This window comes from Flavobacterium sp. AED (assembly GCF_000812945.1).
Classification (GTDB): Bacteria; Bacteroidota; Bacteroidia; order Flavobacteriales; family Flavobacteriaceae; genus Flavobacterium.
The window spans coordinates 1-57,671 of sequence record NZ_JSYM01000003.1; the positions used below are offsets into that span (position 1 = coordinate 1).

Genomic DNA, 57,671 nt, shown 5'->3' on the forward strand with positions numbered 1-57,671 from the left:
TCTCCAAATTTAGCTTACAATGTATTTTCCCCAGAGCGTACCTATAATACAACCGATGAAACTTATATTGGAGGTCTTTTTCTTAATGGACGATCTCCAAACCTAAAAGAACAGCTCATTCATCCCTTTATTGGTGCAGTAGAAATGAATAATGGCACTATTGCAAATGTAGTTTCCAAGATAAAAAATGCCTCTTACTTTTCTGAAATAGAAAAAGAATACGGCGTAGCAAAGACTGACGAAGAATTAATGTCTTATGTTGCCGATGCTTTAGCCGTTTTTGAAACATCTAAAGAAGTGAATTCATTTACCTCAAAATTTGATTATTTCAACAAGCAATTGATCAAATTTACGGATGATGAAAAGAAAGGATTAGCCGTTTTTCAAGGAAAAGGAAAATGTGCACAATGTCACATTTTAGAGCCAGACGAAAGAACAGGTAAAATTTTGTTTACTGATTTTAGTTATGACAATATAGGAGTGCCCAGAAACGAAAAAAATCCATTTTATAACCAATCAACAGCTGTAAATCCTGCGGGAGTAAACTTTATTGATTTAGGCATTGGTGGTGTCGTTTCACAACCCGAACACAATGGAAAATTTAGAGTTCCAACATTGCGAAACATTGCTATTTCGGCTCCCTATTTTCATAACGGATCGTTTAAGACCTTAAAAGAAGTCATTCATTTTTATAATGTTCGCGATGTAAATCCTAGCGAATTTGCAGCTCCAGAAGTACTTGAAACCGTGAATAGAGATGAATTGGGCGATTTAAAAATGACAGCCGAAGAAGAAAGTCAACTAGAAGCATTTCTTAGAACACTAACCGATCATTACCGAAAATAATTTTTTATATATAAAAACCGTAACTATGAATTTCAATAAAATAATACTTACTCTTGTTGCTTTAGCTGGACTACAAACCATACAGGCACAAAAAAATACTAAAAATATCCTGAAAGAAGTTATTGTGAAAGGGTTCAAAACCGTAAATGGTGTAGGGCACATGACCGATAGTAAAGATGGAATCATTTATGCCGGCAAAAAAAATGAAATCATTCTTGTTGACAGTCTCGATGCCAATAAAGCCATCAATAATACACGTCAAATACTGGGAAGAATCCCAGGATTGAATATTGTAGAAACTGAAAGTAGCGGATTTACAGCCAACGGAATTGCGACACGTGGGCTCAATCCTTCTCAAAGTATCGAAATGAACACAAGACAAAATGGCTATAACATCAGTGCTGATATTTATGGTTATAATGAATCCTATTATATTCCACCAATGGAAGCCGTAAGTCGTATCGAAATGGTCAGAGGTGCAGCATCGTTGCAATTTGGATCACAGTTTGGTGGTTTAGTCAATTATGTTACTAAAGATGTCCCAAAAAACAAACCTTTTGAATTCATTACTTCACAAACTATAGGAAGTTATGGTTTGTATAATTCCTTCAATTCTGTAGGGGGTAATTATAAAAAAATAAGCTACTATGGCTTTATACAATACCGTAATATGGAAGGGTACAGACCCAACAGCCAGCAATCACAAATTTCTGGATTTGGAAAAATACAATACAATCATTCTGACAAATTAAATTTTGGAGTTGAATATTCTTTACTTCGAAATAAAATAAAAATGCCGGGAGGATTGAAACCTTTTGAATTCATTACTTCACAAACTATAGGAAGTTATGGTTTGTATAATTCCTTCAATTCTGTTGGTGGGAATTATAAAAAAATAAGCTACTATGGCTTTTTACAATACCGTAATATGGAAGGATACAGACCCAACAGCCAGCAATCACAAGTTTCTGGATTTGGAAAAATACAATACAATCATTCCGACAAATTAAATTTTGGAGTTGAATATTCTTTACTTCGAAATAAAATAAAAATGCCGGGAGGATTAACCGATAGCTTATTCAATGCAAACCCAAAAACATCAACACGAGCAAGAAACTGGCTAAAAAGTCCATGGAATATCATAACGGCTTACGCCAATTATACTCCTTCGGAAAACAGCACTTTGAGCGTTAAGTCAACTTTTTTGTTTAGCAGCCGTTCTTTGGTTTGGAGAAATGAAGACGGTGGTGCTGCAGCTACTGATGACATTGATCTTACTACAAATGCTTTTGTTCCCAGAGAAGTGGGAATCGAAAAAATGAATAACAGTACCACCGAAATACGTTTTTCACAAAATTATTCTTTGGGGAATCAAAAATCAACTTTTGCAGGGGGTGTTCGTCAGAGCTATGCTTGGTTTAAGCGTCAAGGAGGTGGAGAAGGAACGACAAATAGCGATTTTGATTTATCAATTTCGGGAGATTGGGGATATGATTTGGATTTTAGCACCACAAATCTAGCTCCGTTTGTAGAAAACATTTTTAAAGTCTCCAAAAACTTTACTGTTACTCCTGGCTTTCGATTTGAATATTTAAGAAGTACTGCCAAAGGACATAAAGAAGTAGAAGGCGACATTCAAATTACAGATGAAGTTAGAAACAGAACTTTTGCATTAGCGGGGCTTGGATTGGAATTAAAACCTGGAAAAAACACTAGTATCTATGCCAATATTAGTCAAGCTTATCGCCCGATAGATTACAGCCAATTAGAACCTTTTGGAATTAGCTCAAAAATTGACCCCAACCTAAAAGATTCAAAAGGATTTAACAGTGATTTAGGCTACAGGGGTACCATTAGAAACTACCTGAATTTTGACATTGGTGGATTTTATATGGCATATAACAAACGTATTGGCGTGACTTTGGGGACAGACCCTGTCACTGGGGATTATTATTCTGTTAGAAAAAATATTGCCAATAGTGTACACCAAGGTATCGAAAGTTATATCGAGTTTAATATTCTAAAATACTTCAATTCACAATCTAATTTTGGTTTAAGTATTTTTAATTCCTTTGCCTATGTAGATGCAAAATACACCACAGGAGAATTTAAAGGAAAAAGAGTCGAAGCCGCTGCTAAAACTATAAATCGTGTGGGTTTAATTTTTAGCACTAGTAAATTATCGACTACTTTACAGGTTAATTATGTTGGAGATGCTTACGGAGACGCTTCAAATGTAACGAGCAGCGAAGATCCGGTTGCGGGTTATATTCCAGCTTACACTATTTTAGACTGGAGTGCTTCCTACAAATTGAAAAATTTCGCAATCAAGTTAGGTGCTAATAATTTAACTGATAAATCATACTTTACCCGTAGAACAGATGAATATCCTGGTCCAGGAATAATCCCTGCGGTAGGAAGAAGTTTTTATTTAGGTTTTACTGCTAAATTTCAATAAATACTATTTATTTTTTATTTTCTAAAGATAAAATTAGCTGACAAATTTGTCAGCTAATTTTTTTAGTATTCGTACAGAATAATCGTATAATAAAATTATCAAATCGCATCTTTTCATTAAACACATTTCATTTTGAGATGTGTTTTTTTTTGATAAAAAAACACACTCTACAAGATTTGGATTAATACCATCATTACTTTTTGATTTTTAATTATTCATAAAAATCTAGCTATCAGCAATTTAAAATTTTGTTAATTTTTTATTAATATTTAGTCTAAATAAGTTTTGATAAACCAAAAGCGGGTTATATATTTGCATTGTTATTTTTAATTATTCCAAATAAACAATCATGAAATATATTTTACTTCCTACATTAACCTTATTATTTAGCTTGAGTAGCTTTGCACAAGAGATAGCAAGCACGGCGGAAAACACCAATACATCAGAAACATTTGATACTGTTTCAGATACTATAAAACACAAAAAAGGAGGAGTACTTAAAGAAGTTATTGTTACAGTTAATAAAGAGAAAAAGCCAGTATCTGCTTTAAGATCAGGTTTAAAACCAATGGATGTACCACAAAGTGTACAGGTTATTGGTGCTGAAATTATTGAGCAACAACAAGCTATTCGTTTAAGTGATGTGATAAAAAATGCTAATGGTGTTTATGTAGGTTCCGCACGTGGTGGCGCTCAAGAGTCATTGTGGTCAAGAGGATATGACATGTCTGCCAACAATATGTTCAAAAATGGGTTTCGTTTTAATGCAGGTTCTATTCCAGAAGTATCTTCTTTAGAAAGAGTAGAGTTTCTAAAAGGAGGTTCAGCATTATTATTTGGAAACGTAACTCCTGGAGGAATCTTGAATTTAGTTACTAAAACCCCACAATTTACCCAAGGGGGTCAATTATCCATGCAAATGGGAAGCTATGCCTTTTACAAACCTGCGATTGATTTTTACGGACCAATAAATAAATCTATAGCTTATAGGTTTAATGCTTCCTACGAAAATTCAGAAAGTTTTAGAGATTTTGTAAAAAATGACCGTATTTACATTAATCCATCGGTTTTGTTTAAAATTTCAGACAAAACACAAATTACAGCACAAGGAGATTATTTAAGTGCTGATTGGACTCCTGATTTTGGTACAGGAATCTTTGGAAAAACCATATTAGACATTCCAAGTAATAAATATTTTGGTGCACTTTGGTCAACAGGAAACACTAAATCATCTAGTGCATCGATACTATTCAATCACGATTTTAACAACAACTGGAAATTAGGTTTCAATTCTTCTTTTCAATCGTACCACAGAACTCAAAAATCTACTGCACAGTTAAACACGATTGATGTCAATGGAAATTGGAAACGTGGTTTAACACAATCTGACGCTGCCGAAAAAATATTTGCAGATCAATTGAGTTTGCAAGGAACTTTCAAGACAGGAAGTATCAAGCACCAAATATTCACAGGAGTTGATTATGAAAATTCTTCCGCACCAAGTTATACGTATGGCTTTTATGCTACCCCAACAGGTACAACAGCTATCACTACCGAAAATACTGCTATAAATCTTTTTAATTACGATTATAGCACACAAAGTCTGAATGTGCCATACCCTACTAGAGCAACGCAACTAGCTACCACAGATACAGAACGTTTTGGTGTATATGCGCAAGATTTAATTTCGGTTAACAATTACATCAAAGTTCTGGCAGGACTGCGTTGGTCATGGCAAGAAAGTGATGTTACAACCTCAAAAGAAGTAATCGAAAAAATTAATGGAGTTGACGCTATTACAACTACTCTTGAAAATGCAGTCCCTACAACTGGAGTTAAAACTTTAAACAGAGCTTACTCTCCAAAAGCAGGATTGGTAATTCAACCTAATAAAGATTTGTCTTTGTTTGCTAGTTACTCGAACTCGTTTACTCCTAATACAGGAACAACAGTAGATTTAAAACCATTAGATCCTTCTATCATAGACCAATATGAGGCCGGTATCAAAAAAGATTTCTGGAAAGGAATATTGAGTACCAATGTTACGGTATATCAAATCCAAAACAGCAATTTTGCTCAAACAGTTCAGTTTGGAGCAGATGGTATTTCGCCAAACGTAAACACCAATTTAAAAGAATTGGTTGGAGGAACAAAAGGAAAAGGAATTGAAGTAGATATTACTGCTAGACCAGCTTTAGGTTTGAACATCAATGCTGGATATAGCTTTAATGAAACCAAAATTTCAAAATCTTCAGGAACAAGCGGAAGCCTTGTAGTAGGGGATCTTTTAGCTAGAACTCCAAAGCATACAGCTAATTTAAGTTTTTTCTACAAATTACCAAGCGGCGCATTGAAAGGACTAACTTTAGGAGCAATTGGAAGTTATATTGGCTACCGTACAGGAGGTTGGAACGACCGTTATGTATGGACAGAAAACAAACCAGTAACTACTCCAAAAACATATACTGTTACTATCGAAGACCGAGATATTCCATTACAAGGTTATACTACCGTTGATGCTTCTGTAGGCTACGATTGGCAAAAAGTATCTATTTTGTGCAAAGTGTCTAACATTACTGATGAATTGAACTATACCGTTCACGAAAATTACAGTGTGAACCCAATTGCACCACGTCAAGTAATGGTAAGCTTAAAATACAAGCTATAGTTTAAAAATTTTAGTTTCAATTTTTTAAAACTTTTTCTGTCTCTTTCATTTTTTTAAAAGCAGAAAAAGTTTTTTGATTCTGTTTTGTTAAAAAAAACAACTTACTATAAAAAAATCCGTGCTTTAGTCACGGATTTTTCATTTATATCGAAAGATTTATTTATTAAAAAAACTGTAAAACTGTAAAATATCTTAATTGATTAGAATTCCGTTCTCTTCAAGTATTTCAAAAAGACTAACACTTAGATTTGGGTCATATTTCTCAATACCACTTTGATACCATTTTTCAATCATATTAATTTGATGCGAAGTATACCCATCAGCTTCAATAGGTAAGCCAAGTAAGCCTGCAACAAGAAAATCTTCCAAAACTTTATCAGTAACGATACGTTTGGGAATTCCATTACTAATGTATCCGTTCATTCGCTCATAATCTGATCTTCCAGAATTAAATCCAGTAACAAAAGCTTCATTCTTTTTTACATTGTTGAATTGCTGAAATGGATTCAAACCAATTGAATATCCTTTAAGATAATCTTGTCTATAAGCAGGACTAAATATTTTCTTCATTTCTTTACTAATGTGGCATTTGACAATTATTTACCAAACATATTAACAATATGTCAGTAAATACACAAAAATCGTTTAAAGGAAGAAATACTCTTTAAATCACAATCGCGATGACGTTCGTCGATAAAATATTGTCCTGTAACTACCACAAAATTATTGGTTTTGACAAGCAAATTATTCATGACAAAAAACAAACTATTTATTTTTTTAATAAAAAAACCCAATTCTAAAATTTCAGAATTGGGTTTTTAAATTTTATAAATGGACTAATTAATCCTTATTTCAATCCAGCCAAACTGTGTTCGATAGTTTCAATTTTAGACAAAGCATCTGCTTCTTTTTGTCTTTCGTTTGCCAAGACTTTCTCAGGTGCACCAGCCACAAATTTCTCGTTCGCCAGCTTGTTTTGAACTGATTTTAGAAAACCTTGCGTATAGACCAATTCAGCTGTAAGTTTTGCAATTTCTTCTTCCACATTTATATTTCCTGTAATGGGAATGAAATACTCATTCGATTTTACACGGAAAGACAAAGCACCATCCACTTTATCAGAAACATATTCTAAGGAAGTGATGTTTCCCAGTTTAGTCACAACCGAATCAAAATAAGTCGAAACTTTATCATTATTCACAATTTTCAATTCAATCGTATCTTTGAACGGAATATTCTTGTCTTTACGAATTGTTCTAATTCCTGAAATCACTTCGATTGTATTTTCGAAATCAGCAATTAAACCCGTATTAAAAGGTTTCATTTCTGGCCAAGTCGAAACAATCAACGCTTGCTCAGTAGTTCTTTCAGCAAGAATTTGCCAGATTTCCTCTGTCAAGAACGGCATAAAAGGATGCAATAATTTTAAGTTATTTTCAAGCATTTCTATCGCTTTCGCAAAAGTCACGCTGTCAATTGGCTGTTGGTATGCCGGTTTTATCATTTCTAGGAACCAAGAACAGAAATCGTCCCAAACCAATTTATAAATTCCCATTAAAGCATCGGAGATTCTGTATTTTTCGAAATTATCTTCAATTTCTAAAAGCGTTTGTTGCAATTTGGCTTCGTACCATTCAATCGCTACTTTTGAAGATTCCGGTTGCGGTATGGCATCCGAAACTTCCCAACCTTTTATTAGTTTAAAAGCATTCCAGATTTTGTTTGTAAACGCTTTGCCTTGATTACACAATTCCTCATCAAACATAATGTCGTTTCCTGCAGAAGCGCTCAAAAGCAACCCCACACGAACACCATCGGCGCCAAATTTTTCGATTAAATCCAAAGGATCAGGTGAATTTCCTAATGATTTAGACATTTTACGACGCTGTTTGTCACGCACTAAACCAGTCAAATACACATTAGTAAATGGTTTTTTACCTGTATATTCGTAACCTGCAATAATCATTCTCGCAACCCAGAAAAACAAAATATCCGGACCGGTAACCAAATCATTCGTTGGATAATAATATTTAAAATCTTCACTTTCTGGATCCATAATTCCTCCAAAAACGGACATTGGCCATAGCCAAGAAGAAAACCAAGTATCAAGAGCATCAACATCCTGAGTTAAGTCTGAAGTTGTAAGTTGCAAGTTATTCGTTCTTTCTTTAGCCAAAACTAAAGCTTCTTCGATAGATTCAGCAACTACAAAATCCTCTTTTCCATCACCATAGAAATACGCAGGAATTTGTTGTCCCCACCACAATTGACGTGAAATATTCCAATCGCGAATGTTATTTAACCAATGTGCGTATGTATTATTAAAACGAGCTGGATGCAATTTAATTTCGCCGTCTACTAAAACAGATTTAATTGCTGGTTTTACTAAATCCTCCATTTTCAAGAACCATTGGTCTGATAAACGAGGTTCAATTACGGCTTTAGTTCTTTCAGAAGTCCCTACTTTATTCAAGTGAATTTCTGTTTTTGCTAAAGCGCCAATCGTTTCTAATTCTTTGGCAATTGCCTCACGAACTACAAAACGGTCTTTTCCTTGATAATGCAATCCAAAACTATTCAAAGTCGCATCTTCATTGAAAATATCAATAATTTCCAAATGGTGCTTCTCCCCTAATGCTTTGTCATTCATATCGTGGGCAGGAGTTACTTTCAAACAACCTGTTCCAAATTCAATATCTACATATTCATCTTCAATAATTGGAATTACTCTTCCGCAAATAGGCACAATTGCTTTTTTGCCTTTCAAGTGAGCAAAACGTTCGTCATTTGGATTAATGCAAATTGCAGTATCTCCAAAAATAGTTTCCGGACGTGTGGTTGCAATCGTCAGGAAATCTTCACTTCCTTCGATTTTATATTTTAGAAAATATAATTTTCCTTGTTGTTCTTCATAAATTACTTCCTCATCAGACAAAGTCGTTTTTGCTTCAGGATCCCAGTTTACCATGCGGTATCCTCTGTAAATCAAACCTTTGTTGTATAAATCTACAAAAGAACGAATTACCGATGCTGACATATCAGGATCCATAGTAAACTTGGTTCGTTCCCAATCACAGGAAGCACCTAGTTTTTTCAATTGGTCCAGAATTACGCCACCATATTTGTCAGTCCATTCCCAAGCATGCGCCAGAAATTCTTCACGTGTCAAATCGTTTTTATTGATTCCTTCTGCTTTTAATTTCGCAACTACCTTAGCCTCAGTAGCTATAGAAGCATGATCCGTTCCTGGAACCCAACAAGCGTTAAAGCCTTTAAGACGCGCTCTTCTTATTAATACATCTTGAATGGTGTTGTTCAACATGTGTCCCATATGCAAAACCCCAGTAACATTCGGTGGTGGAATTACTATAGTATATGGTGTTCTATGGTCTGGCTCCGAGTGAAAATAATTATTCTTCATCCAGTAGTCATACCACTTATTCTCAATAGTTTTGGCGTCGAATTGTGCAGGAATTGTCATTTTATTATAGATTCGTTTAATCGTTAAATTCGATTGTTTGTTTGTTCAGTTAAACAAATAACCAAGTCAACAAATAACCTTTTAAAATTTGGTCTGATATTTGTAATTCTAATTGGGACAAAAGTAAATAATTAAGTACACTATAAAAAGAGAAATAAATATTTGTGCATTAATTAAAAGAAAGTACATTTACTTAACCGAATCAAAAAAAATGAAAATGAAAAAAATAATAACTTTAATAGCAATCGTATTTGCAAGCAGTCTAAGTTTTGCCCAATCTGGTGCTAAAATTGAATTTGCAGCTAAAGACAATACTATTGATTATGGTAGGATTTCCAAATCCAGTGACAACGGCATAAGAGCTTTTGAATTTACTAATACCGGAAATACTCCCTTAGTTATCACTTCGGTACAATCGACTGCAAGCAGTACCATTTTATCGCAACCAAAAACACCGATACAACCTGGGAAAACAGGAAAAATTGAAGTAAAATATAATATGGCTCCTGGTCCTATCCGCAAAACAATTACTGTAGAATCTAACGCAGTGAATTACGAAGAAGGAAGGGTTGCCTTAAAAATTAAAGGAGAAGTAATGCCTAATTAAGGTATTTTTAGATATAGTGAAAGCGCTTTTTGATATTAATTCAAATAGCGCTTTTTTTATAGAATATTCTGAAGCTGAAACCTAAATTTAAGAATTTTACCATTTCTCTCAATTTCTAATACAATCCATTTTTCATCTTCTGATTTAAAAAGGGAATTAATTTCCTGCAAAGTATATTTGTATCCAAAATTTTTATTGATTGAAACAATTACGTCTCCTTTTTGTAAACCACTATTTGCTGCGGGCGAATTTTTTCTGACATTAGCAATTTCATAAACTGGTTTTAAATTGAATTTATATTTAAAATCGCTCGTATTCTTATCTGTTTTTGATGCAAAAGGATCATCCAAAACCACCTTAGGAACCGTCTGGAGAGGCACTGTTTCCTGTACCCATTGCAAACCGTGATGCTGTATTTCAACTCCACTTTTGTTATAATTAAAAGGAGAGAAATATTCTTTATTTTTCTTTAAATACAAAAATCCATTAGTGTAGTCAAAAACGACTGCGAATCTTCTTAAAATTTCACCTCCAACAGAGCCAACTCTACCAGGAACCATTTTAACATTTCGCACTGAACTGGAATCCGGGAAAGCAACAATAGGATTATTAAATTCAAATTTCGCCATTGTAAATTTTGAAATTTTTGCTCTTCTCCCTTCTACATCGCCGCTAAATCCCTTGCCTAAATAATCTTCAAAATTTTTAACAGGAACTTTTATCAATTTGGAACGACTTTCAAAGAGCCAAAGTGCATCACTATTACCAATATCTATTAATAATTTAGCAGGAAACGCAACAGAATCAATACTTATAGTATTTATGATGTATGGTTTTAGTTTTTCAATTGTAATAGCAACTTTCTCAAATTTTCTCTCTATTTTCTTTCTATTTTTTTCAATGTCACTATGAACAATTATTTTTCTTCTTTCATAATCAATTTCTACCAGATTGTTTCTAAAAAACTGATATCCAATAATTCCATTTACTGGAATTCCAACATGAGAAGATAAATTAAATTCCTGATCCAAAACGATATACAACAAATGATTGCTCGATTTCAACCCTCCCGCCTCTAAGATATTATTAGTCGATTTTAAACCTTCGATGGCATCTTCGCTTCCCAGACCACGCAGCGTTATTTTTTCAACATTAGAAAATTCGATTTCTTTTTTATCTTCCAAACTAAACAAAATGGTTTCTTCAACACCTGAATCCAACAAAAAGTTTAATTCTACACCGTTGACCTTGATAGGAATGAAAATTAAATTATTAATAAATTTGAAAGGAATAGTCACTTTATCGACCTTTTTACTAAACTGAAAACCATCTTGTGCTAAAATAGTCAAGGTATTGAAAAGGAGAAAAAATAAAATAATTACCTTTTTCATTAAGAATTCTTTGTATAAAGTTACTAAAAATACAACATAATAGTGCGTTTTTGATACCAAATAGACTTATTAATTACAGTAAGTTTGAAAAAAAAATTGCAAATTTGCACTTCAATAATTTTAAACATGCCAAATATATCCAACAGAGGCAAACAAATGCCCGAATCACCAATACGAAAATTGGCTCCTTTTGCCGAAATGGCTAAAAAAAAGGGTCATAAAGTATACCATTTGAACATAGGTCAACCCGATATAAAAAGTCCAGAAGTCGCCATTAAAGCCATTAAAAATATTGATTTAAGTATTATTGAATACGGTCCTTCTGCTGGTTATGAAAGTTATAGAAAAAAATTAGCCCAATTTTACACCAATCAGGATGTAAAAGTATCTTTTGAAGACATCATGATAACTACTGGTGGGTCTGAGGCACTTTTATTTGCTTTAGGAAGTATTATGGATCAGGGAGATGAAATCATTATTCCGGAACCATTTTATGCTAATTACAGTGCTTTTTCCGCAGAATCCGGGGCTACGGTAGTTCCTGTAAATTCTGTTTTTGAAAGCGGTTTTACATTGCCTCCAATTGAAGAATTTGAAAAACTAATTACTTCAAAGACCAAAGCAATTTTAATTTGTAATCCAAGTAACCCAACTGGCTATTTGTATTCTGAATCAGAAATTTTGCAATTGGGTAAACTAGCTAAACAATACGATTTGTTCTTGATTGCTGATGAAGTATACAGAGAATTTATATATGATGAAGACATTCATTATTCCGTAATGAATCTTGAAGGACTGGAACAAAATGTCATCATGATTGATTCAGTATCCAAACGCTACAGCATGTGTGGAGCTCGAATTGGATGTATGGTTACAAAAAATAAAGAGGTAATTTCAGCAGCGATGAAATTTGCGCAAGCTCGTTTGTGCCCTCCAACAATTGAACAAATAGCTTGCGAAGCAGCCATTGATACTCCTCAAAGTTATTTTGATGAAGTAATTACAGAATATAAAGAGCGTAGAGATACCTTAATTTCCGAATTAAATAAAATCGAAGGGGTAATCGTTACCAAACCTAAAGCTGCTTTTTATTGTATTGCACAACTTCCTGTTGACAATACAGATGATTTTGCACAATGGCTTTTAGAAAGTTATGATTTGAATGGTGAAACCGTTATGGTTGCTCCAGCTGCCGGTTTTTATTCGACTCCAGGAATGGGATTAAACCAAGTGCGTATTGCTTATGTTCTTAAAAAAGAAGATTTGATTAGCGCCGTTCGGATTCTAAAAGAAGCTATTCCAGTTTATAATTCAACTCGATTAAAAAAATTAATTGAAGTAGAATAATTACAAATTAAAAAACATCTTCGTTATTCTATTGATAACCAAAAGATTTCAAATACTTTACAAAAGGCAGTAACCAAAAAGTTATTGCCTTTGTTTTTTTGAAGCAATTAGAAAATCCTGCTTTACCGATGATCGCTATAAAGTCATCATTAAATAGTATAAACGATAGAAATTCTTTAGTTTTTATTAATTATCTTTACCGCTTAAATTTACATACCCAATATAATAGTACCTTTTTGATGATAAATAACGAAGAATTTCAAGACGAGATAGGAAACAATCACATTAGTACAAGTGCAAAAAATCCAGTAAGAGAAGATGCATTTGCTATTTCAGATGAAGAAAAAATAGAAAAAATAAAAAAAGACGTTGAAAATATTCTGATTACTCTTGGAATGGATTTGACGGATGACAGCATGAAAGGAACTCCAAATCGTGTTGCTAAAATGTTTGTAAAAGAAATCTTTGGAGGATTGAATCCTACAAAAAAGCCAAAAGCATCTACTTTTGACAACAATTACAAATACGGCGAAATGCTAGTCGAAAAAAACATTACTCTTTACTCAACTTGTGAGCATCATTTATTACCAATTATAGGAAGAGCTCACGTAGCTTATATTTCTAATGGAAGAGTAATTGGACTTTCAAAAATGAATAGAATCGTAGAATATTATTCCAAAAGACCTCAGGTGCAAGAACGTTTGACTATGCAAATTGTTCAAGAATTACAAATGGCATTAGGTACTGAAGATGTCGCTTGTGTGATTGATGCCAAACACCTTTGTGTGAATTCAAGAGGAATCAGCGATATTGAAAGTAGCACGGTAACCTCAGAATTTGGAGGAAAATTTAAAGATGTTCAAACTAAAAGAGAGTTTTTGGATTATATTAAATTAGAGACGAAGTTCTAAATTACAAAAAAAATCTATTTAACGATAAGCCCTAGCCCTGATGGAAGCGGCATCCTTTTTATGGCTTTTTAGCCATAAAAAGATATAGCGAACAGCGGGAAAAAGCTCCAAAAAAAACACAAATGCCATTATATAAAAGTCAAAGTCTAAAAATATACAATTCTCTTTCGGGAGAAAAAGAAACATTTACACCTATTCATGAAGGCAATGTTGGAATGTATGTTTGTGGGCCAACGGTTTACAGCAATGTACATCTGGGTAATGTGAGAACATTCATGTCATTTGATGTTATATTTAGATATTTTTTACATTTGGATTATAAAGTACGCTATGTTCGTAATATTACTGATGTAGGGCATATTGTGGACGATGTGGATGAAGGAGAGGATAAAATCGCAAAAAAAGCACGTTTGGAACAATTAGAACCGATGGAAGTGGTACAACGTTACACGGTTGATTTTCATGATATTTTGAATGCTTTTAATTTTTTACCACCAAGTATTGAACCAACGGCAACGGGTCATATTATTGAGCAGATTGAAATCATCAAGACTATTATCGACAAAGGAATTGGTTATGAAGCCAATGGATCTGTTTATTTTGATGTGGTAAAATTCAATGAAACCAACCATTATGGCAGATTAAGCGGTCGAAATATTGAAGATATGCTTGCTAATACAAGAGATCTTGACGGACAAAGTGACAAAAGAAATCCACAAGATTTTGCGCTTTGGAAAAAAGCCGAACCGCAACATATTATGCGTTGGCCTTCGCCTTGGAGCGATGGTTTCCCAGGATGGCACCTTGAATGCACTGCAATGAGCACCAAGTATTTAGGCAATCATTTTGATATTCACGGAGGCGGAATGGACTTAAAATTCCCCCATCATGAATGTGAAATTGCCCAAAATGAAGCTTGTACCGGGCAAACACCTGTTAATTATTGGATGCATGCCAATATGCTGACGCTAAACGGCAAAAAAATGGCTAAATCTACCGGGAATAATATTTTACCAAGAGAAATATTGACTGGAGAAAATACTATTTTAAGCAAAGCTTTTTCGGCATCAGTAGCACGTTTCTTTATGTTACAAGCACATTATAGAAGCATTCTTGATTTCTCTGATGATGCTATTGTAGCAGCTGAAAAAGGATACAAGAGACTAATGGAGGCGATAGATACTGCAAGAGATTTAAACGCCAATCCAAACTCTACAATCGACATTGCTGCTTGGAAACAGTCTTGTTATGATGCTATGAATGATGATTTTAACACCCCTATTCTAATTGCACAATTGTTTGAAGGCGTTCGTTTTATCAATTTATTAAAAGAGGGAAAAGAAACTCTAACCACCGAAGACTTAAAAACGTTCACTGCTGCCATTAATGGTTTTGTATTTGATGTTCTAGGATTAGAGGATGAGAAAATTTCAGACAGTAATAATGATAAATTAGAAGGTACCGTAAATATGTTGATTGAAATGCGAAAACAAGCCAGAGATAATAAAAATTTCGCTCTATCTGACCAGATTCGTGACCAATTGATTGCTTTGGGTATTCAATTAAAAGATGGGAAAGAAGGCACTACATTTAGCATTTAAACAACAGGTTCCAGAGTACAGATTAAAAATTGATATTGAATAACGAATATTGAATGTTGAAGTTTTAAATCCGAAAACCAGAATCATGCTATCAAGAATCCTTATTTTTCCATTTGTAGTTCTTGTTAGGTTTTATCAAACCGCAATATCTCCCTATACCCCTTCAGCTTGTAGATTTGAACCAACCTGTTCCTCCTATATGATAGTGGCACTGCAAACACACGGATTATTTTATGGAGGCTTTTTAGGCATGAAAAGAATTTTAAGCTGCCATCCTTGGGGGGAAAGTGGTTATGACCCCGTTCCAGAAAAAAAATGCAATCATAAACATTAACTTTATATAAGTACTATTTTTACTTTAAATATATATTTTTACAATTCATAAAAAACAATATTAAATGACACACGCTTTGAACATAGTTTGGAATCCATCAGAAGGAATTGATTTAGGCTTCTTTGTAATACGTTATTATAGCCTGATGTTTGTAGTTGCTTTTGGACTAGGCTGGTACATCATGAAAAATATTTTTGAACGTGAAGGGGAATCCATAGAAAAATTAGATTCTCTTTTTATATGGACTGTTCTTGCTACATTGATTGGAGCGCGACTAGGTCATGTTTTATTTTATGATTGGGAATATTTTCGCAATCACTTACTGGAAATATTCTTACCATTTCGATTCTCTCCTAAATTCGAATTCACAGGTTTTCAGGGTTTAGCGAGTCACGGAGCTGCAATATCAATCATAATTGCTATGTATTTTTACAGCAAAAATGTATTAAAAAGACCTCAATTGTGGATTTTAGATAGAGTAGTAATCCCTGTTGCGAGTGGAGCTATTTTCGTGAGATTAGGAAATTTTTTCAACTCTGAGATTGTAGGAAAAGAAACTACATCGGTATTTGGAATACGTTTTCTACGCGATAAATTCAGTCCTGCTGATGCTGTTAATGCAACTCAAATACCGAATCCAAAAGAGGCCTACCACGCAATCGCTACGGACCCAAAATTTGCAGCATTGTTAGAACAAGTTCCTGCAAAACATCCTACACAATTATATGAAGCATTTTGCTACATTTTTGTATTTGCTATATTATTTTTCATGTATTGGAAAACAGAAGCAAGACTTAAATCTGGTTATTTATTTGGCATGTTTCTAGTGCTGCTATTTACAGTACGTATTATTGTAGAATCTGTAAAAGAGAGTCAGGGCGGTTTTGAAAATGAACTGGGTTTACTTTCTACAGGACAATGGCTAAGCATTCCTTTTATCCTAATAGGATTGTATTTTGTTTTTACAGCCGAAAAACCTGTTAAAGTAGAGCATTAAACCTATAAAACGATATCACTAAAACAAAAAAGCTTCCATATTTGGAAGCTTTTTTGTTTTATCTTTTTAAAGAAAAATGAGATTTAAATTTTTTAAGAATATCTTGTTCTGTGTATTCAACAGTAAACCAGTAATCATTTGCAGGCATTGGTTGTCCAATATAAGTTCCATCCCAACCTAAACCATTAGGTCTCAATTCCTTCAAAAGTTTACCATAACGATCAAATATTAGAATTTTAGAATTGGATTGATCTGTTAAACTGAAAATATTCCAAGTGTCGTTATAGTTATCATTATTAGGAGTGAAAAATTTAGGATAATCAATTACCAAAACATTATTTCTTGTTATTGGAGGACTACAACCATTTTTATCTTGGACAGTAATGGAATGCGTACCTAAAGAAACATATTCAAAAATAGGACTTTCTTGAAAAGGTCCGTCATCCAATTGATACAAATAGTCGCCAGCTGCAGTAGCATTAATCGTAACAATTTGATTTTTGGAAAACGCCTCTGTAACGGTCCAATCTACATTAACAAGAGTAGATTGATTAACCGTGACATTTATCGTTTTTGAAGTCGCACATTGATTCGGATTTGGAGTAAATACATAAGCTCCACTTATAGTATTATTAATAACTGATGGCACCCAGGTTCCTGTAATTCCATTTGGCGATATATTTTTCAAAATAGGAACTGCATTACCGGAACAAATTGACAAATCAGTAAAATTGGGCTGAATTAAAGGATTTACAACTACAGATAAAGTTTGAGTTGTAGCACATTCCGTTGCATTTGGCGTAAAAACATAACTTCCGCTTGTAGTATTACTAATTGTTGCTGGAGACCAAGTTCCACTTATACCATTTGGAGAAGTGGTAGCTAACAGCGGTGCAGTTGATCCAGTACAAAAAGCAGGTATAGCTGCAAAGTTTGGTGTCGTTTTTGGTATTACGACTACGTTCAAAGTTTGAGTTGTTGCACATTGATTCGCGTTGGGTGTAAAAACATAAGTACCATTAGCTACATTATTAATATTTACCGGTGACCAGGTTCCAACTATCCCATTAGGTGATGTATTGGTTAAAAGTGGGGCTGTAGAACCAAAACAGAAAGGAGGAATATTTGCGAAATTAGGGGTTACAACTGGTACAATATTTATTGTGACTTTAGATAGCGTTAATGAAGTACATTGACCAGCATTAGGTGTAAAAGTATAAGTAGTACTTCCTAACATGGCAGTATTAACGACCGCAGGACTCCATGTTCCTGTAATTGCTGGAGAATTATTAGAATTTGTTGGTAAAATTGGTGCCGTTGCATTTTGACAAACAGTGATTGGAATTCCTGTGAAGGTTGGTGTTGTCAATGGTGTAACCGTTACATTCAAAGTTTGGGTTAGTGCACAAGGAAATAATACAGGATCTGGTGTAAACACATAATTCCCACTTGTAGTATTATTTATTACGGCCGGATTCCAAGTACCCGTTATATTATTTGGTGATGTAGTTCCTAAAATAGGTGCTACAGTTCCTGAACAAAAAGGTGCTATTGCAGGGAAATTAGGTGTTCCAATACTGGTTGGAGAACATATTGTTGTGCAACTTTCTGTTTGAGAAGTCACACAAGGTTTTGCACCAATTGCTGTAAGAGTGAATACTACTGTTTGCTTTTCATTCAAACCTGCTACTGTAAAGTTAGAAGGAGCATTATGTGTACCTGTAATAGGTAATCCACCATCTATTGTATAACTATAGGTAAAACTAGATTGTCCAGTATTAGCAAAATCAAATTTAATAGAATTTGGTGTTACTGTTTGGCAATATAAATCTAATTGTTGATTAACATATACATATATTGGAGTTCTAGGAGTACTTTCAACTCCACTTACTATCTGCGTTACATAATAAGTAATCGGGCTACCTCCAGTTGCAGCTGTAGCTGTCGAAGGAGTTGGAGCAGCTATAGAAAATGTCCCTCCTGTAACTGCTGTATACCATCTTAAAGTCCCTCCTCCAGAAGGTATTGCAGATAAAGGAGTTGCTGTTTCATTCAAACAATAATACAGATATTGCGGATTTGGAGTTGGAGGTGGAGTTTGACCAAAAATACTGGAACCAAGAAACAAATCAGCAAAACAAACAAAGACTAATAAAATTATACTCTTTTTCACTGTTCAAATTTTTAAAATAGATTGGATTAAGGTAAATATATTAAAAATAAAGCTTTATTGAAATTAATTGTAAAAAAAATAAAAATTCATAAATTATAGAAAAAACCAAATTCAATATTAGTAGTATTAAAACCCAAGTTAGGACTGTTTAAGCCTGCATTAGAAACATGCCGAAAACTAGGCCTAATTTCAAAAATAAATTTGTTGATTTCTAAATCAATACCTACTGCTAAAGTATTTGATAAAGCAAATCCTTTAGCCAAACGTTCTGTTTCTGCATCAGATATCAATGGACCAGTACTTCCTAAAATAAAAATACTAAGCGTATTAGAGATTGGTTTTCTTATCAGAATCCCTAAATTTAAAATATATTGATTGACATTATGGGTTTTGGAATAATATTCCCGTTTAATTATATAATCAGGATCATCAGAAGTAATAAAAAAAGGATTAATAAGTTTATGTTCTCCAAAATTAATCTCTGGCTCAACTACTAATTCCCAGGTATATCTTTTAGTTTTTTTAATTACATAATCAACATGTATTTTATAAAACCGATTATCAAAAGTGTAGTTTTTATTTTTAAATTCATATCCAAAACCATGCAAAAAACCCATCATTAAATCATTCTTATTTTTTTGAGAAAAAGAAGCATGAAATAAAAAAAACAATAACAGTGTGAAAAGTATTTTTTTACCCATAATCAATTCATTTAAAAGAGATTAAACGAAACACCCATACTAAAATTAACTATTATAATTGAATAAATACTAATATTTATCACAAAAAAAGATCCAACTTTCGTTGGATCTTTTCTTTAACTATGATTAAAATAAATCTTAAACTTCTGAATGCTGTTTTTCGATTAATTTTTTGTCTTCTCTTGAAATTGTATCTACTAATACTGGTGTAGCAATAAACAATGATGAATACGTTCCTACAATAATACCTACTAACATTGCAAAGATGAATCCTCTGATTGATTCTCCACCAAAAACAAACATGATTAATAATACTCCAATCATTGTTAATGAAGTATTGATTGTTCTGGACATTGTTGAATTAATTGATTTGTTTACAATTTCTCCAAAATTACCTTTAGTTTTTCCGTCTAAGAATTCACGAACTCTATCAAATACAATAACGGTATCATTCATAGAATACCCAATAACAGTAAGAATCGCAGCAATAAAATGCTGGTCGATTTCCATACCGAAAGGCATAAATTTATAACACAATGAATAAATTCCTAAAACAAAGATAACATCATGTGCTACAGCAGCAATCGCTCCTAAACCATATTGCCATTTTCTAAAACTAATAAACAAATACAAAAACACAATTAACATTGCTCCAAGAACAGCCCAATATGCATTCGTTTTAATGTCTTCTGCTACAGTTGGTCCAACTTTTGAAGCTAGCATAATACCAGATTTTTTACCCTCGTATGCATTTACAAATTTATCATACGTTAAGCCTGTAGAGAAATGTTGTTTTAAATTATTATACAATAACTTATTTACTTCTTGATCAGCTTGAGTTCCGTGTTCTTCTACTTTATATTTAGTCGTAATTTTTAATTGGTTATCATTACCAAATATTTTTACTTCAGCACTTCCTTCAAATACTTTAGCTAATTCCGCTTTTACTATTTCAGCACTAACTGGCTTTTCGAAACGCACCTGAAAAGTTCTACCTCCTACAAAATCTACACCTTGATCTAAACCATTTGTAAACAATGAAACAAAACTTACAATAACTACAATTGAAGAAAAAGCATACGTCCATTTTTTCACACCTAAGAAATCAAAATGGAAATTAGTAAAGAAGTTTTTAGAAAAATTAGTTACAAATGACAAATCATTTTTACCAGCGATATTCTTGTCTATAAAAATTCTTGCGATAAATATAGAAGTAAATAATGAAGTTATAATACCGATAAGTAATGTTGTTGCGAAACCTTTTATGGGTCCTGAACCAAAAATAAACAATACTGTACCAATTAAAATGTGCGTAACGTTTGCATCTACAATAGAACGCATAGCACCTTTCCAACTGTAAGAAGCAATTACTGCTTCACCCAATGTTTTTCCTGCTCGTAATTCTTCTTTCGCTCTTTCATAGATAATGATATTCGCATCAACTGCAGTACCCATCGTTAAAACGATACCGGCAATTCCAGGCAATGTTAATACAGCACCTAAACTTGCTAAAATACCGAATAAGAATAATAAGTTAACTGCCAATGCAATATTAGCATACCAACCTGCTTTTCCATAATAAACGATCATCCAAAGTGATACTAAAAGTAATCCTACAAGTGCAGAAGTTGTTCCATTATCAATTGCTTCTTGACCTAAGGATGGTCCTACTACTTCTGATTGAACGATATCTGCAGCAGCTGGTAATTTACCTGCTCTTAAAACATTAGCTAAATCTTTAGTTTGAGTTACATCAAAAGTTCCTGAAATTTCAGATCTACCTCCAGCAATTGGACCACTAGAAACTCCTGGCGCAGAATATACAATATCATCCAAAACAATAGCGATATTACTTTTTTGTGTATATGCTCTACCTGTCAATTCTTCCCAAACTTTTGCTCCTTGGTTATTCATTTGCATAGAAACAGCTGGTTTTCCTGATTGATCAAAAGTATCTTTTGCATCAGTAACTACACCACCTGCCATTGCAGGAATATTATCTCTATTTCCTTTTAAAGCATATAATTCAACCGCATCAACATCTTTCCCTTTTGCATCTTTAATAGCCGAAGGAATACCCCAAACAAATTTAGCATAACGTTGATCTCCTGCCAATAAAACTCTGATATCTGCTCTTTTTAAATATCCGTTTACAACAGCAGTATCTTTTGGTGAGAAAAGACCTAAAACTGGTCCTCCACCTTGACCTATCATTTTATCCAATAAAGGATTATTTCCTTTTTTAGTAGCTGCTGAATCTTTTCCATCTGTTAACAAAGCACTCAAAGAATCTTTAGCAACAGTTTTAACCGCAACTTTATTGATTTCAGTTTTTTTCAATGACTCATTAGCAGCCATTAAAAAATTACCAATTTCATCAATTTTATACGTTTCCCAAAACTCTAATTGAGCAGTACTTTGTAATAATTTTTTTATTCTGTCTACATCTTTAGCACCAGGAAGTTCAACAAGGATTCTTCCAGATTCTCCTAATTTTTGAATATTAGGTTGTGTTACACCAAATTTATCGATACGCTTTCTTAATACACCAAAAGCACTTTCTACAGATTCATCAACTTTTCTTTTGATTACTTTTTGAACTTGTGCATCAGTCATCTGAAAATCTACTCCACCATCACCTTGCAAACTTCTGTTTGCAAAAATATCAGGAGACGCTAATTTTACAGCTCCTTTTGAATTTGCTTCAAAAGCATCAAAGAACTTGTCTAAGTACGATTTATTTCCTTGTAAATCTGCAGTAGCATCAGCCAAAGATTTATTGAAAACTGGATTTTTAGAATTGTTAGATAATCCTTTTAATATATCTTTAACAGAGATTTGAAGTATTACATTAATACCTCCTTCTAAGTCAAGACCTTTATTAATTTGCTTATCACTTACTTCATTAAAAGTAAAATCAGTAAATCCAAGATTAAATACTTTTTCTTTACCGATAGAATCTAAATATTTAACTTCTTTCTCAGTATTCCCATTAGCAAAAGATTTTGCATCGTTTTTTACTTTGCTTGCGACAAAAGTGAAAGAAAGTTGGTAAATACTTACCAATGCAAATAGAATTGCGAAAAATTTAATAAGTCCTTTATTCTGCATTATTACTAAAAATTAATTATTTTTTATTTATTTATTTTTGCTTTAAACCTTATAGAGTAAGACTTGCCATCAATTTTTGAAACCAAAAAATAATATCAGGAATTACATCAATTTTTTTAAACCGAGCAAATATATAATTAACGTTAAGATTAACCAATTTATTTATTGATTAATCTCAAAAAAAAGACTGCTAAAGTGCAGTCTTCTCTCTTTTATAATTAAAATATTATGCTAAAATCGATTTTAAGGCATCATTCATTTGCCTAACTGCATCAGCACTTTTAGCAAACAATGCTTTTTCTTGCTCATTTAGTGCAATGTCAAGAATTTCTTCTACTCCATTTTTACCAATAATACAAGGTACACCGATACAGATATCATTTTGACCATATTCTCCTTCGACAAAAACTGAACAAGCGATCATTTTCTTTTGATCATTCAAAATACTATCCACCAAATAAGCAACTGAGGCTCCAGGAGCATACCAAGCAGAAGTTCCTAAAAGACCTGTAAGTGTAGCTCCACCCACCATAGTATCAGCAGCTACTTTTTGTAACACCTCATCAGAAAGAAATTCAGTTACCGGAATCCCATTATAAGATGCTAAACGTGTTAAAGGAATCATAGTAGTATCACCATGACCACCTATAACCATTGCAGAAATATCATTTGCAGGTTTGTCTAAAGCTAAAGACAAATACGTTCTAAAACGAGAGCTATCCAATGCTCCACCCATACCTATAATTCTATTTTTTGGTAATCCTGTAGATTTCAAAGCTAAATAAGTCATTGTATCCATAGGATTAGAAACTACCACTATAATAGTATCCGGCGAATGTTTCAATACATTTTCAGCAACTGTTTTCACAATTCCTGCGTTGATACCTATCAGTTCTTCACGAGTCATTCCTGGTTTTCTAGGAATTCCAGATGTAATTACCACTACATCGCTTCCTGCTGTTTTAGAATAATCGTTAGTAACACCTGATACTTTGGTATTAAAACCTGTATTTGTAGCACATTGCATAATATCCAAAGCTTTACCTTCCGCAAAACCTTCTCTGATATCCAATAATACTACTTCGCTAGCAATTCCTCTATAAGAAATTACATCTGCACAGGTCGCACCTACATTCCCTGCTCCTACAATGGTAACTTTCATATTTTTATGTTTATTCGGTTATTTGTTTAGCCGTTGAATCGATTAAACAAATAATCAAATCAACGAATAAACTTTTTAATTAAGCATCTATATTAGCGTAAACGGCATTTTTCTCAATGAATTCTCTTCTTGGTGGCACTTCATCACCCATTAACATGGAGAATACTCTATCGGCTTCCGCCAAACTGTCAATATTTACTTGACGTAATGTTCTAAAAGAAGGATCCATTGTGGTTTCCCATAATTGCTCCGCATTCATCTCCCCAAGACCTTTATAACGTTGAATACCTGCGCTACCACCCATTCTAGCATTCGCTTGATCGCGTTGATCGTCATTCCAAGCGTATTCTTTTTTGTTTCCTTTTTTAACTAAATACAAAGGTGGTGCGGCAATATACACGTGCCCTTCTTCGATTAGTTCTTTCATAAAACGGAAGAAAAACGTCAAAATCAAAGTAGAGATGTGACTACCATCGACATCGGCATCACACATAATAATCACTTTATGGTAGCGCAATTTCGAAATATTCAACGCTTTACTATCTTCTTCTGTTCCAATAGTTACACCAAGTGCCGTAAATATATTTCGAATCTCTTCGTTTTCAAAAACCTTATGATGCATTGCCTTTTCAACATTCAAAATCTTACCACGTAATGGCAAAATCGCTTGAAAAGCACGGTCACGACCTTGTTTAGCCGTTCCACCTGCCGAATCTCCCTCGACAAGATATACTTCACATTTTGCAGGATCTTGTTCAGAACAATCAGAAAGTTTCCCCGGTAATCCACCGCCACCCATTACGGTTTTGCGTTGTACCATTTCACGCGCTTTTTTGGCCGCATGACGCGCTTGTGCCGCAAGAATTACTTTTTGAACAATGATACGAGCATCATTTGGATTTTCTTCCAAATAATTTTCAATCATTTCACTCACCGCTTGACTTACCGGCGAAACAACTTCTCTGTTTCCTAGTTTAGTTTTGGTTTGTCCTTCAAATTGTGGTTCCGCAACTTTTACAGAAATAATAGCTGTCAATCCTTCACGGAAGTCATCACCAGAAATATCAAATTTCAGTTTATCCAACATTCCTGAAGCATCTGCATATTTCTTTAACGATCTGGTAAGACCAGTTCTAAAACCTTGCAAGTGCGTTCCTCCTTCGTGAGTATTAATATTATTTACATAAGAAAAAATATTTTCCGTGTAGCTTGTATTGTAAATTAAGGCAACCTCAACTGGAATCTCACCCTTTTCGTGATCCATAGAAATTACGTGCGCGATAATCGGCTCACGGTTCCCATCTAAATAACGGATGTATTCTTTTAAACCCTCATCAGAATGGAAAACTTCTGATACAAAATTTCCGTCTTTATCTAGTTCTCTTTTATCTGTAAATGTGATTGTAATTCCTTTATTCAAGTATGACAATTCACGCATACGAGCCGATAAAGTATCGTAAGAATATTCAATTGTTTGCGTAAAAATACTTGGATCCGGATAAAAAGTAACGATTGTTCCTCTTTTTGTAGTTTCCCCAATTTGTTTAACTGGATATAACGCTTTTCCCTTTTCATATTCTTGCTCATATACTTTTCCATCACTACTATGAACAGTAGCTCTCAAATGGTTTGACAATGCATTTACCACCGAAACCCCAACACCGTGAAGTCCACCAGAAACTTTATAAGAGTCTTTATCAAATTTTCCTCCGGCACCAATTTTGGTCATTACAACCTCCAGAGCTGAAACGCCTTCTTTTTTATGAATACCAACTGGAATACCACGTCCGTTATCTTCAACAGAAACAGATCCATCTTCATTTATATCAACTATTATCGTATCACAATGGCCTCCCATTGCCTCATCGATAGAGTTATCTACCACTTCATAAACTAAATGATGCAGTCCTCGAACACCTACATCTCCAATATACATCGATGGACGCATTCTTACGTGCTCCATTCCCTCTAATGCTTGAATACTATCTGCTGAATAATTGTCCTTCTTGATTTCTTCGCTCATATATTTTATTCTAAAAAAATGTAATTTTTGTCTAACACGCAAATATATAAAAACACAATTTATATAACCGTTAAAATCCCATTTTAAGCTGTTAAGTTATTAACAAAAAAGTGTCAATTTCAATAGCAATAGCAAAAATCAATTTCTAAAGAAATAGAAGGAAAAACTAGTATAAAAGACAAATTTCCAATACAAACATCTATACTGCCGTTTTGTAAATTTGAAAAAATAAATGATTTCAATTCTTTTTCAATTTGCTATTGAATCTATAAATTTAAAGCTATTCAACTACAATTTTTCTAACGATGTTTACCTCATTGCTTTGAAAATAAATAAAATAAACCCCTTTGACTACATCACTCAAATCAAGAATATTATTTGATTCTCCTTCAAACGATTTTGTTTTAACTAGTCTACCTAAATCATCATATACACCAGCTTTTTCTAAACTAATATTATCAATATGCAATTGCCAATTAGTGGGATTTGGATATAAGACCATTTTATTAAATAATTCATCGTCTAATCCTAATGTGCACGTTGTGTTATAAATTGCTTTTGCATCTTTATAAGCTAACCAATTAGCGTTTGAATATACAGCATCATCAACCTGAATACAAGTTAAGTTTGGATTGTTGACTAAATCTAAGGTTAGATGTACATTATTACCATTTTTTAGATTTAAACTTTTTAATAACGGATTAGAATAACAATTTATTAAACTCAATGCTGTGTTTTTAGATACATCTAATGTAACAAATTGATTAGAATCACAGTATAAAAAATGTAAAGCAATATTATTAGAAACATCTAAAGTGGTCAATTGATTGTTGTTACATCCAAAAGTATACAAAGCTATATTTTTAGAAACATCCAAATTTTTAAATTGATTTCCAGAACAATACAAATTAGCCAAAGATGTATCATTAGTAATATCTAAAACCGCTAATTGATTCCCGTAACAACTTAAAGTATTCAAAACTGTATTTAGAGAAACATTTAAAGCAGTCAATCGATTTGCTGCACAGTCTAAATAACCCAAAGTTGTATTTTTAGCAAAATCTAAAGTTGTTATTTTATTTCCATAACACTTTAAATTAGTCAAAACCGTATTTTTAGAAACATCCAATGTTGTCAATTGATTGGAAGAACAGTCTAAATTACCCAAAACTATATTTGAAGAAACATCCAATGTTTTTAATTGATTAACAAAACACTCTATTTTAGTCAAGTCAGTACTTTTAGAAACATCTAAAGTAGTCAATAGATTAGAAGAACAGTCTAAATTAGTCAAAGCTGCATTTTTAGAAACATCCAATGTTATTAATTGATTGGAATTACAGATTAAATTAGTCAATGAAACAAAATCTTGAATTCCAGTCAAATCAACAATATTAGAATAAGATACATCTAATGAAGTAAGTGAGTTAATATTTGAGGTTAAAACTTTTCCATCAAGCGATCCAGAGTCTATGCCAAGAGCAATAAGTTTGTTTTCAAAATTTACATCTGGAATTAGTGTGTACTGCGCATAAGTATAAGAACTTGCTAAAAAAAGTAAAAAAAGTAAAGATTTTTTCATAGGATATTTTTTGATAGGTTTTAAAAACATTTAAAGATATTTAAAATTCAATAGGCCAATTAAATTATTTATTGCAATCTCGATAACAATTGGGCCAAAAATAAAAAATATTCTAAAAAACAAATTTCCAAAACTAACATTAAAATGCTATTTTGGTAATTTGAAAAATTAATTACTTTCATCCGAGCCACTATTTAGAAAGCTCCTGTACTAACTTTTCACCTTTTCCTTTTCCGATAACGGCTAATATTCCACACGTAACTCTATTTTTAATATTCTATTCTTTTTTTTTAAGACAAAGACGCAGTAGTAGTTATAATTATAAAACACAAATGCGTTATCTAGCTACAATATAAAACCCAAATTTATAATTTACATTAAAAATGTGAAATAAACCCACTTAAATTAAAGTACTATATAATAAATTATAACGTATCACTTGCAAAGATTTTCTTATTTTACCTTATCTCCTTTCAAATACGTATTCACTGCCTTCATTTTAACGATTTGATTCTCATTGATTTTCATTAAATCTTTATCATAAATTACAAAATCAGCCCATTTTCCAACTTCTAGACTTCCTTTTTCCTTTTCTTCGAAATTTGAATAAGCAGCCCAAATCGTCATTCCCTTTAAAGTCTCTTCTCTACTCAATGCATTTTCCATTTGAAAACCTCCTTTTGGATAGTTCTTACTGTCTTTTCTTGCCACTGCAGCATGAAATGTAAGCATTGGGTTCACTTCTTCTACAGGGAAATCAGTACCAAGAGCTACAATTCCTGCTTTTTGAAGTAATTTTTTATAAGCATAAGCATTTTTTATTCTTTCTTTTCCTAATCTTTCTCCCGCCCAATACATATCTGAAGTGGCATGCGTAGGTTGTACCGAAGGAATGATTCCTAATTTAAAATAATCAAAATCTTCTTCACGCAAAACCTGAGCGTGTTCAATCTTCCATCTGCGGTCTTTTTTACCATCTAAAACTTCCTTATAAATTTTTAATAAAACCGTATTTGCCGAATCACCTATAGCATGCGAATTCAATTGAAAAGGAGAAGCTGCAATTTGTTTTGCGATAGCTTTTAAGTTTGAAATAGGAGAAAGTAACGCTCCAAATTGTTTTGGCATATCAGAATAGCCTTTATGCAAACAAGCACCACGAGAACCCAAAGCACCATCGCCATACATTTTAAAGGAACGCACATCTAAATTATCCGTTTTATAAATTCCTTTTTTTAGATATAAATCGATGTTTTTTTGATTTGCCGTAATCATAGCATACACATTAAGCTTCATCACTTTTGCTTTTTGCAAACTGTCCATTAAATTAATAATATCCGGATCTAAACCTGCATCATTTACTGTTGTCAACCCATAATCAAACATTACTTTTTCTGCATCCAATAAAGCTGCAATTTGTATTTTACGACTTGGTTTTGGAATTATTTTAAAAACTAAATCCATTGGATTATCTATTAAAATTCCGGTTGGTTCTCCATTTGCCATTTCAATCTGACCACCAACAGCTTTTGCATCTTTTGTAATTCCTGCTAACTTCAAAGCTTTACTATTCACAAATATCGCATGACCGTCAACTCTATTTAATACAACGGGAATATCTGGAAACTCGGCATCTAAATCTGCTTTTGTCGGAAACTTTTTTACTTCCCAATCGTTTTGATCCCAACCATTACCAACGATAAACTCCGGTTTTTTTTCTTTTTGAAAAGTCTTTATACGTGCTATTACTTCACCCATATTTTTGGTCCCGCGTAAATCAACTTCTTGAAGACTCAGTCCAAAACTGTAAAAATGACAATGCGCGTCAAACAAGCCTGGGTAAATGAATTTCCCTTTAGCTACAATATTATGCTCAGATTCATATTTATTTCTGATTTCATCGTTAGTCCCAATAGCCACAATTTTACCGTTACTAACTGCCATAGCATTTGCAGTGCCAAATGTTTTATCAACTTTATAAATAGTAGCATCCGTAATAATTACATCGACTGTAGTTTTATTTTTTTTGAGACAAGAAACAAGTGAAAATAAAGCAAAAACTAAAATATAACGTTTCATAATGTGGTGTTTAGATGGGCTAATATAAAAAACTGTAACCAATTATTTTAGACAATGACCAATAATAAAATTTTTAGTAATTCTATCTTTTCAAATAAGACGTTAGCTATACAACAAAAAAAAGACGTTCTCAAAATGAAGAACGTCTTAGTCTATTTATTAAATCTTAATTAAATTGGGTTTATGCTTTTATATATGCATCATCATGTACACTCGCAACCGCTCTTCCTGAAGGATCATTCATGTTTTTGAATGCTTCATCCCACTCTAAAGCAATTTTTGTGCTACACGCCACACTTGCTTCTTGAGACGTACATAATGCAATGCATCGTTACGAAAATGCTCTATACAAATAGAATGATAAAATTAAATAAAAAAAGTGGGTTTGTATTGAAAAATACAAACCCACTTTAAAGGATCATTATAGATTATAAAATCTAATTTCTAATAATTCGAACATTCATTTCTTCTACCTTTTTATCCGACAAAAGAGATGGTGCCCCAAATAATAAATCTTCGCTAGAACCTGTTTTCGGGAAAGCCATAACTTCTCTAATCGATGCTTTTTTCTCTAAAATCATCATCAAACGGTCAATTCCCCAAGCAATTCCTCCGTGTGGCGGTGCTCCGTATTGAAAGGCTTTGTACATCGTTCCTACGCTTTTCATCATTTCTTCTTTGTTGTAACCCATATTTCTATAAGTCGCTTCCAGAATCTCCGATTTATGTGCACGAACCGATCCTCCACCAATTTCGTAACCATTTAAGATGATGTCATACTGTTGCGCGATAATAGTTCCTATTTCTTCTTCAGTACCATTCATATGTTTTTGCAAATCATAAATAGCTGGCATCGAAAAAGGATTGTGTGTAAACGTCCATCTTCCTTCATCCGTTTTTTCAAACATTGGAAAATCAACCACCCAAGCCGGACATAATTCCTTCGGATTAATCAAGTGTAACATTCTACCCATTTCTTGACGAACAGCATCCAAAGCCTTATTAGCCGTAGCATAATCCGCTGCCGAAAAGAATACAATATCACCCACTTGCGCATTGGTTGCTTTGATAATTCCTGCTGCAATTTCTTCGCCTAAAAATTTAATAATTGGCGATTGTAATTCATCTTCATTCACGATAATATAAGCCAATCCACCTAAGCCGTGCTGTTGCGCAATAGCGGTAAGATTTTCGATTTGACCTTTAGACATACGCTTGTTGCCTTGCTCTTGAGCCGAAACTTTGATACATTTTACAATTCCGCCTTCTTCAATAGGTTTACTAAATACTTGAAAAGTAGTATCTTTTACGATATCGGTGATGTCTTGCATTTTTAAGCCATAACGCAAATCTGGCCTGTCGCAACCATAGAAATCCATTGCGTCTTTGTATGTAATCACTTCAAACGGACGTAAAATCCACTTATTGCCATATACTTTTTTAACTACTTCATTAAACATTTTTGTGTTTAAATCGATAATCTGCTGCATACTCGCGTAGGCCATTTCCATATCCAATTGTGTAAATTCCGGCTGACGGTCTCCACGAGAATCTTCATCTCTAAAACAACGCGCGATTTGAAAATACTTTTCATACCCGCTCACCATCAGCATTTGTTTGAACTGCTGAGGCGCTTGCGGCAATGTATAAAACAAACCTGATCCTTTACGCGTAGGAACAATAAATTCACGTGCTCCTTCATCAGTTCCTGCACTTAAAATTGGTGTTTCAATTTCTAGAAACTCTTCTTCATCCAAAATGTCACGCAATAACTTAATTACTTTATGACGGTTGACAATCGCTCTTCTTACTTCTTCGTTTCTGTGATCTAAAAACTTGTATTGAAAACGAATCGCTTCGTTTGTTTTTGCCGCTCTTTTAATCTCAAAAGGCAATGTTTTAGATAAATTTAAAATTTCTAAAGCCGAAGTTTCTAATTCGATTTTACCCGTACGTAATCCTGCATTGTAATCATCTTCATTACGTCCAACCACAATTCCTGCTACAGAAATTACGGATTCTGGCTTCAATTTCACTAATTCATCGATATTAGGAAATGATTCTCTGCTGATTCGCACTTGAAAAATCTCGTAACTTGAATCACGCAAATCGATAAACATCAATTCGCCGTGGTCACGCACACTCGCCACCCAGCCCGACAACATCACTTCTTCTTTAATGCTGTCTTCTGATAATTGCGAAATTTTATGTGTTCTGTACGTATCTTTTATAATGATAGGAATTTCAGGAAGTGTTTCTTCCTGAGTTTCTTTATTGGCAACCGTTACTTCATTCGCCACTTTTTCAGCAGCAATTTTATTCTCGGCAACAGCAGCAGCACCTAATCCATCTAAAATAATCTGACGAATTACTTTTCCATTAGCTCCTTTTCCAATAATTCCTAATACTTTACCAACAAGAATACCTGCTTTTCCTTGGTCGCCTGCTTTGATATCATTGGCAACAGCCTCATTTTCTGAAATTACTTTTGCAATAACTTCTTGAATGGTATCTTCGGAAATGGTATTGTCTTCGAAATACTTGTTATAGTCAAAAGTACGGTCTTTTAAATACCCCGTAATCGCATTTTGAACCAAAACAGCTGTGATTTTCTCCGCTTTAAATAATTTAAAAATATCCGTTAAATGGGAAATACTATGAATTTCAGCGTAGTCTTCGGCCTTTATGTTGTTTGCCAAAGTTTTGGCAACAAACGAAGGATCTTTAATTTCGTTATTTATTTCTACAAATGTTTGCGAACGCAACTTATCTGCCGTAAAAAATTTAGCATCTTGTGGCAAAACACCACCGTTAATCAAAATAGATTCAACAGCGTAAGGCAAGGCGCTACTATCCACTTTAATAGCCTCTATTTCTTTTTTAATATTTACAAAAGGTAAATCTGGCTCAGAAATAAAACGATAATCCGCTTCAAATTCTTTTTTACGCATTACTTTGGTTTGCTTTAAATCAGCATCCCATAATACCGTAGTTTGATCAGGTCTAAACTCCTTATGTTCAATAAAATAATTGAACTGTTTTTCAATTTCTTCTTTTAATGCTTCCACCATAAACTTAAACGAGTTCAAGTTTTTGATTTCAGTTCTTGGATTTAATTCGTAACTATGTTTTTTGCGCAATGACACAGAAACATCCGATTTGAATTCTCCTTTCTCCAAATTCGCTTCAGAGATCCCCAAGTTTTGAACAATACGTTGAATGTATTGCGCATAAGTCGAAGCATCTTCAATATTTCTAATACAAGGCTCGGTAACAATTTCAATCAATGGAACTCCAGCTTTGTTAAAATCGACTAACGAAATTTTCTTTTCGTGCATCAATTTTGCAGCATCCTCTTCAATATGAACCTGGGTTAAATTCACTGTAAATTGAGTACCATCATTGCGGTAACAAGAAACGTGTCCGTCAGGAATTATTGGATTGTGAAATTGCGTTATCTGAATATTTTTTGGATTATCTGGATATTCGTAGTGCTTTCTATCCCAAGATATCACTTCATTACTAAATGACGAATCTACCGCTTTTCCAAAATAAATCGCTTTTATAATTGCTTCTTTATTTAAGGCGGGTAAAACGCCCATTTGTCCCGTACAAACCGAACATATATTTTCGTTAGGTGTTTCTATTTCTTGATTTGGACAAGAACAAAACAACTTGGTTTTGGTATTCAATCGAACGTGTGTTTCCAGTCCAATTACCAATTCTAAATCGTGGGCTTTTAAAGCCGCAGTTAATTGCTCCAATTCCATTATATCGTATCTTTTAAGAAGTTAGCAAACTTCAACACTAATTCATCATTATTTTTTGCTGCAGTAATCTGCAATCCAGTACTTGTTCCTTGTGGCACGGTTAAAGTTGGTAATTGCCCTAAACTAAAACCAACCGTATAGGCATCGGATAAATACATAGCCAAAGGATCTTTTAAACTGTCTCCAATTTTAGGAGGAGTGCTTGGAGTAACTGGCGATAAAATAATATCAACCTCCTTGAAATCTTTACTGAAGTTTTCAGAAATTTGATCTCTTAAAGCCAATCCTTTTAAATATATTTCATCTGAAAAACCTTGTGATAACACTTGGTTTCCACCAACAATTCTACGTTTTGTTTCTTCTGAAAAGTTTTCAGAACGTGTCACTGCATACGTTTCAATTAAATTCTCCGCTTCAATACGGTTACCATAATTTGTTCCATCTAAACGAGATAAATTAGAAGCCGTTTCCGCCATCGCCAAAGTATAGTAAGTTGAAACTAAAATATCCGATTTGAAAAAATCCAATTCTTTTACTTCAATTCCTTTAGCTTTCAGTTTTTCAATGCTGGCTAAAAAATCAGCTTTTATCTGCCCATCAATAGCATCACTTTCGATAAAGTTTTTAAAATAACCAACAGTTTTTACACCCGAAGTCGCAATTGACTCTTCACTAATTGCTGTTGAAGTGATTGAAGTTTGATCTTTTGGATCTTTACCGCTCATTACATTCAACACAATTCGAATATCTTCAATTGATTTTGTCAATGGACCAACACAATCCGTAGAAGATGCATAAGCCATAAGGCCAAATCTGGAAATTCTTCCGTAAGTTGGTTTAAAACCGTAAATATGATTGTATCCAGCTGGCTGACGAATAGAACCGCCTGTGTCACCTCCAATAGAAAACGCAGTATATTCTTTTGCAACGTTAACCGCAGATCCACCACTTGAACCTCCAGCAACTAATGTTGGATCGATCGCATTTTTTACCGCTCCAAAAATGGTGTTTTCACTTGAAGACCCATGACCAAAACTATCGCAGTTTTCTTTTACTAACGGAATAGCGCCTGCATCCAATAATTTTTGAATGGCAGTAGCCGTGTAAGGAGATTTATAATTTCTCAACATCTCAGAACTTGCAGTAGTGTAAGTTCCTTGCAGCATATATACATCCTTGATTCCAAAAGGTATGCCTTCCAACAAACCTATTGTTTCACCATTCGCAATTTTAGCATCTACTTTTGCAGCTAATTCCAAAGCCAAAGTGTCTAACACAGAATTTACAGAGTTGTAGGTATTTTGTTTAAGTAAGTCTAATTTTTCTTGTACCAAAGCTGTACAAGTTATTTCTTTTGACACCAATTGTTGGTGTATTTTTTTTATCTGAGAATCCATTTTTATCCTTCTATAACTTTAGCAACTACTAAAAAACCATTTTTTTTGTTCGGGAAGTTTTCCAAAATGAGTTGTCTCTCAATAGCCGAACTCTCTATCACAACATCTTCTCTTAAATCACTCACAGACACACAATTATGATTGACATTATTTAAGGAATTATTATTTGTTGGAACTGCATTTTTAATTACATCAAATAATTTGTTCACGGACTCTGAGGGCTGTGCTCCTTTAATACTCGACAAGATGTCGACTGTCATTGTTTTGTTCATAATTTCGTTTCGTTTTAAAGTCAAACTTTTAAGGACGCGAATTTACGAAAAGTTTTATTAGGGATTTCTATTTTTTAATGATTTAGAGGATTTACAACCAAAGAAGATACTAATTTAACATTATGTTAAATTTTGTTATAATATGTTGGATAGTTGTGAAATGAAGCCCCGTTAAGGAGAATGAGACACAGATGAAACGAATGCAAGCAACACGGATTTTATATAAAAACTACTCTATTGCTTTGGAAAAATAAACAATTCCGGCAATTATAAGCATTATAATTCCTATCCAATGTTTGAAGTTTCCAGCTTTTATCTGAAATTTATAAAGCTTATCATTTTGAGTAACGTCTTTATGCCAGAGTTTATAAATTTTATAAAAAGCAAAAGCTGATATAAACCAAGAAAAACTGCATATTAAAACCCAATAATCCATTTATAAATTATTTAATCTCTTCTATCAAATACTTCGTAGTATTAATTTCGAAGGTAAATCCAATTGTATTTCCCATTAGCTTATTTCCCAAAGGCGATTGTGGTGACAATGCAATAATATTGATTCCTTCAATATTGATTTTGGGAAGTGCCACACTCAGGTATAAATAAATTCCGTTGGCTTTTACTAAACTGCCAACAATAATTATTTCGGCAATTGTAGTGGAATCTATTTTATCCAAAACAGCTTTTTGAGTCAAGACCTCTCTAAGTTTGGCGTTGAGTTTCTCCTGCTCAATATGCATCATAGACAAAGCGGTTTCGTGTTTATCTCCCGCAGAACCTTTAGCATCATTCTTAGAATCTTCGGTGAGCGCAACAATCATGTCTTTGAAAACATCGATTCGATCCTGAACTAATTGCAGATAATGGGTATGTATTTTTTGTTTGAAAGTCATAGTTAAATGGGAAAATAAAAAAATCACCATAAAAGGCACAAAGATTGTTCGTTATATTGAATTATCCTTTGTGTCTTTTGTGGTTTAAATAAAACTAAAAATCAAATTTATAGTTAGCTCCTATGACCACTTGAAAACCTTGAACCGGATAATTCAACCATTTTTCATAGGCTTTATTGGTAATATTATTGGCTTTTAAAAAGGTTGTCAATCGGTCGCTGTATTTGAATCCAACATTTGCATTTAGATCAAAATAAGAAGGTAAGGTAATTGGACTCGCAATTAAACTAGAACTGGTATTCCACTGTTGATCTTTTCGTTCCCCTACGTAAAATACATTTGCACCAGCGAACCATTTTGGCGTAATATTAAAATTAATGTTTGAATTTATTTTTACGGTTGGTAAATTCCAAGCTTCACTTTGAAAATCATTGGTATAACTATTAAAAGTCCCGTTGACTCCAAAAGATACAGTTGAAGAAAAATCAGCTTTTAATTCTCCATAAAAACTCAATGTTCTCATATCGTCATAAACCACTTGAAAGGAGTTCCCAAAAGCGTAGTCCTGATTTGCAGCATTTTCATTATAATCATTACTTTTAAACAATGCTTTATTTCTTTCATTAACATACGATCCTTTAATATTATAACTCACGTTGTTAGTCAATTTTCCTTTTAATCCTGCAAAAATATCATATTGTTTGTCCGTTGGTGCAATATTTAATGTTGGAGACAAAAACGGATTTTCATTAACAAAATCCATATAAGAGTTTTGTTCCAGATTTCCTTCGGCTCCAGCGTAGAAAATCATCAAATCGCCAACTACTTTGTAAGAAGCATTGAATTTTGGATAAACTAAAAACTTATTATTGCTGTTTTGATTGTCCAAACTATAAAACACAGCCGCTCCAATATTCAGCGTCCAATCCTCTTTTTGCATTACAAAACTTGGCGCAATACCAAAATTAGTAAAACCATATTTCACAGGTTGCGTGTTTGTATTAGAATAGTTTTTCTTGAAACTTCCGCCAACATAATCAACAATTAAATCTGTTTTTACAGCGCTTTCCATTACATCAAACTGCACGGTTGGTTTAACATAAAATCTATTTTCAGAAGATCCATAAACATCTGAAAAGTGATTGAATTTAACACTCATTTTATTTAAAATACTCTCGTTAAAATCTATTTTCCCACCAAGCGAGATTGTATTATAGGTTTGTTGTGGATTGATTCCATTAATCAACATCCTCCTATCTTGAGGTGTCAAAGTAGTACCAAAATCGGCAGGCAATCCGTACCAATTATAAATTTGATTTTGATAACCCAAATCTAAATTCCATGATACGTCTTTTTGATTGGATCCGTACGTTAAATCAATCGCAGTATCATAAAAACGATCATCTAATGAAACACTTTTTATACCGCCTTGTGACGAATGATGACGAAACATCCCGCTAACATAATCTGTGCTATTCAAATCGTGATTTACAAATAATTCCCCAATAAAGGTTCCGTAATTCCCCACGCCAAAAGTGGCATAATTTTTAAATAAATGTTCCTGTTTTTCTTTCTCCACTCCTTCTGCCTTTCCTTTAGACGGAGTAAAAGTCGATGCCACCGGAAAAGAGAAAATGGTGTATTTAATCGTTTCTTTTTTGGCATTTCCTTCCTCTTCAAGTGCAGGCGTTTCTTTTACTTTGAAAGCATCCGAAATTGTTGGCGTATAAGGCTTCACAACATTTACCGTTTCAGTTCCTATTTGCTCTTTTTTTTGTGCAAACGAAAATTGAAAGAAAAAGAAGAACAAAATCCCTACCCCGACCCTCCCCGAAGGGAAGGGAGCCGAGAATATTGATACCGTATTTGTAAATAATCTTATATTTTTATTTTTAAATGTCATGTTTTATTTTTTTTAACTTCTATCCTTTTATCTTCTAACTCCTAACCTCATAATTAAACTTCCCATTCACCTTTTGCAATAAATTGCGTCTTCCCACCAATCTTTATATCAAAATGATTTTCAGCTAATTTTCCGTCAAAATAAATTTGAGAGGATCTATTAATAAAATCTCCTTGATGATTGATAATCTGAATTTCTTCAGCATGATATTTTAAAAGAAAAGCTTGCAAACAAGTACTGGCACTACCAGTAGCTGCATCTTCTTTAAGCTGATTGTCTTCTATACACAACATTCTACTAATGAGCTTTGTTTCTTCTAAACAATAAAAATACAGGGCTCTATGATTTGTTTTACAGTGCCCATGCAACCATTCATTCATTTTAACCTTATCAAGAATTAAATGCTCCAATGCTTTTTTATTTTTGATAGGAACAATCACAAAAGCACTTCCTGTAGTAACTTCTTGAATGGGAAATGCATCATCAAAATCAGCACTGCTTAAATTGCTGAATGATAAAAAATCTTCTGCTAAAAAAGTATCTAAAAACTCTGGTTGAGCAGCCTGCAACCAAACCAAATCTCCCGATTGATGAACTGGAATTTTGCCAATTGGAACTGATAACGTAATCTTTTCAGGTTGATTTTCAAATATTCTATTCATCAAAACCCAAGAAGTTCCTATTATTGGGTGTCCAGCAAACTTCATTTCATGTTCCGGAGTAAAAATTCTGATTTCAGCAACGCTATTTTCAGGTTCAAACTTAGTTATAAAGGTACTTTCCGCAAAGTTGACTTCACGAGCAATTTTTTGCATTTCTTCTGTACTTAAGACATCAGCCCCTAAGAAAACTGCCAGTTGATTGCCTGCATATTTTTTCTCGGCAAAAACATCAACGATGTAAAAAGGTATATTCATTCCGTATATTTTTTGGCTTTCAATTATTTTAAAATTTCACGCCTATTTTTCTTGTTTTCTTACTCCAATCTCTTACTCCTGAATTCCTTACTTGGTAATTGATGAATTTGTTTTAGATTCTTCTGATTTAATAGCGTCTAATTCTGTTTGTGCTTCTGAAACAACATCTGGAAAATCAGTAAAATTTTGAATTACATTTTCTAAAATATAGGTAGCCTGATAACTGTCTTTCAATCCGTAGAAGTTTTTAGCCATCAAGATTAATCCTTTGGCTCCAAAATATTTATAACTAGAATAATTTTTGGCTAATTTTTGAACCGCAACATTTGATGCTTCAAACTTTTCATCTTTATTTTTAAAATAAGCATCATAATACAACGCTTCGGCTGCCAATTCTCCTTTGGCAATCGTCATTAGTTTTGCGTAAGCAGTTCGTACTTTTGTTTCATCACCCGTTTGAATTGCAGCGCGGGCAATTATGATTTGCGCATCACTTTTTACATTATCATCCGTTTTAGGATTCATTAAAACCTTCTCCGCATAAATAACCGAATTTGGATAATCCTTTTTTTCATAATAACATTTCATCAAATTCGATTGCGCAAATGTTTTATTTTGAGAAATATCAGATTCTGTTTCTAAACGAGATAATACCGGTATTGCTCTATCATAGTCTTTGTTTTTAAGAAAAATTTGAGCCAATCTCGATAAAGATTGTTCCGTATATTCGCTTCTGGATTGTGCAATTACAAATTCATAATTAGGAATAGACTTGCTTTCTGACCCATCAGAAAAATAAGATTGCGCTAAATAATAATTAGCCTGCAAAGCATGAATCCCTCGTGGGAATTTAGAAACATAACCGCTAAATCCTGTAATCGCCTGTTTTGTGTTATTCTGTTGAAATTGCTTTTCAGCAGCTTCATAGGTATCATTATCAAGTTCTGCATCAGTAACTGCAACAAAATCCAAAGTACGAACCCAGTTCGCATATTCATCCACCCTTCCGTTATCTACATAAATCAAACGAGCGGTTGCAACGGCCTCTAATGCCTCAGGAGTTTTAGGAAAATCAGCAGCTACTTTTTTAAATTTAACCAATGCTTGTTCGTCTTTATCTGAATTATAATAGACCAAACCTTGACGTAAAATTGCTCTGGAAGTAAAAGAACCTCTTTTAAATTCCGTATTTAGTCGGTCGTATGTTTTTACAGCAAGATCCGTTTTATTCTCGGCTACATACGTATTTCCGAGTTCAAAAAGTGCATCGTCTCTGTATTCTGATTTTGGATACAATTGTAGAAAAGCGTTCAGTTCTTCTATTTTCTTCTCATTTTTAGCAATAAACCCATAACAAATTGCTTTTTGAAAATACGCATAATCTGCATCTACACTTTTGGATTCTATGACTTTAACATAGGCATCCATAGCCGGACCATATTTTGAAGTTACAAAACGACAATCTGCTAAACGTAAATAGGAATCATTCAAACGCACTTTATCGGCAGGTGCTTTTTCTATTTGGTTTTGGAAATAATTCCCTGCTTGATCGTACTCTTTCAATTTGAAATACGTGTAGGCAATATTGTAATTACTGTTCTTATATTCCGGTGTAGTTGCGGCTTGCGATGAAGCTACGAATTGTTTAAAACTCAACAAAGCACTTTTAAAATCATCCAAAACATATTCTGTTTCTCCTTTCCAGAAAGTGGCTCTTGCAGTAAAAACAGCATCTCTTTGTTCGTTGATCGATCTCGAAAACATTTTCAACGCTTCTTCATAATTTCCATCGGTATACAATTCTAAACCTCTGTAAAAAAGTACTTTTTGGTAGGCTAATTTATTTTCAGGTGTTTTATTTCTTTCCAATAAAACTAAAGCTTCTTTGTAGTTTTTAGAAGAAATATAAGAATCAATCAACAATTTCTCAATCTCCGAACGGCTTGCGTTATCCGGATATTTTTTTAAGAAAGCTTGCAAAACTGCTGGTACACTCTGATAGGAATTTCCTAGTTCATAACTCAATTTTGCATAATTCAAACTCGCATCTTCTTGAATAGCGGCATCAAAATTCATTTCAGAAGCATTTTTAAACGCATTCAAAGCTTGTTGTTTTTTATCGGTATTCAGGTAACTTTCTCCCAAATGATAATAGGCATTTTGAGCCACAAAATCTTTTCCGCCTATAATTTTATTAAACTGAGAAATGGCATTTTCGTAGTCTTTTTGTTTGTAATACGCATAGCCCAATTGGTAAAAATCCGTATTATTCCATCTTCCTTTTTTCCCTTTGTAGGCAACCAAATACGGGATTGCAGTATCGTATTTTTTTAAATTAAAATAGCTTTCGCCAATGATTTTATTCAATTCTGATTTTTCAGCAGGATTTGATTTAGCCATTGCTTTTTCTCCTAAATCAATTGCTTTTTGAAAATTTCCTAATTTAAAGTTCATATCAGCTTGATAATACGAAAGCTTTTCTTTGTATTTTTCTTCGCCCGAAACTTCGTCAAAATATTTTGTGGCTTGTTTGTAATCGTCTCCTTCATAAGCCATGAATCCCAAGTAATATTTAGCTTGAGAGCCATATTCAGCAGAATTGACCACTTTATTCAAATAGACAGTTGCTTCTTTTTTCTTTTTGGCATTAAAAAAACTATAGCCTTTCTGGAAGTTAAATTTATCTCGGTCGCTAGCACTCAATTGGCTTTCATCCACTTTATCAAACCATTGTAAGGCTTGCGGATAGCTTCCTTGATCAAAATGATAATGTGCCACTTCTATATAGGCTTGGTTTTGTTTTACGCTTGTTGGATAATCCGAAACAAATCGTTCCATCAACTCATCAGCGTTCGCTTGATTGGTTCGAATGGCGCAATTAGCAGCATAATATGCACAGTCCGATTTCAGCTCTTCAGTAGTGGCAATTTCTTTTACTTTATTAAAAATAATTTGTGCTGATGCATATTGTCCATCTTTAAACAAAGCAACCGCTTTATTAAAATCTTTTGAATCGCTAGTATAAATAGTTGATTTTTGTGCAAAAACTGTGGTAGTTATAATAAAAAGAAGAAAGAATGAGGGCCAGGAAATTTTACGCATTGTGATTTTATTTTAATAATTCAAATGTATCATATTCTGAACTCTATAACGAATCGCTATTCGCTTTTATTATGAACATTTTTTTTAACACCGTAAAATTTAACTTTCATTGCTACAATATTCATCCCTTCAAACTTCTAGATTTACTTACATAAATTATAATTCTCAGAATTCTATTTAATTGAATAGAATTTATTTTGAATAGAAGCGTTATCTTATTACTTTTACCCAATAAACAAACGCTAATTATGTCCCAATCCGTACTGTCTTTAAAAAATGTAAACATTTATCAAGAAGGTAAATCTATTTTATCCCACGTAAACTTAGATGTAAAACATGGTGAATTTCTTTACATCATTGGAAAAACAGGTTCCGGAAAAAGTAGTTTAATGAAAACTTTATATGGTGATTTACCTTTGACAGAAGGAGAAGGAAATATCGTAGATTTTGATTTGGTGGCTTTGAAAGAAGATGACATTCCATTTTTAAGAAGAAAGATTGGAATCGTTTTTCAAGATTTCAAATTACTGCCGGACAGAACTGTAAAAGACAATATGTTATTTGTTCTCAAAGCTACAGGCTGGATTGACAATGACGAAATGCAACGAAAAATTGACGAGGTTTTAGATAAAGTAGGCATGAAAGAATTTGGCAATAAAATGCCACACCAACTTTCTGGCGGTGAACAACAACGTGTGGCAATCGCACGAGCTTTGCTTAACGACCCTGAACTTATCCTTGCTGATGAACCAACAGGAAACCTTGATCCTCAAACCAGCGCTGAAGTATTGGAAGTATTAAAAAACATCAATGCCAACGGAAAAACCATTATTATGGCGACTCACGATTATGCTTTGTTAATGAAATTCCCTTCGAAAACATTGAAATGTGAAGATGAAAGAATTTTTGAAGTAGTTCAGCAGCGAACTGCATAGTGCTTTCTATTCTTGTTCCAATATACAATTATAATGCTTTTCCTTTAGTATTGGAATTGCATCGACAATGTCTGGAATGCAAAATTGATTTTGAGATAATATGTATTGATGATGCATCAACTCAGCATCAATCAAAAAATAATCCAATACAATTTTTAACAAATTGTTTCTTTGTTGAATTATCACAAAATATTGGAAGAAGCAAAATCAGAAATTTACTCGCTTCTAAGTCAAAATATAAATGGCTGCTTTATATAGATTGCGATACTTTTCCCAAAAATTCTGATTTTATTTCAAATTACATTAGCCGAATTAATTTATCTGCCAAAAAAATATTTTTTGGAGGAATCGTTTACACCAAAGACAAACCGGATAATGACCAATTATTACGGTGGATTTTTGGACAAAAGAGAGAAGCTATAGCAGTTTCTGATCGAAAAAAAAATCCATATAAAACCACTTTTGTTTCCAATCTTTTAATACAAAAAATAGTTTTTAACGTACTTTTATTTGACGAAAAAATCACCGAATATGGTTATGAAGATTTCGCTTTTATTCAAACCCTAAAGTTAGAAAACATTGAGATTGAACATGTAGAAAATCCATTATATCATTTGAATTTAGAAACTTCATCACTCTTTTTATCCAAAACTAAAACGGCTCTTGAAACCCTTTTATCTATTTCAAAAACCAATTCAAAAATTGAAATTGACAGCAAAATAATTAAGACTCACAAAATATTGTGTGATTTTAAAATCAACCTATTGATCGCTAAGCTGTTTCAAAAATTACAATTAAAGCTCGAATATCATTTAACTTCAGAAAAACCGTCTCTATTAGTATTTGACTGCTATAAAATTGGTTATTTTTGTTATTTAAACAGCAAATAGATGCCTTTTTTTTCTGTAATAATCCCCCTTTTCAATAAAGAAAAATTCATTGAACTTACTTTAAAAAGTGTTCTTAATCAAACATTTATTGACTTTGAAATACTAATCATCAATGATGGATCGACAGATAACAGTGCTCAAATCATAAAAAGATTTGACGATCCCAGAATTCGTTATTTTTATAAAGAAAATGCTGGGGTTTCATCAGCAAGAAACGATGGTATCGAAAAAGCACAGTCCAATTATATTAGTTTTATAGATGCGGATGATTATTGGTATCCAAATTTTTTAGAGGAAATGTTTAAAAACATTAAAAGCTATCCTGAACAAAAAGTATTTTCTGGAGCTATTGAAATTGAAACATCAAAAAAAGTAATTCCTGCGAGCTATTCGATTGCGAAAACAAAAGATTGTGAAATTGTAAATTTCTTTACTGCCAGCTCCAAGGAAACCGTTATTTGGACTTCATGTGCCGTTTTTAATAAAAGCATTTTCGAAGAAATAGGAAATTTTGACATTGAAGTAAAAAGCGGTCAAGATACTGATATGTGGATTCGAATAGGGATAGATTATCCTGTTGTCTTTTCTTGGGAAATCTTGGCACGATACATTTACGATGAAAATAGTCTTTCAAAAAATAAAAACTATTTAAACAAAAAAATTAATTTTTCGAAATTTAAGGAGCCGGAAAAAACAAATCCAAGTTTGAAAAAATTCCTCGATTTGAATCGATTTTCATTAGCAATAAAATCTAAATTGCTTTCTGATAAAGAAAATTTCAATTCTTATTACAAAGCTATTGATTTGAAAAATATAACGTTCAAAAAGCGATTGTTACTTTTAATGCCTTCGGTTGTTTTAAAACCATTAATCCATTTAAAATTAATTTTAACCAATAACGGACTGGGTTCGTCAGTGTTTAAATAATTTAAAAATTTGATAGTCTCTTATATAATCTTCTTCATCAAACTCATCCGAAGCCAATACCAAGCAAACTGAACCTGAAGAAAAATTTTCTAATTCTCTCCAAATTCCCATAGGAATCAAAAGCCCGACATTAGGTTTATTGAGCGTTATTATTCTTTCAAAATTTCCATCTTTCAAAACCACATCAAAACTTCCACTTACGGCAATCAATAGTTCCTGTTGCTCTTTGTGCGCATGCCCTCCTCTTTTGCCACCACTTGGAACATCATATAAATAATAAACCCTTTTGGACACAAACGGTATTGTATCGCTTTCAATAACAGATAAATTACCTCTTGAATCACAAATTTTTGGAATTTCGATTAATTGAACATCAGTATTAGTTGTCATTGTTTTAGCATAAAATGGATTCCCACTGTTTTGAAATAGTCTCTAAAGATAGATGTTCTACACTTTTTGTTGCATTTTTTTTACAAAAATCATATAAAACAATATCGTCAATAAATTGATTCATTGCTTGAGCAAAAGCCTGTGGATTGTTATTTTCAATTAATAGACCATTATATTCATGCCTAATAACTTCTCGAGGACCCGAATGACAATCCACCGCAATAACGGGAGTACCTATAGCTAAAGATTCAATTATAGACAAAGGAAAACCTTCATAATGACTTGTCAAAACTGTAAATTTAGCGAATTGTACCTCTTCAAAAGGATTGCTTTTAAACGGTAATATTTTAACAAAAGACTGCAATTGCAAAACTTCTATTTTATCTTGAATAAAAAGCAAATCAGCTCCATCACCCATAAGACGCAAATGATACCCTTTTAGAAAAATTTTAGACATTAAAAAAGCTTCTAACATTAAACTGAAATTTTTTGCTTTCTCATCAAATCGCCCAAAAAATAAAATATATTTTTCAGATTTTAAATCTGTATTTTTCAATTCACTCGTTGAAATATCAAATGAATTATAAATTGTTATGGTATTCTTTAAGTCAAAATTTCGTCTTATTTTCTCTTCTATCTCTTGAGAAACGCAAATAAGCTTCTCTGCATTTTCATAAAGAATTCTAGACCAAAAAACAGACGAGGGAAAATATTTTTCAAATTTACAATTCTGGACAACATAATAAATTTTTGCTTTTCCATAAATTTGCTTAGTGATAAGTTCTCTAATCAAATTATTTCTAGTCCTATTATCAATAATAAATTCTATCTTATTTTTATTCAAATAGCGATTTAAGAAAAACCCCTTTTTCAATTTATTTAAGAAAAAAAAAGAGTTATTAGATAATTTACCTAAGTTTAACAATTCACCACTATACTGATAATCAACATTATCATTTATAATTATTGAATGAACTTCAAAATCTAATTTTTCTAACATAACACTCAACAAAGCAGCAAATCGTTCCGCACCACCGCTTCCTAAAGAGGTCGAAACTATGGCTACTTTATTTTTATTTTTAATCATATTAATTCAAAAAGTAAATACATTTGTCAAATATACACATAAATGAAAATTTTACTGGTAAGTGAATACAGCAGATTGCACAACTCTCTCAAAGAAGGTTTAGAAAAATCAGGTCATGAAGTTTATATTCTGGGACATACAGATGGTTTTAAGGATTTTCCGGTAGATTTTCCATTGGTAAAAAAATGGGATACTGGATTGCTTAAAAAAGCAAAAGTGGCTATATATACCATTTTTGGGTTTGATATGAGTTCTTATCTCACCTATCGCCAATTTGAGAAAAACAAAGCAAAATTTACTGGATTTGACGCGGTACAATTAATCAATGAAAACAGTTTTTATTGTCAATATTTTTTTGAAAAAAAAATACTTGAATTTCTATTTCAAAATAATAAAAAAACGTTTCTATTATCTTCAGGTTATGATTATTTGAATGTAAAATATTGTTTTGAAAACCCAAACTTCAAATCTGCTATTCAACCATTCTTATCAGGAGAAATAAAGAAAAGTGGGTTCGAAAATATTTTAAAATACAGAACCAAGCCTTTTGAAAAATTACATCAATTTATCTATTCAAATATACGAGGAATTATCGCTACCGATATGGATTATCATATTCCATTAGCTGGGATTAGTAAGTATTCCGGTTTGATTCCGAATCCAATAAACACAAAAAAATTAATTTTCCAGCCTTTATCTATTTCGAATAAAATTATTATATTTCACGGAATTAATGAATCAAATTATTACAAAAAGGGAAATGATTATTTTGAAAAAGCATTGCATATTATTGAGAAAAAATATGGCAGTAAAGTTGAAATAATTACAACCCGTAATATTCCTTATTTGACTTATATTAATTTATACGATAAAGCTCATATTTTACTTGATCAGGCCTATGCAAATGACCAAGGCTATAATGCACTTGAAGCAATGGCGAAAGGAAAAGTCGTTTTTACTGGAGCTGAAAAAGAATTTAGTAAATACTATAATTTAACCGATAGAGTCTGCATAAATGCTCTACCTGATGTAGATTGTTTAGTACGTGAATTGTCATTTTTGATTGAGAATCCAAACGAAATAATAGCGATTGGAAAACGAGCTAGAACCTTTATAGAAAAGGAACATGATTATATAAAAATTGCTGAACAGTATTTAGAAACTTGGAAATCTAAATAGAATTATAGCCTTAGGGTATGAAAATTTGTCGCTTTTTTTAAATTACAATTATTCAGAAATAATTAAATTTGATGGAGTAACGATTACTGTTTTTTTGTAATATTTTGAAATCTCAATATTTTTCCAATTATTTTTATCACTTGTAAGCCCCATAACTTCCGAATTATAAATTGTTTTGGGGCAATTGATTAACATTGGAACTTCAATACAACTTTTGTTTGAAGAATTAATAATTAAAAATCTATCTTCTAATTCTTTATCGTATTTGTAAGCTTTTCCTGAAATTAAATCATAGTAGGCCTCCGAGATTGGGGTTTCGGAAAAAGTAAATAATACTAAAATAATTGTAAAAATATATTTATTGTTACTGTGTAAATCTTGGTTAAAATTACTTTTAAAAAAATTTAACAAACAAAAAACAAAATATATGACAAACAGTAAAAAAAAGAAATAAATAGAATTGATAGCTCTATCTGGTAAAAGATAGTTCTTAGTCCAAAATCCAATAAAAAAACAAGGGAAAAGTATCGTAAAAATCAAGATTAAGCATAAAAAGGGATGAATGAAAACTCTTTTATCTTTTATTTTATTTAATATTTCATTTAATCTACCACTGTACAAATAAGCTGTCAATAGTATTAGTGGCAACCATTTAATAAAATATTTAACTAAATAAAAAGCAGTTTTTAAAATCGATAATAACAGATTGTAGCTATTAATTTTAACACCTTCTCTTAACAATCTAACATTATTTCCTGGAGCAACAATTACGATAAATGAAAAAACTACAATAATTAAAAGTAAAAGTCTTTCATGAAAATCGATTTTTTTAAAAACAACAAACTTAATCACTACATACCAAATACTTAAAAACAGTATTATTAGCATCAATATTTCATTTGAACCTATGGAAGCAATTAAGCAAAGTATGGCTAGGAAAAGATAACTTTTACTTTTGCTCTTTTTATATTTTAAAAAAGATATAGAAAAAATTAAAAACAACACAATTCCAAATTGATAACAAATAGAACTTGAATACCAAAAAAAAGCTTGACACATATCCGGTATTTGAAGACAAAAAAGAAAAAGAAAAAAACCTAAATCGGAAACAATTGGGAATACTTTTTCTTCTGAAAAAATCAATTTTAAAAACCAATATAAAACTATAATAAATAAACAAATTATAATAATTGGATAGAATTTATAAAAGCTAAAATTTATAAAAAAATCAGGATTTATAGTCATAAAACCTACTGAAAAATACCTCCCTGACCAACCATAATATAAATCAATTTGTGTTTGAATAATTTCTTGCAATGGTCTTTTAAACTCATAATCAAAATCATCAGACCCAGGATTATTAAAAACTGAAAGTAACAGTAAGGGTAATAATGTTAGTAAACCTAGAATAATAAAAAGGTATTTGCCGTTAATTTTACTAAATTTCACTAAAGTCATTACAAATAAGGCTTCTGCTTTTTGAATCATATTTTCATCATTTTATTTCCATTCTCTAACTTTTCTGTGAAAAGCCTTTTTATAGTCTTGGTAGAATAGTTAATTGCAACATTTTTTCATTCAAATCAAACTCTTTCTAAAATAAACACACAGCACCAATAAATAAACAAAATTATCAAAAGCTTGTGCCATTACTATCCCTTGAATTCCAAATTCATTAATAAAATAAAGGCTTGAAAAATACAAAACGGTAAGTGAAAATAATTCTGAAATTATAAAGGCTGCAGTTAGCTTTTTTGCAAAAAATTGATATCCTAAAATCAAAGAAGCCACCTTTAAAACATCACCTAGCAACTGCCAAAAAAACAAAGTCGTAACCGGAAGAAACGCATTAGTAAAAAGTAAATTAACAATAAAGAAACGCAAAAAATAAATTACCGTTAATCCAATTATAAAAACGGGTAAAATCATTTTATAAAAACTCCAAAACACTTTTTTGGTCTCCAGATTATTCTTGGCAACAACTAATTTTGGCAAAAAATAAACACTCAAAATTGTCGTGACAAACAACATATAATAAGTAGAAATTCGGGTTATTGTTTCCCAAAAACCAGCTTGTTCTAATCCAACAATCGCAATTACATTTTTTCTGATGGCTAAAAAAACTAAAGGTCCCAAAACCGAGGAAACTAGAGCCATCAAAGAATACGATGATAAATTCTTTATGATTTTAAAATCAAAATGAGAAAACCGAATTGTTTTAAAAAAATTGATTTTCCTGTTTATAAAATAAAATGTCACGAAAAATAACAAAGCCGGCGAAATCACCAACGAAAGTAAAGCCCCCAACGTTTGATAATTGACAATCATACTAATTGACACCAATAACCCAATTGTATTTCCTATTATATTAATCCAAATCACTCTTTTGAATTGTCCTAAACCGTTAATTATGGAGAGCAAAAAAACAGAAATCGCATACCAAGGCAAAGCCAATGCTAACGCCCTAAAAACAAACGGATAATCAAAATTATTCCCAAATATTTCTTTGTTCCAAAATGTGGCAAAAAAATACAAAACGCTACTTAAAACAATAGCAATACCTAACAAACTGATAAAAACCGTTGCAACTATCTTCTTAAGCTGATTTTCATTTTTTTCCTCTTCAGCAACGTATTTTATAATTCCGTTTTGAAATCCTAAAGTTGAAATACTTTCTAATGAAGTTAAAAAATTTCTAAGATTTCCCACCAAAGCCATTCCACTTGGCCCCACAAAAACAGCTAATAATTTTGAAGTTATTAATCCAATTCCAATTTTTAGAATGACACTTAAACTATTTAAAGATGAAATTTTAAACAGCTGTGTTTTGGTTATTTTTTTTATAAATTCCAATTTAATACTTATTTAAAATTGAAACAATAAAACCCACTTCATCCATTGTCAAAACGGGACTTATAGGCAAACTCAATACTTCATCATGAATTTTTTGGGTAATCGGAAAAGATAAATGGTTCCATAATGATAAGGCTTTCTGTTTATGAGGCGGAATTGGATAATGTATTACTGTTTGAATCCCATTTTGGTGTAAATATTGTTGTAACTCAAGTCTGTTTAGTGTTCGAATCACAAATAAATGAAAAGCATGATTAGATTGCTTCGTTTCTCGCAATGAAACTGTTGGTAGAATTATTTTATCATTATTAATTTCAGATAAATAGCGTTTAGCAATTACTCTTCGCTTTTCATTATCAGCGTCTAAATTGGGTAACTTTACATTCAAGAAAGCCGCTTGCAATTCGTCCAGTCTTGAATTTATACCGATATAATCGTTGAGATATTTCGTTTCTGAACCATAATTCCTAAGTGATTGAATGGTTTTGGCCAATTCGGAATCATTTGTGGTAACTGCTCCTCCATCACCTAATGCTCCCAAATTTTTTCCGGGATAAAAACTATACGCTACGCTTGATTTTTGATTTTTGATTTCTGATTGATTTCTGATTGCGCCATGAGCCTGGGCTGCATCCTCAATAACCAGTAACTCATTTGCAACAGCAATTTCATTTATTGCATCCATTTCAGCCAGTTGCCCGTAAAGATGAACGACTAAAATTGCTTTTGTTTTTGAGGTGATTTTTTCTGAAATTAAAGCAGGATTGATGTTGTAGGTTTCCAGCCTTGGCTCGACCAAAACAGGAATTAAATCCGCTTGTAAAATAGCTAGAACACTGGCAATGTAAGTGTTTGCAGGAACAATAACTTCATCGCCTTTTTGTAATTTCCCTAATTGTATGTAGGCTTTAAAAATCAAAACTAAAGCGTCAAAACCATTTCCTGTTCCGATACAATGTTGTGTTCCACAATACTTGGCAAAATTGGTTTCAAATGCTGTGACTTCATTCCCTAAAATATACCAACCCACTTCTAAAACCGATTTCAATTTTTCTTGAAAAGCGGTTTCATAAGGCTCGTTTATTTTTTTTAAATCAAGAAATGGAATCATTTAGTAAATATATTTTTTGATTTAGTAAAAAAAGAATCCAGCTTAACATAACTAGCCGTTTCCACTTCGTAAAAATCGTGTATTATGGTACTCGCTCCAAAGCTTTCTTTCCAATACGACAAGCCTTCATTCAATTTTTTTCCTTGTGATTCATTTGAAATTCCGAAATCAAAAAATCGCTTATTAGCAAATGTTGCTGTAATCAAAAAATGATACAAAAAGTCTAAACTCCCCAGATTTTCATCAATTTCATATTTAGAAATGTATTGGCAATGCGCAACAGTTTCAGTTTCGAAAACAGTGGTTCCCGCAACAATTTCACCATTATGATATACATTAAATTGCCTGATATTGGTGGGAAAAAGACTTTTCAAAACCTTGATTTCTTCTAAAGAGTGAACGGGTTTTGCGCCATGTTTCTCGTCTAAATTTGGAATTAATATTTTGTCCCAAAAGGATTCAAAATCAGTTTCTTCTTTGATTATCAATCCCTTTGTTTTACCTTTTTGAACCCCTCGTTTTCTAATTTTTGAAAAAACATATTGCTGAGATAAATCAATTACTGATAAACTATCTCTTCTAACTAATTGGGCTTCCGCCAAAAACAAAGCATACTGAATTTCCTCTGCAGGTTTACAATGATAAATAGATGGAATCGTTTTTAGATGCAATTTTTCAATTCCATTAGCTTCCAAAAACAACAAAACAGCCCTAAAGGCATTAATTACTGTTGTCAATTTAGACTCCTCATTATAAACCAATCCACCGTAAGTCAATCCTTGATGTGAAAAAATTTCATTTCCCACTTTATTTGAGGGCAAAACCGCAACTACCTTTTCATCTTCAAAAATCATCAACGAGAAATCCTGGAATCGATTCTTATGATATTCCATAAAATCACGATGAAATAAGAAAGTAGCATTTTTGGCTTGACCAATAAAGGCATTCCAATTTTCATAATCACTTTCTTGATATTGTTTAACGGAATAATTTTTCACCCTTTGGTTTTAGACTTCGTGAAATTAAGCATTTTTTATTTATGTTCTAAAGTAGGCAGATACCACTTGTATTTCACAGCCATCAATCGAACTGAAATGATTACTAAAGAAGTGGTCAAGTATAAAACATCATTATCCAAATTCAATTTTCGAAGGAGAAAAAATACAATTCCTCCCAAAATACAAATAGTGGCATAAATTTCTTTTCTGAAAATAACAGGAATTTCAGTGCATAAAATATCGCGAATAACACCTCCAAAACAGGCCGTCATGGTTCCTAATGCAATACAAATAACCGGATGAAGTCCAATATTTATTCCTTTTTCAAGTCCAATTAATGTAAAAACGCCTAACCCAATCGTGTCAAATAAAAATAAAGAAGTTCGCAAACGATCGAATTTTTTTCTAAAAATAATGGCTAAAACAAAGCCCATGATTATTACATAAACGTACTTCAAGTCCAGCATCCATCCAACTGGCGTTCTACCAATCATGATGTCCCGCAACGTTCCACCACCCACAGCAGTCACAAAAGCAATAATAAAAACGCCAAAAGGATCTAGCTTTTTATTCATCGCAGTCAATGCCCCTGACATGGCAAAAGCCATCGTACCGATAATATCTAATAGATGAAACACTTATAATTTAGGATTTAGATTTTTACAAATTTAAAGAAAATACTCCTTATTAACTGTAATAACCGTATTTTCTAATACAGCAGATATTGAATTTTAGAATTTAAAAAAAGGTAGTAACTTAGCGACTTAGTAACCAAGCGACTTTTCCATTGAAACAAATTTCTTCCGTACAAAATCCATTTATAAAATCTTTAGTGTTATTGCAGGAAAAAGCAAAAGCACGCAAACAATCCGGAACATTCTTAATTGAAGGAAATCGTGAAATTTCGATTGCCATAAAAGGCGGTTACGAAATGGAAACCCTATTGTTTTTACCTGAAATTTGTTCGGAAAATGAAGCTCGTCAATTATCTAAAAGTGCTGACTTAATAGAAATCAATAAAGAAGTCTATCAAAAACTCGCTTACCGAGATACTACCGAAGGTATTTTGGCTGTGGCCAAAACCAAATCGTTGCAATTATCGGATTTGAAATTATCTGAAAACCCATTGATTCTAGTTGCTGAAGCTCCCGAAAAGCCAGGAAATATTGGAGCATTACTTAGAACAGCCGATGCTGCCAATCTGGATGCCGTGATTATTGCCAACCCAAAAAGTGATTTATACAATCCAAATATTGTACGCTCCAGCGTAGGCTGTTTGTTTACCAATCAAATTGCTACCGGAACAACATCAGAGATTATTGCTTTTTTGAAAGAAAGAAAAATCAATTTTTATTGTGCGACTTTGCAAAATTCGACTTCCTATCATACGCAAGATTATACTACACCGACCGCTTTGGTTGTGGGTACAGAAGCAACTGGATTGACCGAAGAATGGCGAAAAGAAGCCACCCAAAATATTATAATTCCAATGCAAGGCGAAATAGATTCCATGAATGTTTCAGTTGCCGCAGCTATCTTGATTTTTGAAGCCAAAAGACAAAGAGGGTTTTAGACTGCAAAATTTAGATTACAGGTTTCAGATTTAAAAAAAAGAAAATATAATACTATGAAAAATAAATTATTCGTTGCAATAACATTAATCGCAACTACACTTTCTTTCGCACAAATCAGTTCTTCACAAGTCGATGAATTAGTAGAACGTTCGTTAAAAACATTCAATGTTCCTGGGATTGCAGTTGCTATCGTAAAAGACGGAAAGATAATTCATGCCAAAGGATATGGAGTAAAATCAATTTTGACAAACGAAAAAGTCGATGCAAATACCCTTTTTGGAATTGCGTCCAATAGTAAAGCGTTCACAAGCGCTGCTTTGGCAATGCTTGTTGATGAAGGAAAAGTAAAATGGGACGATAAAGTCATCAAATACCTTCCTAATTTCAGAATGTATAATGAGTATGTAACTAATGAATTTACGATTCGGGATTTATTGACACACCGTAGCGGATTGGGTCTTGGCGCAGGTGATTTAATGATTTGGCCTGACGGAAGTAATTTCACAGCGCAAGATATCATTCAAAATTTACAATATTTAAAACCAGTTTCAGCTTTTAGAACTAAGTATGATTACGATAACTTATTATACATTGTTGCCGGCGAAGTTGTTGCTAAAGTAAGTGGTCAAAGTTGGTGTGATTTCATAGAAGAACGCATCATGAAACCATTAGAAATGAATCAAAGCGCAGCCTCCTTTTTACGATTAAAAGACACTACAAATATTATTGCTCCTCATGTTCCTATTGACGGAAAACTTAAAGTGATCAAGCGTTACCAAAACCATCTTTTTGATGCAGCTGCCGGAATTTATTCCAGTGTAAATGATTTGAGCAAATGGGCTATTATGCAAATGAATAATGGAAAATATGGCAGTGACAGCAAGCAGTTATTCTCAGAAAAAGAACACAATGAAATGTGGCAATTACAAACCATAATACCAGTAAATACAAAACCTCCATATAACACTCATTTTAGCGGTTATGGACTAGGTTGGTTTCTAAGTGATATAAAGGGATACAAACAAGCTACTCATACAGGCGGATTAGAAGGAATTGTCACCCAGGTTACATTACTTCCGGAACTCAATTTAGGAATTATTGTTTTAACAAATCAGCAATCAGGAGCAGCTTTTACTGCTATTACAAATACTATAAAAGACAGTTATTTAGGGATAAAATCAGACGATTATATCACAATTTACAGCAACCGATTAAAATCGAATATCGAAACTGCCGACAAAGTTACTGATGAAGTTTGGACAACTGTAGCAAAAAATAAAAAGGATAAAATCAAAATAGACTTCAATAATTTTACCGGGACTTATAAAGACAATTGGTTTGGAGATATTGCACTTTCACAAAAAAAAGGAAAATTATATTTTGCTTCAAAACGTTCTCCTCAACTTACAGGTGAAGTTTTTTTCTACAAAGAAAACAATTTTGTGGTAAAATGGAATAATGCCTATTTTCACGCCGATGCGCATCTGTTTTTCGAATGTGACGCAACTGGAAAAGCAACTACTATAAAAATGAAACCTATTTCTGAATTGACTGATTTTAGTTATGATTTTCAGGATTTGGATTTCAAAAGAGTACAATAGTAATCTCAATAATTCAATTTAGGATTTTACACTCAGAAACCCTTTTTTACTTGCATATCTCCTAACTAATTTCTATTTTTAGGAATTGAACCATGCCGTTATGATAGAAATAGATATAGAAAAAGAAAATAAAGCAATTGCGCAAGAATACAAAGAGCTACTTCGCATAAGTTATCAAACCCTGACTGATGACGATAAAAAACTCATCCGAAAAGCTTTTGACGTTGCTGTAGATTCCCATAAAGAACAAAGAAGAAAATCAGGCGAAGCCTACATTTTCCATCCTATTGCTGTGGCAAAAATTGTCGCTTCCGAAATAGGTTTGGGAGCCACATCTATTGCTGCTGCATTGTTGCACGACGTAGTCGAAGACACTCCAATGACCGTACAAGATATTGAACGTTTATTCAATCCTAAAGTAGCACAACTTGTAGAAGGATTGACAAAAATCTCCATGGTACAAAAGGATTTAAATGCATCTTTACAAGCGGAAAACTTCCGTAAAATGATATTGACGCTCAATGATGATGTACGTGTAATTCTTATAAAATTAGCCGATCGTTTGCACAATATGCAAACAATGGATTCGATGCAAGAAGACAAACAAACCAAAATTGCATCTGAAACTTTATACATATATGCACCACTTGCTCATCGATTGGGTTTATACAACATTAAAACAAAACTCGAAGATTTAGGTTTAAAATATACCGAACCCGCCATTTACAACGAGATTGTAAGCAAAATAAAAGAGACCAAAGAAGAACAGGATGCCTACATAAAAGACATTTCTGATGTACTAAAAACAGCACTGGATGCAGAAGGAATCGATTATATCATAAAAGGGCGTCCAAAATCTATCTACTCTATTCGCAGAAAAATGAAAGCGCAAAACGTAAGCTTCGATGAAGTTTATGATAAGTTTGCTCTTCGGATTGTATACAAATCAACTCCGCACGAAGAAAAGTTTCTTGCTTGGAAAATCTATTCCATAGTAACTGATTATTACAGACCAAGCCCCAGTCGGTTACGAGATTGGATTTCTTCTCCTAAATCGACCGGTTACGAAGCCCTGCATATCACTGTTATGGGGCCAAAGGGTCGCTGGGTAGAAGTTCAAGTGCGAAGTGAGCGTATGGATGAAATTGCCGAAAAAGGCTACGCAGCGCATTACAAATATAAAAATGGAGCTACTGAAGAAAATGAACTCGATGCATGGCTGAATTTATTAAAAGAAGCTTTAGAAAGTTCTGAAACCAACGCAGTAGATTTTGTGGAAGATTTCAAAATGAATTTATATTCTAAAGAAATCTTTGTATTTACTCCAAAAGGAGAAATAAAATCATTACCAAAAGGAGCCACTTCTCTTGACTTTGCTTTCAGTATCCACTCCGAAATAGGAATTCGTACCAGAGGAACCCGTGTAAATGGCAAATTAGTCCCTTTGAACTTCGAATTAAAAAGCGGAGATCAAATTGAAGTTATCACTTCACAACATCAAAAACCGACTTCAAACTGGTTAGACTATGTAACCACTTCGAGAGCGAAAACAAAAATTAAAAACGTTCTAAATGAAAACACCAAGAAAATTGGTGAAGAAGGAAAAGAACTGCTTACCCGTAAATTAAAGCATTTAAAAATAACGTTAAATGAATCAGTCGTTAACGAGTTGGTCAACTTTTTCAAATTAAAAACAAGTTTAGATTTATTTTATAGAGTTGGAATTGGCGCCATAGAGAACCAACAACTTAAAGATTATGCAGCTCAAAAAAGCAATACTTTTATTAATTTTTTCAAAAATAAAATAAAACGTTCCGCAAGCAGCACTGCCGATGAAGACATTCATAAACCAATAATAAGCAGTAATTACGATTTGCTTGTTTTTGGAAAAGAACATGACAAACTGGATTACAAATTATCTCCGTGTTGCAACCCCATTCCTGGTGACGATGTATTCGGTTTTGTAACTATCAATGAAGGAATAAAAGTGCATAAAAAAGATTGTCCAAATGCTATTGGGATGCAATCGAATTACGCCTATCGGATTATGACAGCCAAATGGATTGACTCTTCGCAAGAAGAATTCAAAGCTATAATAAACATAACCGGAATGGATGTCTTGGGACTTACAAACCAATTAACAAAAGTAATTTCGAACAATATGCATGTAAATATTCAGAGCATTTCTTTGAGTACCGATGCAGGAATTTTTCATGGTCAAGTGGCAGTAATTGTTCAAAATAATACAATTTTGAAGAAAATGATCAACAACATCAAAAAAATTGATGGAATTGATAAGGTAACAAGAGTATATAAAACTTAGAAAAGTTTCAAAAAAATTTATTTCAAGTTAGCCGTTTTTCCACTTAAAACTAAAAAAACTTGAAACTAAACAAAGCT

At 32.8% G+C, this 57,671-nt stretch carries 41 protein-coding genes and 1 pseudogene; 16 read left to right on the forward strand and 26 right to left on the reverse strand.

The window, feature by feature from the left end; translation table 11 throughout:
- The 3 genes from OA85_RS11640 to OA85_RS11650 form a co-directional block, all read left to right on the forward strand.
- Nucleotides 1-846 (forward strand): cytochrome-c peroxidase (locus tag OA85_RS11640; RefSeq protein WP_039109965.1); only part of this gene is annotated, 846 nt, incomplete at its 5' end.
- Nucleotides 847-871: 25 nt separating this feature from the next.
- Complete coding sequence (locus tag OA85_RS11645) at nt 872-3,304, forward strand: TonB-dependent receptor domain-containing protein (protein ID WP_039109966.1); 2,433 nt, start codon at nt 872-874, stop codon at nt 3,302-3,304.
- A gap of 349 nt (nt 3,305-3,653) precedes the next feature.
- Nucleotides 3,654-5,972, forward strand: coding sequence for a TonB-dependent siderophore receptor (locus OA85_RS11650; RefSeq protein WP_039109967.1), 2,319 nt, complete (start codon nt 3,654-3,656; stop codon nt 5,970-5,972).
- 192 nt (nt 5,973-6,164) lie between these two features.
- On the opposite strand, the gene OA85_RS11655 is transcribed toward OA85_RS11650, so the two are convergent.
- Both OA85_RS11655 and OA85_RS11660 read right to left on the reverse strand, forming a co-directional pair.
- Nucleotides 6,165-6,542: a hypothetical protein gene (locus tag OA85_RS11655; RefSeq protein ID WP_039109968.1), complete on the reverse strand. Its 378-nt coding sequence runs from the start codon at nt 6,540-6,542 to the stop codon at nt 6,165-6,167.
- 277 nt (nt 6,543-6,819) lie between these two features.
- On the reverse strand, nt 6,820-9,453 hold the full coding sequence (locus OA85_RS11660) for a valine--tRNA ligase (RefSeq protein ID WP_039109969.1): 2,634 nt from the start codon (nt 9,451-9,453) through the stop codon (nt 6,820-6,822).
- 217 nt (nt 9,454-9,670) lie between these two features.
- Between OA85_RS11660 and OA85_RS11665 the strand changes: the two genes are divergently transcribed.
- Nucleotides 9,671-10,060, forward strand: coding sequence for a DUF1573 domain-containing protein (locus tag OA85_RS11665; RefSeq protein ID WP_039110294.1), 390 nt, complete (start codon nt 9,671-9,673; stop codon nt 10,058-10,060).
- 56 nt (nt 10,061-10,116) lie between these two features.
- Here the strand turns inward: OA85_RS11665 and OA85_RS11670 are convergent, their stop codons facing one another.
- On the reverse strand, nt 10,117-11,451 hold the full coding sequence (locus tag OA85_RS11670; RefSeq protein WP_039109970.1) for a retropepsin-like aspartic protease: 1,335 nt from the start codon (nt 11,449-11,451) through the stop codon (nt 10,117-10,119).
- A 126-nt stretch (nt 11,452-11,577) separates the two neighbouring features.
- Here OA85_RS11670 and OA85_RS11675 point away from each other — a divergent pair, with 126 nt between their 5' ends.
- The 5 genes from OA85_RS11675 (at nt 11,578) to lgt (ending at nt 16,641) form a co-directional block, all read left to right on the forward strand.
- Nucleotides 11,578-12,798: a pyridoxal phosphate-dependent aminotransferase gene (locus OA85_RS11675; protein WP_039109971.1), complete on the forward strand. Its 1,221-nt coding sequence runs from the start codon at nt 11,578-11,580 to the stop codon at nt 12,796-12,798.
- Nucleotides 12,799-13,037: 239 nt separating this feature from the next.
- Nucleotides 13,038-13,709, forward strand: a complete 672-nt coding sequence (gene folE, locus OA85_RS11680; RefSeq protein WP_039109972.1) for a GTP cyclohydrolase I FolE — start codon at nt 13,038-13,040, stop codon at nt 13,707-13,709.
- Nucleotides 13,710-13,831: 122 nt separating this feature from the next.
- Nucleotides 13,832-15,310, forward strand: a complete 1,479-nt coding sequence (gene cysS / locus OA85_RS11685; RefSeq protein ID WP_039109973.1) for a cysteine--tRNA ligase — start codon at nt 13,832-13,834, stop codon at nt 15,308-15,310.
- Between the two features lie 85 nt (nt 15,311-15,395).
- Nucleotides 15,396-15,644: a membrane protein insertion efficiency factor YidD gene (gene yidD, locus OA85_RS11690; protein WP_039110295.1), complete on the forward strand. Its 249-nt coding sequence runs from the start codon at nt 15,396-15,398 to the stop codon at nt 15,642-15,644.
- Between the two features lie 64 nt (nt 15,645-15,708).
- A complete protein-coding gene (gene lgt, locus OA85_RS11695) occupies nt 15,709-16,641 on the forward strand; it encodes a prolipoprotein diacylglyceryl transferase (protein WP_039109974.1) in 933 nt (310 codons plus the stop codon).
- Nucleotides 16,642-16,699: 58 nt separating this feature from the next.
- On the opposite strand, the gene OA85_RS17050 is transcribed toward lgt, so the two are convergent.
- The 16 genes and pseudogenes from OA85_RS17050 to OA85_RS11770 form a co-directional block, all read right to left on the reverse strand.
- Nucleotides 16,700-18,814, reverse strand: a complete 2,115-nt coding sequence (locus OA85_RS17050; protein ID WP_052257235.1) for a T9SS type B sorting domain-containing protein — start codon at nt 18,812-18,814, stop codon at nt 16,700-16,702.
- Nucleotides 18,815-18,900: 86 nt separating this feature from the next.
- Entirely contained in the window at nt 18,901-19,515 is a 615-nt protein-coding gene (locus tag OA85_RS11705) for an acyloxyacyl hydrolase (RefSeq protein ID WP_039109975.1), read from the reverse strand.
- 138 nt (nt 19,516-19,653) lie between these two features.
- A complete protein-coding gene (secDF, locus tag OA85_RS11710) occupies nt 19,654-22,626 on the reverse strand; it encodes a protein translocase subunit SecDF (protein WP_039109976.1) in 2,973 nt (990 codons plus the stop codon).
- A gap of 226 nt (nt 22,627-22,852) precedes the next feature.
- Nucleotides 22,853-23,788, reverse strand: a complete 936-nt coding sequence (mdh, locus tag OA85_RS11715; RefSeq protein ID WP_039109977.1) for a malate dehydrogenase — start codon at nt 23,786-23,788, stop codon at nt 22,853-22,855.
- 79 nt (nt 23,789-23,867) lie between these two features.
- Nucleotides 23,868-25,811, reverse strand: coding sequence for a DNA topoisomerase (ATP-hydrolyzing) subunit B (gene gyrB, locus OA85_RS11720; RefSeq protein WP_039109978.1), 1,944 nt, complete (start codon nt 25,809-25,811; stop codon nt 23,868-23,870).
- Nucleotides 25,812-26,091: 280 nt separating this feature from the next.
- Nucleotides 26,092-27,393, reverse strand: a complete 1,302-nt coding sequence (locus OA85_RS11725; protein ID WP_197056080.1) for a T9SS type A sorting domain-containing protein — start codon at nt 27,391-27,393, stop codon at nt 26,092-26,094.
- A 453-nt stretch (nt 27,394-27,846) separates the two neighbouring features.
- The gene (locus OA85_RS11730) at nt 27,847-29,472 is read right to left on the reverse strand and encodes an amidohydrolase (protein ID WP_039109979.1); all 1,626 of its coding nucleotides are present in this window, start codon (nt 29,470-29,472) and stop codon (nt 27,847-27,849) included.
- A gap of 181 nt (nt 29,473-29,653) precedes the next feature.
- Nucleotides 29,654-29,838: pseudogene (gene asnB, locus OA85_RS17235) on the reverse strand (asparagine synthase B); the annotation flags it as partial.
- A gap of 71 nt (nt 29,839-29,909) precedes the next feature.
- Nucleotides 29,910-33,242 (reverse strand): bifunctional amidotransferase subunit GatB/aspartate--tRNA ligase AspS, encoded by a 3,333-nt coding sequence (gene gatB/aspS / locus OA85_RS11735; RefSeq protein ID WP_039109980.1) that lies wholly within the window; start codon nt 33,240-33,242, stop codon nt 29,910-29,912.
- A complete protein-coding gene (locus tag OA85_RS11740) occupies nt 33,242-34,639 on the reverse strand; it encodes an amidase (RefSeq protein ID WP_039109981.1) in 1,398 nt (465 codons plus the stop codon). Before OA85_RS11740 ends, gatB/aspS begins: the two co-directional genes overlap by 1 nt.
- Before the next feature lie 2 nt (nt 34,640-34,641).
- Nucleotides 34,642-34,911 (reverse strand): aspartyl/glutamyl-tRNA amidotransferase subunit C, encoded by a 270-nt coding sequence (locus OA85_RS11745; RefSeq protein ID WP_039109982.1) that lies wholly within the window; start codon nt 34,909-34,911, stop codon nt 34,642-34,644.
- A gap of 229 nt (nt 34,912-35,140) precedes the next feature.
- The gene (locus OA85_RS17500) at nt 35,141-35,347 is read right to left on the reverse strand and encodes a hypothetical protein (protein ID WP_039109983.1); all 207 of its coding nucleotides are present in this window, start codon (nt 35,345-35,347) and stop codon (nt 35,141-35,143) included.
- Nucleotides 35,348-35,354: 7 nt separating this feature from the next.
- Entirely contained in the window at nt 35,355-35,804 is a 450-nt protein-coding gene (locus tag OA85_RS11755; RefSeq protein WP_039110298.1) for a hypothetical protein, read from the reverse strand.
- Between the two features lie 94 nt (nt 35,805-35,898).
- Nucleotides 35,899-37,707, reverse strand: coding sequence for a TonB-dependent receptor (locus tag OA85_RS11760; RefSeq protein ID WP_197056081.1), 1,809 nt, complete (start codon nt 37,705-37,707; stop codon nt 35,899-35,901).
- Between the two features lie 53 nt (nt 37,708-37,760).
- Nucleotides 37,761-38,624, reverse strand: a complete 864-nt coding sequence (locus OA85_RS11765; protein WP_052257237.1) for a PhzF family phenazine biosynthesis protein — start codon at nt 38,622-38,624, stop codon at nt 37,761-37,763.
- 87 nt (nt 38,625-38,711) lie between these two features.
- Nucleotides 38,712-41,726, reverse strand: coding sequence for a tetratricopeptide repeat protein (locus tag OA85_RS11770; RefSeq protein WP_039109984.1), 3,015 nt, complete (start codon nt 41,724-41,726; stop codon nt 38,712-38,714).
- Nucleotides 41,727-41,974: 248 nt separating this feature from the next.
- Here OA85_RS11770 and OA85_RS11775 point away from each other — a divergent pair, with 248 nt between their 5' ends.
- From OA85_RS11775 to OA85_RS11785, 3 genes are read left to right on the forward strand one after another with little or no spacing between them, the layout of a single operon-like run.
- Nucleotides 41,975-42,661, forward strand: coding sequence for a cell division ATP-binding protein FtsE (locus tag OA85_RS11775; RefSeq protein ID WP_039109985.1), 687 nt, complete (start codon nt 41,975-41,977; stop codon nt 42,659-42,661).
- Nucleotides 42,661-43,551, forward strand: a complete 891-nt coding sequence (locus tag OA85_RS11780; RefSeq protein ID WP_039109986.1) for a glycosyltransferase family 2 protein — start codon at nt 42,661-42,663, stop codon at nt 43,549-43,551. Before OA85_RS11775 ends, OA85_RS11780 begins: the two co-directional genes overlap by 1 nt.
- Nucleotides 43,552-44,478, forward strand: a complete 927-nt coding sequence (locus tag OA85_RS11785; RefSeq protein ID WP_039109987.1) for a glycosyltransferase family 2 protein — start codon at nt 43,552-43,554, stop codon at nt 44,476-44,478.
- Here the strand turns inward: OA85_RS11785 and OA85_RS11790 are convergent.
- The gene (locus tag OA85_RS11790) at nt 44,464-44,868 is read right to left on the reverse strand and encodes an FdtA/QdtA family cupin domain-containing protein (protein WP_039109988.1); all 405 of its coding nucleotides are present in this window, start codon (nt 44,866-44,868) and stop codon (nt 44,464-44,466) included. The two genes, OA85_RS11785 and OA85_RS11790, sit on opposite strands and share 15 nt — an antisense overlap.
- A 4-nt stretch (nt 44,869-44,872) precedes the next feature.
- A complete protein-coding gene (locus OA85_RS11795) occupies nt 44,873-45,955 on the reverse strand; it encodes a glycosyltransferase (RefSeq protein WP_039109989.1) in 1,083 nt (360 codons plus the stop codon).
- Between the two features lie 42 nt (nt 45,956-45,997).
- Between OA85_RS11795 and OA85_RS11800 the strand changes: the two genes are divergently transcribed.
- The gene (locus OA85_RS11800) at nt 45,998-47,134 is read left to right on the forward strand and encodes a glycosyltransferase (protein WP_039109990.1); all 1,137 of its coding nucleotides are present in this window, start codon (nt 45,998-46,000) and stop codon (nt 47,132-47,134) included.
- Nucleotides 47,135-47,182: 48 nt separating this feature from the next.
- Here the strand turns inward: OA85_RS11800 and OA85_RS11805 are convergent, their stop codons facing one another.
- From OA85_RS11805 to OA85_RS11825, 5 genes are all read right to left on the reverse strand, one after another.
- Entirely contained in the window at nt 47,183-48,622 is a 1,440-nt protein-coding gene (locus tag OA85_RS11805) for a DUF6056 family protein (RefSeq protein ID WP_039109991.1), read from the reverse strand.
- 90 nt (nt 48,623-48,712) lie between these two features.
- On the reverse strand, nt 48,713-49,987 hold the full coding sequence (locus OA85_RS11810; protein ID WP_039109992.1) for an O-antigen translocase: 1,275 nt from the start codon (nt 49,985-49,987) through the stop codon (nt 48,713-48,715).
- Between the two features lies 1 nt (nt 49,988).
- Nucleotides 49,989-51,098: a DegT/DnrJ/EryC1/StrS aminotransferase family protein gene (locus OA85_RS11815; protein ID WP_039109993.1), complete on the reverse strand. Its 1,110-nt coding sequence runs from the start codon at nt 51,096-51,098 to the stop codon at nt 49,989-49,991.
- A complete protein-coding gene (locus OA85_RS11820) occupies nt 51,095-52,096 on the reverse strand; it encodes a hypothetical protein (protein ID WP_039109994.1) in 1,002 nt (333 codons plus the stop codon). The genes OA85_RS11815 and OA85_RS11820 overlap by 4 nt, the downstream gene beginning before the upstream one ends.
- A 35-nt stretch (nt 52,097-52,131) precedes the next feature.
- Nucleotides 52,132-52,734 (reverse strand): trimeric intracellular cation channel family protein, encoded by a 603-nt coding sequence (locus tag OA85_RS11825; protein WP_039109995.1) that lies wholly within the window; start codon nt 52,732-52,734, stop codon nt 52,132-52,134.
- 149 nt (nt 52,735-52,883) lie between these two features.
- On the opposite strand from OA85_RS11825, the gene OA85_RS11830 reads away from it, so the two are divergent.
- From OA85_RS11830 to OA85_RS11840, 3 genes are all read left to right on the forward strand, one after another.
- On the forward strand, nt 52,884-53,669 hold the full coding sequence (locus OA85_RS11830; RefSeq protein WP_039109996.1) for an RNA methyltransferase: 786 nt from the start codon (nt 52,884-52,886) through the stop codon (nt 53,667-53,669).
- Between the two features lie 54 nt (nt 53,670-53,723).
- Nucleotides 53,724-55,271: a serine hydrolase gene (locus OA85_RS11835; RefSeq protein WP_039109997.1), complete on the forward strand. Its 1,548-nt coding sequence runs from the start codon at nt 53,724-53,726 to the stop codon at nt 55,269-55,271.
- Between the two features lie 100 nt (nt 55,272-55,371).
- Nucleotides 55,372-57,594 (forward strand): bifunctional (p)ppGpp synthetase/guanosine-3',5'-bis(diphosphate) 3'-pyrophosphohydrolase, encoded by a 2,223-nt coding sequence (locus OA85_RS11840; protein ID WP_039109998.1) that lies wholly within the window; start codon nt 55,372-55,374, stop codon nt 57,592-57,594.
- The last annotated feature ends 77 nt before the right edge of the window (nt 57,595-57,671 follow it).

Coding starts and splice junctions, on each gene's coding strand:
- OA85_RS11645 (WP_039109966.1), top strand. CDS start 872: ATGAATTTCAATAAAATAATACTTACTCTTGTTGCTTTAGCTGGACTA.
- OA85_RS11650 (WP_039109967.1), top strand. CDS start 3,654: ATGAAATATATTTTACTTCCTACATTAACCTTATTATTTAGCTTGAGT.
- OA85_RS11655 (WP_039109968.1), bottom strand. CDS start 6,542: ATGAAGAAAATATTTAGTCCTGCTTATAGACAAGATTATCTTAAAGGA.
- OA85_RS11660 (WP_039109969.1), bottom strand. CDS start 9,453: ATGACAATTCCTGCACAATTCGACGCCAAAACTATTGAGAATAAGTGG.
- OA85_RS11665 (WP_039110294.1), top strand. CDS start 9,671: ATGAAAAAAATAATAACTTTAATAGCAATCGTATTTGCAAGCAGTCTA.
- OA85_RS11670 (WP_039109970.1), bottom strand. CDS start 11,451: ATGAAAAAGGTAATTATTTTATTTTTTCTCCTTTTCAATACCTTGACT.
- OA85_RS11675 (WP_039109971.1), top strand. CDS start 11,578: ATGCCAAATATATCCAACAGAGGCAAACAAATGCCCGAATCACCAATA.
- folE (WP_039109972.1), top strand. CDS start 13,038: ATGATAAATAACGAAGAATTTCAAGACGAGATAGGAAACAATCACATT.
- cysS (WP_039109973.1), top strand. CDS start 13,832: ATGCCATTATATAAAAGTCAAAGTCTAAAAATATACAATTCTCTTTCG.
- yidD (WP_039110295.1), top strand. CDS start 15,396: ATGCTATCAAGAATCCTTATTTTTCCATTTGTAGTTCTTGTTAGGTTT.
- lgt (WP_039109974.1), top strand. CDS start 15,709: ATGACACACGCTTTGAACATAGTTTGGAATCCATCAGAAGGAATTGAT.
- OA85_RS11705 (WP_039109975.1), bottom strand. CDS start 19,515: ATGGGTAAAAAAATACTTTTCACACTGTTATTGTTTTTTTTATTTCAT.
- secDF (WP_039109976.1), bottom strand. CDS start 22,626: ATGCAGAATAAAGGACTTATTAAATTTTTCGCAATTCTATTTGCATTG.
- mdh (WP_039109977.1), bottom strand. CDS start 23,788: ATGAAAGTTACCATTGTAGGAGCAGGGAATGTAGGTGCGACCTGTGCA.
- gyrB (WP_039109978.1), bottom strand. CDS start 25,811: ATGAGCGAAGAAATCAAGAAGGACAATTATTCAGCAGATAGTATTCAA.
- OA85_RS11725 (WP_197056080.1), bottom strand. CDS start 27,393: ATGAAAAAATCTTTACTTTTTTTACTTTTTTTAGCAAGTTCTTATACT.
- OA85_RS11730 (WP_039109979.1), bottom strand. CDS start 29,472: ATGAAACGTTATATTTTAGTTTTTGCTTTATTTTCACTTGTTTCTTGT.
- gatB/aspS (WP_039109980.1), bottom strand. CDS start 33,242: ATGGAATTGGAGCAATTAACTGCGGCTTTAAAAGCCCACGATTTAGAA.
- OA85_RS11740 (WP_039109981.1), bottom strand. CDS start 34,639: ATGGATTCTCAGATAAAAAAAATACACCAACAATTGGTGTCAAAAGAA.
- OA85_RS11745 (WP_039109982.1), bottom strand. CDS start 34,911: ATGAACAAAACAATGACAGTCGACATCTTGTCGAGTATTAAAGGAGCA.
- OA85_RS17500 (WP_039109983.1), bottom strand. CDS start 35,347: ATGGATTATTGGGTTTTAATATGCAGTTTTTCTTGGTTTATATCAGCT.
- OA85_RS11755 (WP_039110298.1), bottom strand. CDS start 35,804: ATGACTTTCAAACAAAAAATACATACCCATTATCTGCAATTAGTTCAG.
- OA85_RS11760 (WP_197056081.1), bottom strand. CDS start 37,707: ATGACATTTAAAAATAAAAATATAAGATTATTTACAAATACGGTATCA.
- OA85_RS11765 (WP_052257237.1), bottom strand. CDS start 38,624: ATGAATATACCTTTTTACATCGTTGATGTTTTTGCCGAGAAAAAATAT.
- OA85_RS11770 (WP_039109984.1), bottom strand. CDS start 41,726: ATGCGTAAAATTTCCTGGCCCTCATTCTTTCTTCTTTTTATTATAACT.
- OA85_RS11775 (WP_039109985.1), top strand. CDS start 41,975: ATGTCCCAATCCGTACTGTCTTTAAAAAATGTAAACATTTATCAAGAA.
- OA85_RS11785 (WP_039109987.1), top strand. CDS start 43,552: ATGCCTTTTTTTTCTGTAATAATCCCCCTTTTCAATAAAGAAAAATTC.
- OA85_RS11790 (WP_039109988.1), bottom strand. CDS start 44,868: ATGACAACTAATACTGATGTTCAATTAATCGAAATTCCAAAAATTTGT.
- OA85_RS11795 (WP_039109989.1), bottom strand. CDS start 45,955: ATGATTAAAAATAAAAATAAAGTAGCCATAGTTTCGACCTCTTTAGGA.
- OA85_RS11800 (WP_039109990.1), top strand. CDS start 45,998: ATGAAAATTTTACTGGTAAGTGAATACAGCAGATTGCACAACTCTCTC.
- OA85_RS11805 (WP_039109991.1), bottom strand. CDS start 48,622: ATGATTCAAAAAGCAGAAGCCTTATTTGTAATGACTTTAGTGAAATTT.
- OA85_RS11815 (WP_039109993.1), bottom strand. CDS start 51,098: ATGATTCCATTTCTTGATTTAAAAAAAATAAACGAGCCTTATGAAACC.
- OA85_RS11835 (WP_039109997.1), top strand. CDS start 53,724: ATGAAAAATAAATTATTCGTTGCAATAACATTAATCGCAACTACACTT.
- OA85_RS11840 (WP_039109998.1), top strand. CDS start 55,372: ATGATAGAAATAGATATAGAAAAAGAAAATAAAGCAATTGCGCAAGAA.